Source organism: Streptomyces sp. NPDC029138 (assembly GCF_055564375.1).
Genome location: NZ_JBVHWM010000010.1, coordinates 112,422 through 161,318, shown reverse-complemented (window position 1 = coordinate 161,318; position 48,897 = coordinate 112,422). Strand labels below are relative to the sequence as shown.

The following is a 48,897-nucleotide window of genomic DNA, read 5'->3' as shown; positions in this document are numbered from 1 at the left end:
GGGGGGGGGGGGGGGGGGGGGGGGGGGGGGGGGGGGGGGGGGGGGGGGGGGGGGGGGGGGGGGGGGGGTGGGGGGGGGGGGGTGGGGGGGGGCCCCCCCCCCCCCCCCCCCCCCCCCCCCGCCGTGTCGTCAGTCCGTGCCGAGGAGCTGCTTCATCTCCTTGATCTCGGCGTTCTGCGCGGTGACGATGGCGTCCGCCATGGTCTTGGCGGGGCCGTACTGACCCTTCTTCTGCTCGGTGGTGGCCATCTCGACGGCGCCCTCATGGTGGTCGACCATCATCGACAGGAACTTGGTGTCGAAGTCCTTGCCGGTGGCCTTCTTCAGGGCCGTCATGTCGGCGTCGCTCATCATCCCGGACATCCCGGACATCCCGGAGTGACCGGAGTGGTCCATGCCGGCCATGGGGACCTGCTCGCCCCAGGACGCCAGCCAGCCGGTCATGGTGCGGATCTCCGGGTCCTGCGCCTTCTCGATGCGCGAGGCGAGGTCCTTCACCTGCGCCGAGGCGGCCCGGCCGTCGGCGAGCTTCGCCATCTCCAGGGCCTGCCGGTGGTGCGGGATCATGCCCTGCGCGAAGGAGACGTCCTGGGCGTTGTGCGCGGTGGCCGACGCGCTCGGAGTGGCCGACGCGCTCGCGCCTGCCGAGGAGCCGTGGCCGGTGTGGCCGCTGCCGGCGCTGTCGTTGTCGCCGCCGCAGGCGGCCAGGACGAGGGCTCCGGTCACGGCGACCGCGGCGAGGGCGGCACGGCGCGTCAGGGTACGGATGGTCATGCGGGGAACTCCTGCTGTTCTGAAGGGATGTCGGGCACGCGTGAGCACGACCGCGGCACCTGCGTCGGCGCAGGGGCGGTCGGCCGGGGCGGCCTCTAGATCCGCAGGAGTTGGAGTTCCGCCAGATCGGGCGGGGCGCGGGCGCCGTCGGGCGCGGTGGCCGGACCGGGGCGCGGGCAGGCGGCCGGCGCGAAGACGGCCACCGGGTCGGGAGCCGGCACGGACAGCTGGGGGCCGCCGTCCAGCGCGCCCGAGGCACAGCTGGGGTCGGCGTGGTGCAGCCGCCCGCCGCCGCAGTGACCGGCGGCGTCCGGGCAGTCGCCCGGCGCGCTGATGGCGACCACGCCGTGCGCGGCCCGGGCGTGTCCGGCGTGTGCCATGCCCCCGCCGGGCGCCAGCGCGTGCATGCCGAGCAGCCCGGCCAGCAGGGCGAGCACGAACAGCGCGCGGTGCCGCCGCCGGGGCGGTCGCGGTGCGTGTGCTCGGGTGCCGGTCATCGCAGACATCGTACGGGTGCCGGGAGCGGCCGGCGTGCGGGGGCACACCGGGGCGCGGCCGGCGTGCCGAAGCGGAGTGGGGGCGAGCCGTGTTCTCGAGGTGCGCCCGCACCGCCCTCGACCAACGCCGCGAAAGCGAAGACGCACGTCAGCCGCCTCATGGCGAAACTCGGAGCCAGCGACAGATCCCCAGTGGTCGTCCTCGCGTACGAGTACGGGATGGCCAGCCCCGGTCGGCCGACGGACCAGCCGGGCCGCCGGACGGCGTCAGGCGCTGGAACGGGTGACCAGGCGGGTGGGGAGGATCAGCGGGGTGGGGTCCTGTCCGTTGATGAGCGCGACGAGCATGCGCGCCATCTCCCGTCCGAGAGCCGTGATGGGCTGATGGACGGTCGTGAGTGGCGGATCGGCGATCTGGGCGACGGCCAGATCGTCGAAGCCGACCACGGCCACGTCGGCGGGGACCAGTCGGCCGGCCTCCCGCAGCGTGCGCAGCGCTCCCGCTCCCATGTTGTCGTTGGCGGCGAACACCCCGTCCACGTCGGGGTGGTTCGCCAGCAGTGCGGCCATGGCGGCGGCTCCGCTGGGCTCGGTGAAGTCCCCCTCCTGCGGCGGGAACGGGTCGAGGCCGGCGGCGAGCATGGCGTCCCGGTAGCCGCGGTACCGGGCGCGCCCGGCCTCGGTGTCCAGACGCCCGCAGATCGCGGCCACGCGAGTCCGGCCGCGCGAGACCAGGTACTCGGTCGCCGCACGCGCTCCGCCGACGTTGTCGACGTCCACGTACCACCGGGGAGCCGGACCGACCGGGCGGCCGCCGAACACGACGGGCATCTCCGCCTCCTCGGCCGTACGGGCCAGCGGATCGTCCTCGCGCAGCGCCATCAGCATGACGCCGTCGGCACCCTTGGACCGAAGGAGTTCCGCCACCCGCTTGCGGCCTCGGTCGGAAGCGGCCAGGCACAGCATCAGATGCAGGTCGGCCTCCTCCAGAGCGGCCGACGCCCCCACGATCACCTGGGCGAAGAACGGATCCGCGAAGATCGACGGGTCCTCTCCCGAGACGACCAGGGCGGCCGCGCCTGTCTGACGGGTGGCCAGAGCGCGGGCGGTCGGATTGGGTACGTAACCGAGTTGCCGGACGGCTCGTTCGACGGCCTCACGTTTGGCGGGGCTGACGTGCGGAGCGTTGTTGAGCGCGCGGGAGGCCACGGAGCGGGAGACGCCGGCGCGTTCGGCCACCTCGTCGAGCGTCGGCGGCCGACGCGGCGCGTCTCCTGCCATCAAGTGTGAGCCTTTCCCTCTTGGCCGGACCGGAAGCATCTCACCCGGAGCGCTCGGTTTGGAAGCGCTTCCAGCCAGAGCGGGCAGATTACCCGTCGCATGCGGGGCGGTCCATACGCCGACTCTTGACAGTCCCGCTAGTGCACCACACGATACCGACCACACCTCAAGGCTCCCCGGCAATGCTGGGACCGCTTCCAGTGGGAGCGCTCCCAGCTCACTGCCGATCCTTCCAGGTGTCGTACCACCGCACTTCCTCAGCGCGTCGCGCGCCCGGGACGAGAGCGCGCGGCGCACCCCCTGCCAGGAAACCGAGGTACAGTCATGCGCCGCAGACTCCGCGCCCTCGCGGCAGCGCTCTTCGCTCTGCCGCTGGCGCTCGCCGCCGCACCGTCCGCGCACGCCGCCGACCCGACCACCATGACCAGCGGGTTCTACGTGGACCCCGACTCCAGCGCGCAGCGATGGGTCGCCGCCAACCCCGGCGACGGCCGGGCACCCGCGATCAGCGCCTCCATCGCCAACACGCCGATGGCCCGCTGGTTCGGTTCCTGGAGCGGCACCATCGGCACCGCCACGGGCGCGTACGCGGGAGCGGCGGACTCGAGGGACAAACTGCCCGTCCTCGTCGCCTACAACATCTACAACCGCGACTACTGTGGCGGGCACTCCGCCGGTGGAGCCGCCTCGCCGTCCGCCTACGCGACGTGGATCGCCCAGTTCGCCGGTGGGATCGCCAACCGCCCGGCCGTCGTCATCCTCGAACCCGACTCCCTCGGGGACTACGGCTGCATGACGCAGGCTCAGATCACCGAACGCCAGGGCATGCTCACCGGGGCCCTCACCCAGTTCAGCCGCCAGGCACCCAACACCTGGGTCTACCTGGACGCCGGCAACCCGGGCTGGGCCAGCCCCGCGACCATGGCCCAGCGCCTCCACGACGCCGGCCTCCGACAGGCCCACGGCTTCTCGCTCAACATCTCCAATTACTTCACCACGGCCGAGAACACCGCCTACGGCAATGCCGTCAACAGTGAACTGAACGCCCGCTACGGCTACACCAAGCCGTTCGTCGTGGACACCAGCCGTAACGGCAACGGCTCGAACGGGCAGTGGTGCAACCCCTCCGGTCGCCGTATCGGCACCCCCACGCGGCTGGGCGGAGGCGCCGAGATGCTCTTGTGGATCAAGGCCCCGGGCGAGTCCGACGGCAACTGCGGCGTCGGGGCCGGCTCCTCGGCCGGACAGTTCCTCCCCGAGGTCGCCTACAAGATGATCTACGGCTATTGAGCCACTGGCTCCGGTGACCGTGGCCCGGTACGTCCGCGCCCCTCGCGACCGGGCCACGGGCCCTGTCCGCCGCACGCGGGCCGAGGCCACCGATGACCGCCTTCCCACAGGCGATCGGCGGCCTCCCGAGGCGGTGGCCTCCCGAGGCGGCGGGCGCCCCCTCCTCCCTCCATCGACCAGGAGCAGCGATGAAAACACGCAGACCGAGGCGCCGCACGGCTGCCGTCATCACGGCGCTCACCGCCTGCGCCGCCCTCACCGCGACGCAGGCGCAGGCCACGCCCGCACAGAACGCGATCACCGCGACGCAGGCGCACGCCGCACCCGCACAGAACGCGATCACCCCGGCCACGAAGTTCTACGTGGACCCGCACAGCAAGGCCGCGAAGCAGGCTGTCGTCGACTTCCGGAACGGCGACATCGATAACGCCGCGAACATGGCCAGACTGGCGAGCTGGCCGCAGGCCGAGTGGTTCACCGAGGGCACGCCCGACGAGGCGCGCGCCAAGGTGAGCCATCTCGTCCGCCGGGCCCGGGCCGTGCACCGGGCCCCCGTCCTGGTCGCTTACAACGTCCCGGGCCGGGACTGCACGCAGTACTCCAGCGGCGGAGCCGCATCCTCCGCCGCCTACCGGCAGTGGATCGACGCCTTCGCCGCCGGCATCGGCGACAGCAGGGCGGTGGTCATCGTCGAGCCCGACGGCCTGGCCATGCTGCCCAAGGACTGCGGGCCCACCACCGACCCGACAGGCGAACTCACGGCCGCCCGCATCGCCGACCTCACCTACGCCGTCAAGACGCTGAAGGCCAAGCCGAGCACCGCTGTGTACCTGGACGCGGGCAACGTCCAGTGGCGATCCGTCGGCGACATGGCGCAGCGGCTGCTGGACGCCGGGGTCCGGTACGGCGACGGCTTCGCCCTGAACGTGTCCAACACCCATCCCACCGACCACAACGCCCAGTACGGCACCTGGATAGCGAAGTGCATGTGGTTCGCCACCGAGGGACCCGAGCAGGCACGCGGCCACGCCGATTGGTGCGCCAGTCAGTACTACTCGTCCGCCGCCCCTAACGACGGCGCCCCCGGCAACAGCGTCTCCTCCGCCGACCCCACCACCTGGCGGTGGACCGACGCCTGGTTCGACCAGAACGTGGGCGCCCCGCCGGCCGACGAGCTGCGTCACTTCGTGATCGACACCAGCCGCAACGGTCTGGGCGCCTGGAGTCCGGAGCCGGGCAAGTACAGCGGGGACCCGGAGGCCTGGTGCAACGCGCCCGGCCGTGGTCTCGGCCCGCGTCCCACCGCCGACACCGGGGTCCCGCTCGTCGACGCCTACCTGTGGATCAAGATCCCAGGCGAGTCCGACGGCAGCTGCACACGCAACACCGGCGGCACGATCGACCCCGAGTACGGCATCGTCGACCCGCCCGCCGGTACCTGGTGGCCCGACCAGGCCCACACACTGGCCCACAACGCGGCACCGCGCCTGACGTTCAACCACTGAACGGTCCCCGCCCTCATCCGTGGTGGCTGATGCCTCTCGTGAGGTGACTCGGCTCAGGGCATCCCGCGAGCCGCGATGAGTCCTGCGGCGTCCGGCGGTCGTACTGTCGAACCCGTCACCGAGGAGGACTTCTGATGCGCAGCGTGACCTATTCGATGAGCGTCTCACTTGACGGCTACATCGTCGGGCCGGACGGCGACTTCGACTGGACGGCGCCCGGCGACGACGTCTTTCGCTTCTGGATCGACGAGATTCGGCAGGTCAACATCCACCTGTTGGGACGACGGCTGTACGAGACGATGCTGTACTGGGAGACCGCCGACCAGGATCCATCGCTCGACGACTCCATGCTCGAGTGGACCGCCCTCTGGAAGCCGCTGCCCAAAGTTGTGTTCTCCACCACGCTGTCGGCGGTGCGGGGCCAGGCCCGCCTGGCCTCCGGCGGTCTGGCGGAGGAGATCGAGCGGTTGCGAGCCGAGCCGGGGGATGGCGACATCGCGATCGGCGGCGCGACCCTCGCCGCCGAGGCGGCGGCATTGGGTCTGATCGACGAGTACCGGGCCATGGTCTACCCCGTGCTGGTCGGCGGCGGCATCCCGTTCTTTCCCCGACGCGAGCGCCGGGTGGATCTCGAACTCGTCGAGACCCGCACCTTCAACTCGAGAGTCGTCTACCTCCGCCACCGCGTGGCGCGTTAGCCGGCTCCCCCGCCGAGCCCTGGGAAGAACGGGCCAGTCAGTGATCCTGCCTGGCCATCAGCTGTCTCGGCAAAGGGTCAGCATAAGGCCGCCCGAACATGGTTACAGATGACGACAGGTGCACATAGCCCGTGTGCGTGAATCCCCGCGGTGACCTGGGGAAACGCCGGTTCCAGGCGGAGCTGGCAGAGCGAGGAGCGAGCCGTGTTCTACTACCTGCTCAAGTACGTGGTCCTGGGTCCACTGCTCAGAGTGGTCTTCCGGCCCCGGATCGAAGGCCTGGAGCACGTGCCCGCGTCGGGGCCGGCGATCATCGCCGGGAACCATCTGTCGTTCTCCGACCACTTCCTGATGCCGGCGATACTGAAACGCCGCATCACCTTCCTCGCCAAGGCGGAGTACTTCACCGGCCCCGGGGTGAAGGGCAGGCTCACCGCGTTCTTCTTCCGCAGCGCCGGGCAGATCCCGGTGGACCGCTCCGGCAAGGACGCGGGGCAGGCCGCGATCCGTGAGGGGCTCGGGGTGCTGCGCAAGGGAGAGCTGCTCGGCATCTATCCGGAGGGCACGCGTTCGCACGACGGCAGGCTGTACAAGGGCAAGGTCGGGGTCGCCGTGATGGCCCTCAAGGCGGGGGTCCCGGTGGTGCCGTGCGCGATGATCGGCACGTTCGAGGCCCAGCCGCCCGGGAAGGTCGTCCCCAGGATCCGCCCCGTGGCCATCCGCTTCGGCGCGCCCCTGGACTTCTCCCGCTATGCGGGCATGGAGCACGAGAAGGCCGTGCTGCGGGCGGTCACCGACGAGATCATCCACGCCATCCTCACGCTGTCCGGGCAGGAGTACGTCGACGAGTACGCGGCCGTCGTCAAGGAACGGCAGGCGGCGGAGCAGAACGCGAGGCGCAGGTTCCCGCGGGCGCCGCTCAGTTGATCTGCCGTCGGCAGAACGAAGGCGGCCGGCCGGGGCCGGATGCCTAGGCTGGCCGTATGAAGACAGCTGTGGTGGTCGGGGCGAGCGGGCAGATCGGGCGTCCGGTGGTGGAGGCGCTGGCGCGGGACGGCTGGGCGGTGACGGCCGCCTCGCGCGGCGGCGGCCGGGACAAGGCGTGGGGCGAGGGGGTGCGGACGGTCCGGCTGGACCGCGCCGACGACTCGGCCCTGGCCGCGGTGGTGGGCGACGGCTGCGACCTGCTGGTCGACGTGGTCGCCTACGACGCCGGGCACGCGCGGCAGGTGACGGGGCTCGCGGACCGGATCGGCTCGGCGGTGGTGATCTCCAGTGTGTCGGTGTACGAGGACGGCGCCGGGCGGGGCTTCGACACGCTGGGCGAGCCGGACGGCTTCCCGGACTATCCGGTGCCGGTCCCCGAGACACAGCCGACGGTCGCTCCGGGAGAGGCCACCTACAGCACCCGCAAGGCGGCGTTGGAGCGGGAACTCCTAGATCCCGGCGCCGACTTGCCGGTCACGGTGCTGCGGGCGGGCGCGGTGCACGGGCCGTACAGCCCGCTGCCGCGCGAGCTGTACTTCGTGAAGCGGAACCTGGACGGGCGACACGACCGGGTGCTGGCGTACCGGGGCGAGAGCCGGTTCCATCCGGCGAGTGCCCGTAACATCGCCGAGCTGGTGCGGCTGGCGGCGGCCCGGCCGGGCTCCCGGGTGCTCAACGCCTGCGACGGTCAGGCGCCGACGGCCGCCTCGATCGGTGCCGCGATCGACGCCGTCATGGGGGTGGAGACCCGGACCGCCTGCCTCGACGGGCCGCCGGCCGGCTCGGTGGGCCGGACGCCGTGGTCGGTGCCGCGACCAGTGGTGTTCGACATGTCCGCCGCCGAGCGGGAGTTGGGCTACCGGCCGGTGGTGTCGTACGCCGAGAGCCTGCCGGAGACGGTCGAGTGGCTGACCGGGGCCCTGCGCGGCCGGGACTGGCGGGAGGTCTTTCCGCTGCTCGCCCAGGCCTACCCGGACCTGTTCGACTACGCGGCGGAGGACGCCTGGCGCGCGGCACGACAGGAGGGGCGGCCGGAGACGTCCGGCCGCCCCTCGTCACCGTGATGGGGTTACGGCTTGGGCGTGGCGTGCGGGGCGCAGGTCACGTCCTTGCCGTCCAGCGTGCCGTCGAGCAGGTAGGCGTCGACGCGCTGGTTGATGCAGGGGTTGACCAGGCTGGTCACGCCGTGGGAGCCCGCGTTCCTCTCGGTGATCAGGCGGGAGCCCTTGAAGCGCTTGTGCAGTTCGACGGCGCCCTCGTACGGCGTGGCGGCGTCACGCGTGGACTGGACGATCAGGACCTTCGGCAGTCCCTTGTGGGTCTTGACCTCGACCGGGTTGTACTGCTTGCTCGGCCACGTGGCACACGGCAGGTTCATCCAGGCGTTGGCCCAGGTCATGAACGGGTGGTCGGTGTGGAGCCGGGTGTTGTCCCGGTTCCACTTCTGCCAGCTGGTGGGCCACTTGGCGTCGGCGCACTCGACGGCCGTGTAGACGGCGTTGCCGTTCTCCGAGGAGATGTTGCCCGCCGTGTCCGACATGTCGGGGGCGGCCGCGTCGACCAGCGCCTGGGTGTCACCGGCGACGTACTTGCTGAAGACCGTGGCGACCGGCACCCACGAGGAGTCGTAGTACGGCGCGCTCTGGAAGAAGGAGATCAGCTCGGCCGGGCCGACGACCCCGCCGATCGGGTTCTTCTTGGCGGTCGCGCGCAGCTGGAGCCACTTGTCCTGGACGGCGGCGCGGGTGGTGCCGAGGTGGAAGGCGGCGTCGTTCGCGGCGACCCAGTCCTGCCAGTCCTTCCAGCGGCCCTCGAAGGCGACGTCCTGGTCGAGGTTGGCCTCGTACCAGATCTTCTCGCGGGAGGGGTTGACCACGCTGTCCACAACCATGCGGCGGACGTGGCCCGGGAAGAGGGTGCCGTAGACGGCGCCCAGGTAGGTGCCGTAGGAGACGCCGAGGTAGTTGAGCTTCTTCTCGCCCAGCGCGGCGCGGATGACGTCGAGGTCGCGGGCGGTGTTCGGCGTGGTCATGTGCGGCAGCATGGCGCCGCTGCGTTCGGCGCAGCCCTCCGCGTACTCACGGGCCAGCTTGCGCTGCGCGGTCTTGTCGGCCTCGCTGTCCGGCACCGGGTCCAGCTTGGGTGCCTTGACGAACTCCTGCGGGTCGACGCAGGAGATGGGTGCGGAGTGGCCGACGCCGCGCGGATCGAAGCCGACGAAGTCGTAGGCCTTGGCGACGTTCGCCCAGACCGGGGCTTTCGTCGTGACCCGGCGCGGGAAGCGCAGACCGGAGCCGCCGGGGCCGCCCGGGTTGTAGACGAGCGCGCCCTGCCGCTCCTTCTTGGTGCCGGTGTTGCCGATGCGGTCCACGGCGAGCTTGATCTGCTTGCCGTAGGGGTGGGCGTAGTCGAGCGGCACGCTGACCCAGCCGCACTGGATGGGCTTCTCGAGCCCCCAGTCGGCCGGGCAGTCCTGCCATGTGACGCCCGCCTTGGCGGCCCGGGCGGCGGCGATCTCGGCGCCCTTGGCCTCCCGGTCCTGCGCGGGCCGGCCGACGGCACCGGCCGTGGGTGCCGAGACCGCGCCGGCGATCAGGGTGGCGGTGACGAGTGCTCCAGCGGAACCGAGTGCCAGCAGGCGGCTCTTCGGTCTGTTCTCCCTCAAGTGGGCCCCTCCCCGTACCTCGCTGCGAGTTGTCAGGCGGGGATCCTCTCGGCTGTGGGTCGGCTGAGAACAGGGGTCGTCACCTATCTTTATCAATCCGATAACCGGATGATCATGTTCGATGCCTCGGACAGCCGTCTCCTCAGCCGAGTTCGGTCAGTGCCTCGTCCAGGAGTCTGCGCAGTCGCAGCGCGTCCGGCCCGACGGCGGTGACAAGGGCGGCGGGCCCCGCCAGGGGCACCAGTGAGGCATACTCCCCCAGCATCCGCGCGGCCGGTGGGGCTTCGGCGAACTCGGGGCGTGCGACGACGAGTTGGCCCACCGCACGGCACCCCGACAGCACGGCCGGCCCGTCCCAGCCGCCCGGCGCGCCGGGGCCGCAGGCCAGTTCCTGGTCCAGGACGGCCCGGCCCGCGACCCGCACGGTGAGCCGGCTGGTGAGGCGCCCGGGCTGCTCCCCGGCCCGCCCCAGCACCTGCTCCTCGCGCAGCACGAACCGGGCGCCGGCGGCGAGGTCGGCCCGGGTGGTGACACACAGGTCGCTGCCGCCGGCGGAGATCAACTGCTCGGGCAGCCAGTGCAGTTCGGCGCCGGCGGCCACGTCGAGCCGGACGTCGTACCGGGCCTCGCCCTTGGCCTGGCCCGGCAGGGCGAGGGTGGCGGCGGCCGATCCGACGCGCAGCCGGGCGCCCTCCTCCACCCGCGCGGCCAGCGCGAAGCGGTCACCGCCGAGCGGCCCGCTCATCGCGCCGACGACCATGATCCTCGCCTCGGCTCCGGCCGACCGGGTGCGGCGCAGCGCCAGCGGGCCCTCGCCGTCCAGGACCGGCAGGGCCGTACCGCCACGGCCGTCGGCGCGGGCGACGATCCGGGCGCTCGCCCGGACCCCGGTGACGGTCACGCCGTCCACGCGGCGAGCCGCTCGCGGACCCAGGCGGCCACGTCGGTGACTCCGGTCCCGCCACGCAACGACTGGAAGACGACGGGGAGTTCGGCCCGCTGCGCCTTGGCGTCGGCGGCCATCCGGGCGAGGTCGGAGCCGACGTACGGGGCGAGGTCGGTCTTGTTGACGACGAGGAGGTCGGCGGTGGTGACTCCGGGTCCGCCCTTGCGGGGGATGTCGTCGCCGCCGGCCACGTCGATCACGAAGATCTGGGCGTCCACGAGCCCCTTGGAGAAGGTGGCGGTGAGGTTGTCGCCGCCGGACTCGACGAGGATCAGGTCCAGGGGGCCGACCGCGTCCTCCAGGTCCTCGACGGCTTCGAGGTTGGCGGAGATGTCGTCGCGGATCGCGGTGTGCGGGCAGGCGCCCGTCTCGACGGCGGTGATCCGCTCGGGCGGCAGCACGGCCTCCCGAAGCAGGAACTCGGCGTCCTCGCGGGTGTAGATGTCGTTGGTGACGACCGCGAGGGACAGCTCGTCCCGCAGCGCCCGGCACAGAGCGGCGACGGTGGCGGTCTTGCCCGAGCCGACCGGGCCGCCGAGCCCGATCCGCAGGGCACGGCGGGTGCCGTCGGGGCGGCGCGCGTCGGCGCTGAGGGCGGCGGGGGCGGGGTGGGTGTGGTCGAGGTGCATGGATGCGGCTCCTGTGGTCGGTGAGTCTTCAGCCGAGCGAGTCGAGTGGGCGGGCGGACTCATGACGCGAACAGCCGCACGGGCCAGCCGGCGTGCCACTCCGCACCCACCTCCAGCAGGGGCGCCGAAGCCGCGGGCAGCGCGTCGACCCCCTCGTCGGCCACCCGCCGCGCGGCCTCCACGGCGGAGTCCGCCACGCGGTCCAGCTCGGGGGCCAGCCGGGCGAGAACGGCGGTCGCGTCGAACGGGGCGAGGCTCAGCAACCGCACGGTGGCCGTCGTCGGCCCGCTCACGCTCTCGTAGACCGCGCAGTGGGCCGCGTCCTCGGGCGCGAGCCCGGCCGCCCGGGCGGCGAGACCGAGCACGACCGGCTGATGGGCGCCCTTGGGGAACCGGCGGGCCACGGCGTCCAGTTCGGCGCACGGCCACGTCACCCTGGCGGCCCGCAGCAGCTGTCGGCCCAGGCGCCGCGCGGCGGCCCGCAGGGCCGGGGACGGCGTCCGCGCGTCGGCCGCCGCGTCCAGTGCGCCCGGGTCGGCGCCGAGGACGGCCGCCGCGGCGAGCGCGCCCGCGACCAGCCCGGAGGTGTGCAGCCGGCCCCGGCAGAACTCCTCCAGGCTCGGGGCGTCGGTGATCCGGCCCGCCTTGACGGCGGCCTCCGCCCCGCCGGAGTGCGCGTGCCCTCCGGCGGGGAAACGGCCGTCGGCCAGGACGAGCAGTGCTGACCTGGACATCAGAACAGGAAGTAGCGCTGGGCCATGGGCAGTTCGGCGGCCGGGGTGGCCTCGACCAGTTCGCCGTCGATGTGCACGGCGAAGCTGTCGGGGTCGATCCGGACGTCCGGCAGGGCGTCGTTCTCGCGCAGGTCGGCCTTGGTGACCGCGCGCGTGGACTCGATCGCCACGAACCGTTTGCCGAGCCCGAGCCGTTCCGGCAGCCCGTCCTCGATCGCCAGATCGGCCACGAAGTTGACGGAGTTGGCGGCGGGGGCCCGGCCGATGGCTCCGTACATCGGACGGGGCAGGATCGGCTGCGGGGTGGGGATGGAGGCGTTGGCGTCGCCCATCTGCGCGTACGCGATCTGCCCGCCCTTGATGACGAGGAGCGGCTTGACCCCGAAGAACGCGGGCTCCCACAGCACCAGGTCGGCGAGCTTGCCGGTCTCGACGGAGCCGATCTGGGCGGCGAGGCCCTGGGCGAGCGCGGGGTTGATCGTGTACTTGGCGACATAGCGCCGTACCCGGTGGTTGTCGGCGCGGCCGTCGCCGGGCAGCGCGCCCCGCCGGCGCTTCATGACGTGCGCGGTCTGCCAGGTGCGCAGGACGACCTCGCCGACGCGTCCCATGGCCTGGGAGTCGGAGGAGATGATCGAGATCGCGCCGAGGTCGTGGAGGACGTCCTCCGCGCCGATGGTGGAGGGGCGGATCCGGGACTCGGCGAAGGCGAGGTCCTCGGGGACGGCCGGGTTGAGGTGGTGGCACACCATCAGCATGTCGAGGTGTTCCTCGGTCGTGTTGACGGTGAAGGGCCGGGTCGGGTTGGTGGAGCTGGGCAGCACGTTCGGCTGCGAGACGACCGTCATGATGTCGGGGGCGTGGCCGCCGCCCGCGCCCTCGGTGTGGTACGAGTGGATGCCCCGGCCCGCGATCGCGGCGAGGGTGTCGCCGACGAACCCGGCCTCGTTCAGGGTGTCGGTGTGGATGGCGACCTGGATGCCGGTGCGGTCGGCGACCGTGAGCGCGGCGTCGATGACGGCGGGTGTGGAGCCCCAGTCCTCGTGCAGCTTGAGGCCGACGGCGCCGCCGCGGATCTGGGAGAGCATCGCCTCGTGGCTGACGGTGTTGCCCTTGCCGAGGAAGCCGACGTTGACGGGGTAGGCCTCCATCGCCTCCAGCATCCGGGCCAGGTGCCAGGGGCCCGGGGTGACCGTGGTGGCCTTCGAGCCCTCGGCGGGGCCGGTGCCGCCGCCGACCAGGGTGGTGACGCCGGAGGCCAGCGCCTCGTCGGCGACCTGGGGGCAGATGAAGTGGACGTGCGCGTCGATGGCGCCGGCGGTCAGGATGCGGCCGTTGCCGGCGATGATCTCGGTCTCGGGGCCGATGACGAGGTCGGGGTGGACGCCGTCCATGGTGTCCGGGTTGCCGGCCTTGCCGAGGGCGGTGATCCGGCCGTCGCGGATGCCGACGTCGGCCTTGACGACGCCCCAGTGGTCGACGACGACGGCACCGGTGATCACGGTGTCGGGGGTGCCCTCGGCGCGGGTGGCGCGGGACTGGCCCATGGACTCGCGGATGACCTTGCCGCCGCCGAAGACCGCCTCGTCGCCGGCGGCCCCGGGGCCGCCGGAGCGGTCCTCCTCGATCTCGATCAGCAGGTCGGTGTCGGCGAGCCGGATGCGGTCGCCGGTGGTGGGCCCGAACAGGTCGGCGTAGGCGGCGCGGGAGATCTCAGGCATCGAGGGCACCTCCGGTCTCGCCGCGCAGTCCGGGCACGATCCGGGCGCCGGTCAGGGGCACGAGTTCGACCTCGACGGGGATGCCGGGCTCGAAGCGGACGGCGGTGCCGGCGGCGACGTTCAGCCGCTTGCCGCGTGCGGCGGGGCGGTCGAACTCCAGGCCGGGGTTGGCCTCGGCGAAGTGGTAGTGGGAGCCGACCTGGACCGGCCGGTCGGCGGCGTTGAGGACGGTCAGCCGGGTGACCGCGCGGCCCGCGTTGCAGACGACGGGCTCGTCCGCGAACAGGATCTCTCCGGGAATCATAGCGGCCCCTCAGATGATCGGGTCGTGGACGGTGACGAGCTTGGTGCCGTCCGGGAAGGTGGCCTCGACCTGGACGTCGTGGATCATCTCGGCGACCCCGTCCATGACGTCGTCCCTGGTCAGGATCTTGCGGCCGGAGGACATCAGCTCGGCGACGGTGCGGCCGTCCCGCGCGCCCTCCAGGATGTGCGACGTGATGAGGGCGACCGCTTCCGGGTGGTTGAGCTTGAGCCCACGGGCCCTGCGCTTCTCGGCCACGTCGGCCGCCACATGGATCAGCAGCCTCTCTTGCTCGTGCGGGGTCAGTTGCACGTCCCACCTCACAGTCCTTGCTCCGGACCGTGCGGGGTCCGGTGGCCGCGGCCACCACGACGGGGATAGGTGTAACACACAGGCAAATCCCCGGAGTGTCATCACTCCGGGCAGAAAAACCCCTGGTGGCGTGGATCGGCAGGCTAGAACGCCGGAGTTTCAACGACGTTAACCAGACCTTGATCGGCCCATGACCGGCCGATGGGCCCTCGCGAAGACGCGGCTCAGGAGGCGCCCGGCCTCCGGTGCTCCGCCGCGATCCCGAAGCGCCGCTGTTCACGCGGCGCGGAACCGGCCTCGCGCACTCCGGACACCGAGCTGATGACCTGCTCCTCGGCCGGCTCGTCCAGCGCGTCGAGCCGCTCCAGGTCGGCGGCCGAGACGAGCGCGACCAGCGGCTTGCCGTGCCGGGTGACGACGACGCGCTCACCGCCGTACACCACGCGGTTGATCAGGTCGGCGAGTTCAGCCCTGGCTTGCGTCACCGGAATCTCGTAGGCCATACCTCCATCATAACGTCACGTACGTCCTGTACATTTTTTACAGAAGTCGAGCCCGTCAGGGCCTCGTCATGAGGAGGCGTATGTCCATGTCCCGACCGTCCGCCCGCCATGTCCTGCCCGAGTTCACCGAACGCACCGGGAGCGCCGTGCGCACCCTCGATCCGTACGCGAAGCTCTTCGAGGACCGGATCGTCTTCCTCGGCACACCGGTCGACAACGCGGCGGCCGGCGATGTGACGGCGCAGCTCATGTACCTCGAACACAAGGCCCCGGACCGGGACATCACGCTGTACGTCAACTCGCCGGGCGGCTCGTTCGACGCCATGGCGGCGATCTACGACACGATGCGGTACGTCAGTTGCGACGTGGTGACCTACTGCCTGGGCCAGGCCTCCGCCTCGGCCGCGGTGCTGCTCGCGGCCGGCACCCCGGGCAAGCGGTTCGCCCTGCCCGGCGCCCGCATGGTGATCGAGCAGCCCCGGCTGCCCGAGCCGGTGCGCGGACGGCCCAGCGACCTGATCCTCCAGGCCGAGGAGTTGGCGCGGACCCGGACAACCCTGGAGCAGATGCTCGTCCGGCACACAGGGCGCACGGCCGAGCAGGTCCACGAGGACCTGGAGCGTGACCTGATCCTGGACGCCACCGCGGCGGTCGCCTACGGTCTGGTGGACGGCATCGTGCCGAGCCGCCGGGACACGCCCGGCGCACCGGACGCGAGGTGAGCCGCTCATGCTGCCGGACCTCCCACCGCTGCCCGCGCTGACCCGTGCGGAGGGCGAGTTGATCGACCGTTACCTGGAGGCGGTCGACCTGCTGGGCCGTATCAACCCGGCCCGCCCCGGGGACACCTACCGCGGGCTGCGCGCGGCCCAGGCCCTGGTGCGCAAGGCGGCAGAGCTGCGGGACGCGCTCGCGCTGATGCATCAGCGGGGCGAGACGGAGCTGCACGGGGACACGCTGGCACAGGCGTTGCGGGTGCTGGACGGTGAGCGCCGGGCCGCTCGCGTCACGCTCCCGCCGGACGGCGTCGGCTGAGGCGGACGCTCCTCCGGTCCGGCGGGCCCCGCGCGTCGACACGCGCCGTTCGGACCGGAATTGAAACGGCCCGAACGACGTACCGCCGACCGGTGTATATCCAGATCGTTTTCCGGGCCTCCCGAGTTGCGCGGCGCGCGCGTCCATGAGCCGCCGGACAGTGCTTCGTCCCAGGTCGGGGGCTACGTCCGGGATCTGACGGAGGCTCGAACAGAGCAGTGTCCACCCGAACGGGTGAGTGGTGAGTAACGCCACAAATCCCCGATTCCGTTGGGATTTTCCGACAGTCGTGAGCCAAGATCCCTGTCTGACGACAAGCCCCCGCCACCGCGGCGGGGCGATCCGGGCGGACGCCGAGTCCTGCCGCCGCCCGGATGACCGGTCGACGGAGTGGATCGGCAGGAGTGGAGGACCCAAGCAAGGCGGGTCCCCGGAACGGATGTTCGTCTGTACGACATGGACGGGCGTCGGCTCCGGGCGACCCTTGGGGTGAAGCCGTGGCAACGCGGCCGGGCAACTTCGCCAGCCCGAATCCGACAGGTCATCCTTCACAGGCGGCTGACGAAGGGTTGCGCATGACTGCGCTCAATCGTGTCCCGTCGCTGATGGCCCGGGCCGGCACGGCCTCGGCCCTGACCCTCGCCGCCGTGGGCGGCTCGATCGCGGTGCCCGGCCTCGCCACCGACGCCTCCGCCGCGACCATGGCGACGAAAGCACTCAAGGTCGCGGCCTCCAAGAAGGGTGCCCCGTACGCGTGGGGAGCCACCGGGCCGCGCAGGTTCGACTGCTCGGGGCTGACGCTCTACTCCTTCAAGAAGGCCGGCAAGAAGCTGCCGCGCACCGCCGCCCAGCAGTACAACAAGACGCACCACATCTCCGCCAGAAGCCGCAAGGCGGGCGACCTGGTCTTCTTCCACTCGGGTTCGTACGTCTACCACGTCGGCATCTACGCCGGACACGGCAAGATCTGGCACGCCCCGAAGACCGGGGACGTGGTGAAGCTCGAGAAGATCTGGACGAGGAGCGTCTGGTACGGCCGGGTCAGCTGACCCTGTCTCAGGCCGGGAGCGGCTCCAGCAGCAGGGCCGCTCCCAGCGCCGTGAGCGCCACCCCGGTGCCCGCCCGCAGCCCACGGGCGGCCCGGGGCCGGCGCCGCCGTCTGCCGAGCCGGTCCACCAGCAGGGCGGCCATCCCTGCCGGAGCGGACGGGCGTCCCGGCCGCGGCTTCCTCCGACGCCTGGACGGGCCGCCGCGGCGCCCACAGGGTGCGCGGCCCGAACTGGAGCGCATAGGCGCCACCGTGACGTCGGCCACCGCCAGGGTGGTGTGCACGCGGAGCCCGCCCGGGGCGCCGAGCCACGACCCTCTGTACGACCCCACTCGCCTCACCGCGCTCATGGCGGTGGCGGTGGCCGGCTCGATCGCCCGGGCCACCGCATCGGCTCGGCTACACGCCGCTCACCCTCCGGCGAGGTGCTGGTCGCCCACGTCCGGAGGGTGCTCGACGAGCTGGAGCGGGCCCGGCACGAACTGGCGCGGCTGACCAGGTTCACCAGGGCGCGCTGTGGCTCGGCACCTTCCCGACCACCAGGGTGCACCTGCTGCCGCCCGTGCTCGGCGCGTTCCGCCGGGCGCATCCCGACGTACGCCTCTCGGTCGCGGACTACGGCCGCCGGCCGGGGTCACCGCGGTGGCGTCCGGCGAGGTGGATCTGGCGCTCACCCACACCTACCACCCGGCCGAGGCCGTCCCGGTGCCGGAGGCGGTACGGCTGGAGCCGGTCCTGGTGAAGGAGCCGCTCCTGGTGAAGGAGCTTCCTGGTGACCGCCCCGGGGCACGCGCTCGCCAGTGCCTCGTCCCGGCTGGCGCGGCGGAGCCGGCCCGGCAGCCGCCGATCAGCGTGGCGCCGCATGATGCGGTCCGGCGGGAGATCGAGGGCTCTGCTCGCCGAGGCGGGTGCCACTCCGGCGTTGCTGGTGCCGACGCCCGGGTACGCCGTGGGTGCGTGCTGGTCGGTGCCGGGCTCGGGGTGGCCGTCGTACCGGAGATGGTCGCGCGGACCGCGACCGCGCCGGTCGGGTTGCGGCCCCTGGAGGGCGGACGGCTGCGCCGCACGATCTCGGTGGTGTACCGCGCGGGCGAGAGGAATTCTGCGGCGGACGCCTTCCGGGCGCTGTTGCGGGGAGCGTTCGGGCGGCGCTTCAGGCCACGGCGTGCTGGCGGGTCGGGCGCGGATGGAGCGCGGCCGGCCGGTGCGCGTCGAGCAGTTCATCCAGGGAAGGGCGGCCGGCCGAGTGCGCCGGCCCGGGGGCCACGCTTGCCTGCCGTGCGCCCCTTGGCCGGTCCAGGAACGCCTCGGCCCCGCCCGGAGGGCTAGGGCTCCTGCTGGCCCGCCGGTACCGGGGCCGCCGGGAGCGTCCAGGGGAGTTCGATGGAGACCGTCTTGCCGCCCTCTCGGGTGGGGCGGATGCGGAGTCTGCCGCCGCACTCCGCGGTGAGCCAGCGGATGATGACCATGCCGCGGCCGTTGTCCTGCTGAACGGCGGCGGGCAGTCTCTTCGGGAAGCGGGGATGGCTGTCCGTGACGCCGATGCGCAGATGTTCGTCATGGTGCAGCGCGATGTCGACCGTGAAGGTGGGTGACTGGCCGAAGGTGTGCTGTACGGCGTTCGTGGCGAGTTCGGAGACGATGAGCCGCACGGTGTCGGCGACGTCGGTGTCGGACGGCAGGCCCCACTCCGCCAGGGTCCCCACGACGTACGAGCGCGCGGCCGAGACCGACGCGGGATCGCTCGGCAGAGTGACGGATGCTTCCAGGTGGTCTGCCATGGCGACGTCGTCCCTTTCCCACGGGGCCGTGGTCCGACAAGTGGCGGAGGGTTCGAGTACGGTCCCGGACTGGTGCTTGTTCGCCAGACTGCCACCAACGGTCCGGTCACGGGGGGCGATCCACCAAGATATGCATATATCTGTCGCTCGAAGCGGTGAACTCTGCGACGCGAGACCGTATGTGGGCGACCCGGAAGGAGTAAGGAGGAGCCCATGCAGAACGGTCCGGCGGTGCGCCGCCGCAAACTGGGCGCCGAACTGCGCATGCTGCGTACCGGTGCGGGGCTCACGAGCGGTGACGCGGCTCGGCTGGTCGGCTGGCACCAGTCGAAGGTGAGCCGCATCGAGACCGGGGCCAGCGGCGTGAAACCGGCCGATCTTCGGTTACTGCTCGACGCCTATCAGGTGCGGGACGCACATCTGCGCGAGTTGCTGCTGATGCTGTCGGGGTCGGAGGACGCGGGCGGCCGGCACCGCTGGTGGCACGCCTACCGCGGGGTGCTGCCGCCCACCTACCGCGACTTCATCAGCCTGGAGTCGCAGGCGAGCGCGATGCGCACCCTGGAGACGACGGTGGTGCCGGGCCTGCTCCAGACGCCGGAGTACGCCCGCGCGGTGACCCGGGCGGCCGTCAAGGACCTGGACGAGGACCGCCTGGACACGCTGGTGGAAGTGCGTCTGGCCCGGCAGGACGTGCTGCGTTCCGACCCGCCGCTATTGCTGAGCGCCGTACTGGACGAGGCGGTGCTGCGCCGCGAGGTCGGCGGTCCGGAGGTGATGGTCCGGCAGCTGGAACGGCTGATGGAGGCCGCCCGGCTGCCCCAGGTACGGCTCCAGGTGCTGCCGTTCGCGGCGGGGGCGCATGTCGGCCTTACCGGGCCTTTCGTTATCTTCTCATTTCCGAGCACTTCTGATCTGGACGTGGTTGTTCTTGACCAGTTGACGAGTAGCCTCTACCTGGAGCGGAAAGAAGACCTCATGGCCTACTCCGAGGCCTTCAACACCCTTCAGTTCCACGCCCTTTCCCCTGAGGAATCGTTGGACTACATCGCCGGGATAGGTGACGGCGCGTAAGGAGGCACCATGTCAGCTCTGCCTCGGAATGTCCCTGCCAGTACCGACCTGCATCCTGTGCGCTGGCTGCGCAGCAGCTACAGCACGGGAGCGAACAACTGCGTGGAGACGGCCCGGCCGCGCTCCGGCCCCGCGGCCGGACTGCTCGCCGTGCGCGACTCGAAGAACCCCGCCGGACCCGCGCTGCTCTTCTCCGCCGGCAGCTGGGCGGAGTTCGTCACCACGCTCTGATCAGAGAGGTCAGCACACTCCGATCAGAACCGATCACCCGTTCGTCACCCTCGTGCGACACACGGCCGTGTACGCCGACTCATGGTCGCGTTTCGCCGATGACTCGTACAGCGCGTTCGATCTCCGCCCCGGAGAGGTCAGCCCGGGCGGTCAGCCTCAGCCGTGAGATGCCGTCGGGCACGGAGGGAGGACGGAAACAGCCCACGGCCAGGCCTGCCGTACGGCAGTCGGCCGCCCAGCGCACCGCCTGCTCCGGGGACGGAGCCCGCACGGAGACCACCGCGGCGTCCGGACGCACCGCTTCCAGACCCGCGGCGGTCAGCCGTGCGTACAGGTCCGTGGCCACCTCGCGGGCCCGCGCCGCCCGTTCGGGCTCACGCTCCAGCAGCCGCAGCGCCGCTAGCGCGGCACCGGCCGCCGCCGGCGCCAGGCCGGTGTCGAAGATGAACGTCCGGGCCGCGTTGACCAGGTGGTCGATCACCCGGGCCGGGCCGAGCACGACCCCGCCCTGGCTGCCCAGCGACTTGGACAAGGTGGCGGTGACGACCACGTCCTCGGCGCCCGCGAGCCCGGCCGCGTACGGCGCGCCCCGGCCGCCCTCGCCCAGCACGCCGAGCCCGTGGGCGTCGTCCACGACGAGTCCCGCGCCGTGCTCCCGGCATGCCTCGGCCAGCGCGGCCAGCGGCGCCCGGTCCCCGTCGACGGAGAACACCGTGTCGGAGACGACGATCGCCGCGCCCCCGTGCGTGGCCAGCGCCTTGCGTACGGCCTCCGGATCGGCGTGCCCGACGACCTGTGTCTCGCCCCGGGCGAGCCGGCAGCCGTCGATGAGGGAGGCGTGGTTGCCCGCGTCGGAGACGATCAGCGAGCCGTGCGGGCCGAGCGCGGTGACCACGGCGAGGTTGGCGGCGTACCCGGAGGAGAACACGAGGGCCGCCTCGAACCCGCAGAACGCGGCCAGCGCCCGCTCCAGTTCGGTGTGCAGAGCGGTGGTGCCGGTGACCAGCCGGGAGCCGGTGGAGCCGCCGCCCCACGTCCGGGCGGCCTCGGCGGCTCCCTCGACGACCACCGGATGGCGGGTCAGGCCCAGGTAGTCGTTGCTCGCCAGATCGAGCAGCGGCGCGTCGGCGGGACGCGGACGCAGGGTGCGGACGAGTCCGGCGCGGCGGCGCGCCTCGGCCTGCTCGTCGATCCAGCCGAACGCCATGGGTCCTCCGGTGCTTTTGTAGGTAGCGGACAGACCCTAGCGGTACGACCAGCCGCCCATGGTGTGGCAATACCCACACGGTGAACCTGCTCCGTTGTGCGAAGTCTCCTTGGCCCGGGACGGTCCCGTAGGACAGGATCAGGCCTCATGGACCTGCTGAACACGCTGGTGGACAAGGGGCTTCGGCGCGAGCTGCCGACCCGCGAGGAAGCGCTCGCCGTGCTGGCCACCTCCGATGACGACCTGCTCGACGTGGTGGCCGCGGCCGGCAAGGTGCGCCGGCACTGGTTCGGGCGCCGGGTGAAACTCAACTATCTGGTGAACCTCAAGTCGGGCCTGTGCCCGGAGGACTGCTCGTACTGCTCCCAGCGCCTCGGCTCCAAGGCCGACATCCTGAAGTACACCTGGCTCAAGCCGGACGAGGCCTCCCAGGCCGCCGCCGCGGGACTCGCGGGCGGCGCCAAGCGGGTCTGTCTGGTGGCCAGCGGGCGCGGCCCGACGGACCGGGACGTGGACCGGGTCTCGGAGACCATCAAGGCCATCAAGGAAGAGAACGAGGGCGTCGAGGTGTGCGCCTGCCTCGGCCTGCTCTCCGACGGCCAGGCCGAGCGGCTGCGCCAGGCCGGCGCGGACGCCTACAACCACAACCTCAACACCTCCGAGTCCACGTACGGGGACATCACCACCACCCACACGTACGCCGACCGGGTGGACACGGTACGGAAGGCGCACGCTGCCGGCCTGTCCGCCTGCTCGGGTCTGATCGCGGGCATGGGCGAGAGCGACGAGGACCTGGTCGACGTGGTGTTCTCACTGCGTGAACTGGACCCGGACTCGGTCCCGGTGAACTTCCTGATCCCGTTCGAGGGCACCCCGCTGGCCAAGGAGTGGAACCTCACCCCGCAGCGCTGCCTGCGCATCCTCGCCATGGTCCGGTTCGTCTGCCCGGACGTGGAGGTCCGGATCGCGGGCGGCCGTGAGGTCCATCTGCGCACGATGCAGCCGCTGGCGCTGCACCTGGCCAACTCCATCTTCCTCGGCGACTACCTGACCAGCGAGGGCCAGGCCGGCAAGGCCGACCTGGAGATGATCGCGGACGCCGGGTTCGAGGTGGAGGGCGCCGACCAGGTGACGCTGCCGGAGCACCGGGCGGAGGCCGTGGGCTGCGGGGACACCGGGGGCTGCCACGAGGGCGGCGTCTGCGGGTCGGCGCCGGCGGTGGCGGGCGAGCCGCGGACCGACCTGGTCGCGGTCCGCCGCCGGGGCGCCGGGACGGACCTCGCGCCCAATGCCTGACCTCGGTGTGCCGGAACTGCTGGAGCTGGACCGGCGGCATGTGTGGCATCCGTACGGCCCGATGCCCGGGCGCGCGGAACCGCTCGTCGTGGAGGCGGCGAGCGGGGTCCGGCTGCGGCTGGCGGACGGGTCCGGCGAGCTGGTCGACGGCATGTCGTCGTGGTGGTCGGCCATCCACGGCTACAACCACCCGGTCCTCAACGAGGCCGTGCGCGAGCAGCTCGGGCGGATGAGCCACGTCATGTTCGGCGGGCTCACGCACGAGCCCGCCGTCCGGCTCGCGAAGCTCCTTGTCGACATGTCGCCTGACGGCCTGGAGCACGTCTTCCTGGCCGACTCGGGGTCCGTGTCGGTCGAGGTCGCCGTGAAGATGTGCCTCCAGTACTGGCGCTCGCTCGGCCGGCCGGGCAAACAGCGGCTCCTGACCTGGCGCGGCGGCTACCACGGTGACACCTGGAACCCGATGTCGGTGTGCGACCCCGAGGGCGGGATGCACCAGCTGTGGACCGGCGTGCTGCCCCGCCAGGTGTTCGCGGACGCGCCGCCCGCCGGGTACGACGAGGCGTACGCGGAGCATCTACGGGAACTGATCGCGCGGCACGCGGACGAGCTGGCCGCGGTGATCGTGGAACCCGTGGTGCAGGGCGCGGGCGGGATGCGCTTCCACTCCCCCGCCTATCTGCGGGTGCTGCGCGAGGCGTGCGACGCGCACGACGTGCTGCTGGTGTTCGACGAGATCGCCACCGGCTTCGGCCGCACCGGCGCGCTGTTCGCGGCGGACCACGCGTCCGTCGGCCCGGACGTGATGTGCGTGGGCAAGGCGCTGACCGGCGGATATCTGACGATGGCCGCCACCCTGTGCACCGCGCGGGTCGCCGACGGCATCTCGCGGGGCGAGGTGCCCGTGCTCGCGCACGGACCGACGTTCATGGGCAACCCGCTGGCCGCGGCCGTGGCCTGCGCCTCCATCGAACTGCTGCGGGGGCAGGACTGGCTCGCGGAGGTCAAGCGGATCGAGGCGGGCCTGCGGGCGGGCCTGGCGCCGGCGCTCGACCTCCCCGGGGTGCGGGACGTCCGTGTCCTGGGCGCGATCGGGGTCGTCCAGCTCGACCACGCGGTGGACATGAAGGCCGCGACCGACGCCGCCGTACGAGCGGGCGTGTGGCTGCGCCCGTTCCGCGACCTGATCTATACGATGCCGCCGTACGTCACCTCGGACGAGGACGTGGCACGGATCGCGCGCGCGGTGTGCGCCGCGGCGCGGGAGGGATGACATGCCGGTACTGGTGATCACGGGGACGGGCACGGAGATCGGCAAGACCGTCACCACGGCCGCCGTCGCCGCCGCGGCGCTCGCGGCCGGGCGCTCGGTGGCCGTGCTGAAGGCCGCCCAGACGGGTGTGCGGCCGGACGAGCGCGGGGACGCCGACGAGGTCGCGCGGCTCGCGGGCCCGGTCACGACCGACGAACTCGCCCGGTTCCCGGAGCCGTTGGCGCCGGGTACGGCGGCCCGGCGGGCCGGGATGGCGCCGGTGCATCCGCAGGAGGTGGCCGAGCGGGCCGCCAAGCTGGCCACCGAGCACGATCTGGTGCTGGTCGAGGGGGCGGGCGGGCTGCTCGTCCGGTTCGACGCGGCAGGCGGCACGCTGGCCGACGCGGCCGGGCTGCTGGGCGCCCCGGTGCTGGTCGTAGCGCAGGCCGGGCTCGGCACACTCAACGTGACGGAGCTGACGGCACGTGAACTACGGCGCCGAGGCCTGGAGTTGGCCGGGTTGGTGATCGGCAGCTGGCCCGCCGCCCCCGACCTCGCCACCCGCTGCAACGTGGCCGACCTGCCGGAGGTCGCCGCCGCCCCCCTGCTCGGCGCCCTGCCCGCCGGAGCCGGCACCCTCCCCCCCACCGAGTTCCGCACAACGGCCCCGACCTGGCTGGCCCCCCACCTGGACGGCACATGGGACGCGGAGGCGTTCCGGGTGCGAGAGGCGCCGTAGCCCTGCCGGGCCGGGGCGCCGGGGGGCCACAGCGCTGCCCGGCCCGGGCGTCGGCGGGGGCACCGCAGCTGTGTCTGGCGGCCGACGTTGGCGGGGCACCGCTGCCGTGCCGGGTCGCCGGCGCCTGCGCCTGCGGCGCCGGGTGGCCCCCTGAGTACGTGTGGGCAGCTTGCCCGGAAAAGCGCTGCCAAGCCCTCCGCGACAGGGACGGGCGCTCGCGCCAGGCTGGCCTCGCCGCGTCCGACCAGCAGGACCTATTCCCGCTTGCTGACCAAGCACGGAACAGCTCGCCCGGAACGACGCCGCCAGCCCTCCTCCACAGCGACCGACGGCCCCGTCAGCGTCGCCGCGCGCAGCCCTGCGGGACCTGACCCGGTGCCCCGCTGGGCAGGCCGCGGGCCGCTCGGTGGGGTGTGTCGGGGCGTGCCGGGGGACACTCTTCCTGAGGGCGTGCTGTCCAGGGAGGTTGCCATGCGGCTGCTGTCCACCCGTTCCGGCCAGGTGGCGCGGGGTCCCGTCCACCATCCGCTGTTCGCCCGTTACTACGCCCGGATCAGCGTCGGCGCCGAGTCCCGGCTCGGGATGGCCGGGATGCGGGAGCGGCTGCTCGCCGGGCTGTCCGGGCGGGTGATCGAGATCGGCGCGGGCAACGGGCTGAACTTCCGGCACTACCCCGGCACCGTCGCGGAGGTCGTCGCGATCGAACCGGAGCCGTTGCTCAGGCAGTTGGCGCTGGAGTCCGCGCTGCGCGCCGAGGTGCCGGTCGACGTGGTGCCGGGCGCGGCGGAGGCACTGCCGGTCAAGAGCGAGGCGTTCGACGCGGCCGTACTGTCGCTGGTGCTGTGCAGCGTGCGGGATGTCGAGCGGACGCTCGGTGAGGTACGGCGGGTGCTCCGGCCCGGCGGCGAGGTGCGGTTCTTCGAGCACGGGCGGGGTGGCGGCCGGGTGATGACGGTGACCCAGCACGCCCTGGACCGCACGCTGTGGCCGGCGCTGAACGGGGGCTGTCATCTCTCCCGGGAGCCGGTCGCCGCGCTGCGCGCCGCCGGGTTCCGCCTCGGCCCGCACCGGCAGGTACTGCTCCCGGAGAAGGGCCCGGCCCTGCCGACCTCCTACTGCGCGCTCGGCGTGGCCTGGCGGCCGAACGAGCCGGAGGCCCGCTGATCACAGGATCCAGCCGCGCAGCTCCCGCGCGATGTCGTCGACGCTCGCGGAGCCGTCCTTGACCAGCCGGGCGAGGTCCCGCACCTGTTCGGGCGTGGTGGCGACCTTCTCGCCGCTGGCGACCAGGTAGGCGTAGGCGACCGCCGAGGCGAACAGCGCGTTGGCCCGCTCCAGCGCCGGGACGTGGATCAGCAGTTGCAGCAGGGAAGCGGCGCGGGCGTGCGGGGTGTCGTACACGGGCACGCCGAATATCTCGGCCCGGTGCCGGGCGACGGCGGCGACCAGGGCGCCCCAGTCGGTGACCTGTGGATCTCCGGGGGTCTTCTGTTCGGCGAGCATGAGCAGCCAGGCGAGGTCGATGCTGAGATCGTTCAAGGGATCAGCGGCGGCCTTCACCGGCGTCGGTGCCGCGGGTCTCGGCGAACTCCTCGGCGAACACGGACTCGTACTGCTTCATGAAGTCGGCGGCGGCCTCGACGAACGTGCGGCCCGCCTCACCGGTGTCCTGTCTGACCAGCTCTTCGATGTAGCGGTTGACGCTCATCCCGCGGGCCAGGGCGCGCTCGCGGGCGGCGCGGGCGGTGCCCTCGTCCACGCGCACGTTCAGCTGGGTTTTCGCCATGCCTCGACGCTAGCGCCGGAATGCTAGCGGCGGCAAGGGCGCACGGAGGCACGGCACCGGACCCGCGCCTGCCCCGGCACCTGCGCTCGCCCAGGACCGCGGACCCGGTGCTCTTCCTCGCCGACGGGCGGATCGTGACCGAGACGGCACGGCCGACGGCCGAGGCCGTCCTGGAGAGAACGAAGCGGTTCGGAGCGTCGGCCCGGTCTGACCATGGAACAGGCGCCAGCCATGCCCCTCGTGCTGGCGGATCCGCTGGAGGAGGTCGTGGCGCGGGCGCAGCGGGAGCGGTTCGGGTTCTCGTACCTGACCGTGCTGGAGCCGTTCATGGAGGTGTTCGCGCTGGTGCTGGAACGGCTGCGCGCGGAGTCCGCATGACGGAATCCGAGGTGATGGGCGGGCGGATCTGATCATGATGAGGCATGACTGATCTACGTATACGCGCCGCCGTGTCCGACGACCTCGACGCCGTCCTCGCGTTCTGGAGGTCGGCCGCCGAGGGCACCAGCATCAGCGACGACCGCGCCGGTGTGGAGCGGCTGACCGGGCGCGACCCCGAGGCCCTGATCCTCGCCGAACGGGACGGCGAGCTGGTCGGCACGGTGATCGCCGGCTTCGACGGCTGGCGGTGCCATCTCTACCGGCTCGCGGTGCACCCGGAGCGGCGGCGGCAGGGCATCGCCTCGGCGCTGCTGGCCGCCGCCGAGGAGCGGTTCGTACGACTCGGCGGGCGGCGCGCGGACGCGATGGTGCTGGAGCGCAACGAGACCGCGCACCACGCCTGGCGTGCGGCCGGGTACGGGCCGGAGGAGCACTGGCGGCGCTGGGTGAAGCCGCTCACGGACTGAGACCAGAGGGCCGGAGCCGGGACCCGAGAGCTTCTTTGCTCATCCTTTACCCTTGACGGAGCACTCGGCCCTCTATGAAAGGTTGTGAGCGTCCGCCCATGGGCGAGCCTCCCAGTCCGCGACACCGCGCGTTCTTCCCAGCCCTGTCCGATCCTGGGACGGGGGTGACCCGATGACCGAAGTGCTCCTCCTTCTGGTGGCGATCCTGCTGTCGCTGGCCTGCGGCGCCTTCGTGGCGGCGGAGTTCTCGCTGACCACGGTGGAACGCGGCGAGCTGGAGCGGGCCGCCGAGCGCGGCGAGCGCGGTGCCGCCGGCGCCCTGAAGGCCGCACGGAACCTGACCTTCCAGCTGTCCGGCGCGCAGCTCGGGATCACCGTCACCAACCTGGTGGTCGGCATGCTCGCCGAGCCGTCGGTCGCCAAGCTGCTCGCCGGTCCGTTCCGCGCGATGGGTCTGTCAGGGACCACGGCGAGTTCGGCCGCGCTGGTCCTCGGCACGGCCCTGTCGACGGTGGTCCTGATGGTCGTCGGCGAGCTGGTGCCCAAGAACTGGGCGATCTCCTCGCCGCTGGCCATGGCCAAGCGGGTGGGCAGCGCCCAGCGCGTGTTCAGCGCCGCGTTCCGGCCCTTCATCACCCACCTGAACAACACGGCCAACCGTGTCGTGCGCCGGCTCGGGATCGAGCCCGCCGAGGAGCTGGCCTCCGCGCGCGGGCCGCAGGAGCTGGCCGCCCTCGCCCGGCACTCCGCCAAGAAGGGCGCCCTGGAGCCCGACACCGCCGAGCTGTTCGTCCGGACGCTGAACCTGGCCGACCTCACCGCCGAGAACGTGATGACCCCGCGTGTCCAGGTCGTCGCCCTGGACACCCAGGCAACGTGCGAGGACGTGGCCAACGCCACCCGGGCCACCGGCCTGTCCCGGTTCCCTGTGTACCGGGGCAGCCTGGACTCGGTCGTCGGCACCGCCCACATCAAGGACGTGCTGGCCGTCCCCGCCGACCAGCGGCGCCACCGCACGGTCGCCCAGGTGATGCGCGAGCCGCTGCTGGTGCCCGAGTCCCTGACCGTCGACCGGCTGCTGGACCGGCTCGGCGGCAGGCGCACCATGGCCGTCGTCATCGACGAGTACGGCGGTACGGCCGGGGTGGCCACCCTGGAGGACATCGTGGAGGAGGTCGTCGGCGACGTGAGGGACGAGCACGACCCCCACGAGACACCCGACCTCGCCCCCGCCGGCGCGGACGAGCGGGGCCGGGCCCTGTACGCGGCGGACGGCGCCGCCCGCACCGACCAGCTGGCGCGCGTGGGCCTGCGCGTGCCCGAGGGGCCGTACGAGACCCTGGCCGGCCTGGTCGCCACCGAGCTGGGCCGGATACCCGCCGCCGGTGACAGCGTCGAGGTGGCCGGCTGGCGACTGGACGTGGTCGACGCCTCGGGCCGCCGGGCCGCCCGGGTGCTGCTGCACGCGCCGCTGGACGACGAACGGCCCGTCGGGCCCACCGGAGCCGACCGTACCGCCGGGACCGCCCGGACCGCCGGGACCGCCGGGACCGATCGCAGCGGCGGGACCGATCGCAGCGGCGGGACCGAGACACGCCGTGGGACCGAAGGCCGCCGCGGGAACGAAGGACGCCGCAGGACCGAAGGACGCCGCAGGACGCGGGAGGGGACGCGATGACCGCCATACAGCTGCTGATCGGTCTGGCGACCCTCGTCGTCAACGCCTTCTTCGTCGGCGCCGAGTTCGCGCTGATCTCGGTCCGCCGCTCGCAGATCGAACCGCTGGCGCAGGAGGGCGACCGGCGCGCGCGGAGCGTGCTGTGGGGTCTGGAGCACGTGTCCGCGCTGCTGGCCGCCGCCCAGCTGGGCATCACGCTGTGCACGCTGGTGCTGGGCGTGGTCGCCGAGCCGGCCATCGCGCACCTGCTGGAGCCGGTGTTCCACGCGGTGGGCGTGCCCGTGAGCGCGGGTCACGCCGTTTCCTTCGTGATCGCGCTGACCCTCGCGACCTATCTGCACATGCTGCTGGGCGAGATGGTCCCCAAGAACATCGCGCTCGCCGAACCGGTACGCAGCGCGCTGGTGCTCGGCCCGCCGCTGGTCACGCTGTCCCGGGCGCTGCGTCCGGTGATCTTCGCGATCAACGCCTTCGCGAACGGGCTGCTGAAGCTGCTGCGGGTGGAGGCGAGGGACGAGGTCGCGGCGACCTTCACGGACACCGAGCTGGCCGAGATCGTCAAGGACGCCAGCGAGGCGGGCCTGATCGACAACCGGGCGCAGGAACGGCTGCACGACGCGCTGGAGCTGGGCAGCCGGCCGGTGCGGGACGTGGTCGTACCGCTGCAACGCGTCGTCTACGCGCGCGTGGGCGTCACCCCGGAGCAGTTGGAGCGGCTGTCGGCCGAGTCGGGCTTCTCCCGCTTCCCGGTGGTCGACACCGGCCGCCGGATCGTGGGCTACCTGCACGTCAAGGACGCGCTGGACGCCTCGCCCCAGGACGTGCCGTTCCGCCTGCGCGACATGCGGTCCATCGCCCGCGTCCGCGAGAGCACACCCCTGGACGACGTCCTCACCGCGATGCGCGGCAGCCGCACGCACTTGGCGGCGGTACTGGGCGACGACGGCCGACTGGCGGGTCTGGTGACGATGGAGGACGTACTCCGAGAACTCTTCGGCCAGCCGGTGCAGGGGTGACGACACGTGGTGGAGCGGGGCGCTCCGGGGCTGCATCGCGCGGCTGATCGGCGCGGCAGATCGGCGCGGCGGATGGGCGCGGCCGGGGGCTGAACCGGGCGACTGACGGGGGCGGGCTGCCGCGGGCTGCTGGCGGGGGTCCTTCCGACTGCGCGGGCGACTGACGGCGACGGGCTGCGCCGGGCGGCTGACGGGGACCGGTTGCCGCGGGCAGCTGGGCGGGGGGTGCGTCCGGCCGCCCAGGCGACTGACGGCGGCTTCAGGCTGCGGGGCGACTGACGGCGGCGGGCTGCGCCGGGCGGCTGGCGGGGGTCCTTCCGGCTGCCCAGGCGACTGACGGCGGCTTCGGGCCGCGGGGCGACTGACGGGGGTGCGTCCGGCTGCGCAGGCGACTGACGGCGGCTTCGGGCCGCGGGGCGACTGACGGGGGCGGGCTGCCGCGGGCGGCTGGCAGGGGTCCTTCCGACTGCGCGGGTGACTGACGACGGCTTCGGGCCGCGGGGCGGCTGAACGGAGGCGGGCTGCCGCGGGCAGCTGGTAGGGGTGCTGCCGGCTGCGCAAGCGACTGACGGCGGCTTCGGGCCGCGGGGCGGCTTAAGGGCCCAGGGCTGCCCAGGCCGCCGCTCAGCCACCCCTGCCCACGCCCAGCGCACCGGCGCCTCAGGTATAAACCCCCGAGCCGCACACAGCCCACCGGCAGCCCCATGCACAACCCCCGAGCCCGCACACAATCCCACCGGCGGCCCATCCCGCAGAACCCACCCCGCGCCACACACAGCCCCACCGGCAGCCCCAGCCCACAGAACCCACCCAGCGCCACACACAGCCCACGCACAGAGCCCGCCCCAGCCTCACCCGGTCCACCGGTAGCCGATCCCGAGCACCACCCCCGGCCCGCCGCCGGGTGGACGGCGTCGTACTGGATCTCCCGGGCCGACCGACCGGCGGGTATGGGACCGGGTTAGCATCTCTGTCGCCATGCAGACGAATCCCACTCCTCCCCCGTACACCAGCCTCGTCGCGATCGGCGACTCCTTCACCGAGGGCATGTCGGACCTTTTGCCCGACGGCTCCTACCGCGGCTGGGCCGATGTGCTCGCCGCGCGGATGGCCGCCCGCACGCCCGGGTTCCGGTACGCCAACCTGGCCGTGCGAGGGAAGCTCATCGGGCAGATCGTCGACGAGCAGGTGCCGGTGGCCGCGGCCATGAACGCCGACGTCGTCACCCTGGTCGGCGGGCTGAACGACACCTTGCGCCCCAAGTGCGACATGGGCCGGGTCCGGGACCTGCTCACCGAGGCCGTGGAACGGCTCGCCCCCTCATGCAGGCAACTGGTGCTGATGCGCAGCCCCGGCCGCCAGGGCCCGGTGCTGGAGCGGTTCCGGCCCCGCATGGAGGAGCTGTTCGCCTGCGTGGACGAGCTGGCCGAGAAGCACGGCGCCCTGGTGGTCGACCTGTACGGGGCGCCCGCGCTGGCCGACCCGCGGCTGTGGGACGTGGACCGGCTGCATCTGACGGCGGAGGGACACCGCAGGGTCGCCGAGGCCGTGTGGCAGACGCTCGGGCACGCCGCCGAGGACGCCGAGTGGCATGTGCCGATGGCGGCGACGGCCCCACCGGGCTGGGTCACGCGCCGGGTCGCGGACGTCCGGTTCGCCCGGCAGCACCTGCTCCCGTGGATAGGCCGCCGCCTGACCGGCCGTTCCTCGGGCGACGGCCTCCCCCCGAAGCGGCCGGAACTGCTGCCGTACGAAGCCGAGGCGTAGCCTCTCCGGCATGACCACGCGCGTCATCAGCGTCCGGGGCCGGATCCACGAGTTCGGTCCCCGGCTGGAGCACGCGCCCGCCGACGTGGTCTACGTCGGCCGCCGCTGGACGATGGGCGGCTGGGACCTCCCCCGGCACCCCCTGTACAACCCGTTCGCCTACGACACCCCGAAGAAGAAGCGGAACGGCACCCGGGCCGAGGTCATGGCCATGTACCGGGCGTATCTGCTGGAGCGGCCGGAGCTGCTGGATCTGGTGCCGGAGCTGCGCGGCAGGACGCTGGCCTGCTGGTGTGCGCCACAGCTGTGCCACGCCGATGTGCTGGCGGAGCTGGCCGACACGGAGGAGGTGACCGGGGTCTCGTAGTTTCCGCCGAACGCACCCATGGCGCTGGCCTGCACGAACCGCCAGTAGAATCTGGACACGTGACTTCTGCGCCCGCCAAGCCCCGCATCCCGAACGTCCTCGCCGGACGCTACGCCTCCGCCCAGCTCGCCACGCTCTGGTCCCCCGAGCAGAAGGTGAAGCTGGAGCGTCAGCTCTGGCTCGCCGTGCTGCGGGCCCAGAAGGACCTCGGCATCGAGGTGCCCGAGGCGGCGATCGCCGACTACGAGCGCGTGCTCGACACCGTCGACCTGGCCTCGATCGCCGAGCGCGAGAAGGTCACCCGGCACGACGTGAAGGCGCGGATCGAGGAGTTCAACGACCTCGCCGGGCACGAGCACGTGCACAAGGGCATGACCTCGCGTGACCTGACGGAGAATGTCGAGCAGTTGCAGATCCGGCTCTCGCTGGAGCTGATGCGCGACCGTACGGTGGCCGTGCTGGCGCGCCTCGGCAAGCTCGCCGGCGAGTACGCGGAGCTGGTCATGGCCGGCCGCTCGCACAACGTGGCCGCGCAGGCCACCACCCTCGGCAAGCGGTTCGCGACCGCCGCCGACGAGCTGCTCGTCGCCTACGGCCGGGTGGAGGAGCTGCTCGCCCGCTATCCGCTGCGCGGTATCAAGGGCCCGGTCGGCACCGCGCAGGACATGCTGGACCTGCTGGGCGGCGACGCGGCGAAGCTGGCCGAGCTGGAGAACCGGATCGCGCGGCACCTGGGCTTCTCGCAGGCGTTCACCTCCGTCGGCCAGGTCTACCCGCGCTCGCTGGACTACGAGGTCGTCACCGCGCTGGTGCAGCTGGCGGCGGCGCCCTCCTCGCTGGCCAAGACGATCCGGCTGATGGCCGGGCACGAGCTGGTCACCGAGGGCTTCAAGCCGGGTCAGGTCGGCTCCTCCGCGATGCCGCACAAGATGAACACCCGTTCCTGCGAGCGCGTGAACGGCCTCATGGTCATCCTGCGCGGCTACGCCTCGATGACCGGCGAGCTGGCGGGCGACCAGTGGAACGAGGGCGACGTGTCCTGCTCGGTGGTCCGCCGGGTCGCGCTGCCTGACGCCTTCTTCGCCCTGGACGGCCTGCTGGAGACCTTCCTGACCGTCCTGGACGAGTTCGGTGCCTTCCCTGCCGTCATCGCCCGCGAGCTGGACCGCTACCTGCCGTTCCTGGCCACCACCAAGGTGCTCATGGGCGCCGTGCGGGCCGGGGTCGGCCGCGAGGTCGCGCACGAGGCGATCAAGGAGAACGCCGTGGCCACCGCGCTCGCGATGCGTGAGCAGGGCGCCGAGCGCAACGACCTGCTCGACAAGCTCGCCGCCGACGAGCGGCTGCCGCTCGACCGCGAGCGGCTGGCCGCGCTGATGGCCGACAAGCTCTCCTTCACGGGCGCCGCCGCCGACCAGGTCGGTGTGGTCGTCGGCCGGATCGAGGAGATCGTGAAGCAGCACCCGGAAGCCGCCGGCTACACCCCCGGAGCGATCCTCTGACCCGCGCACCCCGCTCACCGCGCTTCACCCAGGCGGAACTGGAGGCCGCCCGCGACCGTCTCGTCCCGGACGTCGTCGCGGACGGCCTCCGCGTGCTCTTTTGCGGCATCAACCCGGGGCTGATGACGGCCGCGACCGGCCACCACTTCGCCCGCCCCGGCAACCGGTTCTGGCCGGTGCTGCACCTGTCCGGCTTCACGCCCCGGCTGCTGAGGCCGGCCGAGCAGCGGGAGTTGCTGTCGTACGGCCTCGGCATCACCAACGTGGTGCCGCGGGCGACCGCGCGGGCGGACGAGCTGACCGCCGACGAGTACGTCGAGGGCGGGCGGCTGCTGACCGAGAAGGTGACGCGGCTGCGGCCGAGGTGGCTGGCCGTGGTCGGCGTGACCGCGTACCGGGCCGCCTTCGGTGACCGGACGGCCCAGGTCGGTCCGCAGGAGCGGACGATCGGGGACACCCGGGTGTGGGTGCTGCCCAATCCCAGTGGGCTGAACGCGCACTGGACGGCGGCGACGATGGCGGAGGAGTTCGCCCGGCTGCGGGAGGCGGCGGGCCTGCCCGGTCAGGGCGGGTCGGTCTCCGTCACTATCCCGAGCAGCTGAAACGGCAGCTCCTTGTCCCACTGGGACACACCTATGGCGACCCAGCGGCCCGCCTCCGGCGCCCGCCACAGGTGGACGTCCGGGACGTGACCGCTGAGCCCGGCCCAGGGCTCGGCGATGTCCTCGCCCGTCATCGTCCGGTCGAGCACGCTGTACAGGCTGAAGCGCTGCGGCCGGCCCCACCGCTCCCCGAGACGCTCCGCGAGGCCGTCGCGGTCGGCCTCGTACTGCGCCTCCGTCTCGTCCCGTTCGCTGCCGTCGCCCTCCCAGCACTCCTCGCTCGTCTGTAAAGCGGCTATGTGATAGCCGGGCCCGCTCTCGCCGTGCTCCGTCCTGCCGTGCGCCGCGGGGAACTCCCGGGCGCACAGCAGGTCGATGAGGGTCAGGCACTTCGCGATGTCCATGGGATCCAGTAAAGCGGGGGCCACTGACAATTGGCGGTCCGTCAGTCAGGCGTCCCTGCGCCGCACGCTCCACCCGCCCGCCACCAGGGCCGCAGCCGTCCACAGGGCGGTCACCGCGAGCCCGCTCCACGGGCCCAGGGTGCCGTCCCAGGTGCTGTGCAGGGCGACTTGGCCGGCCCGGTCGGGCAGGAAGTCGGCGACACCGCCGGACAGGTCACCGACGACGAAGGACACGACCAGCAGGAACGGGATCAGCACGGAGAGGGTCGCGACCCCGCTGCGCAGCACGGCCGCGAGTCCGGCGGCGAACAGCGTCATCAGCGTCAGGTGCAGGCCGCAGCCGACGGCACCGCGCACGCCCTCGGCCCAGCCGGGAGCGGACGCGCCGAGCGCCGCCCGGCCCACCAGGAGCGTGACGAACCCGGTGAGCAGTCCGACGGCCAGCGCCGGCAGCGCGATCGCCGTCGTCTTCGCGGCGTACCAGCGCACCCGGTCGGGCACCGCCGACAGCGTCAGCCGCAGCGCGCCGCCCCGGAACTCCGAGGCGACGGCCGTCGTACCGAAGGCGATGGCGGCCACCTGCCCGAAGTTGATGCCGAAGAACACCGAGAACAGCGGGTCGGCGTCGTCGGCGTCGGCCGCGGCGAGCGCCGAGAACGCGGCGGTGGCGACGAGGACCGCGGCGAGGGCGCCCAGCAGGGAGCGCAGGGTACGGATCTTGATCCACTCGGCGTGGAGCGCGGGTGTGAACGACATGGTCAGGCCCCCTGGGGCTGTGCGGTGAACTCGGCCTCGGCCGCCGTCAGATCGAGGTAGGCCTCTTCCAAGGTGGCCTCGTGGGCGGAGAGTTCCAGGACGGGGACGCCCGCCTCGGACATCAGCCGGCCCAGGTCGTCCACGCGCGCGTGCCGTACGGTCCAGGACCCGTCCGCGTCCCGGGAGGCGTCGTGTCCGTGCCGGGCGAGGAGGTCGCCGAGGACGTCGGGATCGGTGGTGCGGACGCGGACGTGGGGCCGTACGCGCGCGTGGATGAACTCCCGCACCGGTGTGTCGGCGAGCAGGCGGCCCCGGCCGAGGATCAGCAGGTGGTCGGCGAAGGCGGCGGTCTCGCCCATGAGATGGCTGGAGACCAGGACCGTACGGCCCTCGGCGGCGAGCCGGCGCAGCAGTGCGCGGATCCAGATGATGCCTTCGGGGTCGAGGCCGTTGGCGGGTTCGTCGAGCAGGACGACCTCGGGGTCGCCGAGCAGCGCGGCGGCGATGCCGAGCCGCTGGCGCATGCCGAGGGAGTACGTCCGTACCCTTCGCCGCGCCACGGGGGCGAGGCCGGTCTCCTCCAGGACGGTGTCGACCCGGCGGGCCGGGATGCGGTTGCTCACGGCGAGGGCCAGCAGATGGTCGCGGGCGGTGCGGGAGCCGTGCGCGGCGCCCGCGTCGAGCAGGGCGCCCACCCGGCGCAGGGGTTCGCCGAGCCGCGTGTAGGGGTGGCCGCCGATCGTGGCGGTGCCGGCGGTGGGCCGGTCGAGGCCGAGGACGAGGCGCAGGGTGGTGGACTTGCCGGCGCCGTTCGGGCCGAGGAAGCCGGTGACCCGGCCGGGGCGGACGCGGAAGGTGAGGTGGTCCACGGCCCGCCGGCCGCCGTGGGCCTTGGTGAGGTCTCGTACGTCGATGCTGGTCATGGCAACAGCCTGGCGGGGTGCGGTGGTCGGCTCCTCCCCCGCCGGTGGAGACCGTCTCCCCCGTGCGGGGGAGGTCCGTTGTCAGTGGCGCCTGCGACGATGAGGTCATGGCTCGCTTTCTGCGCCCGCTGCTGCGCGGGACGACGTACACGCGCCTGCTGCATCTGTGGGTGCCGATGCTGGTGGTCAGCGTCTGGCTCTTCGTCGTCCCGTCGACCCCCTGGGTGCCCGCGCTGTTCCTCGTCCCGCTCGGTCTCGTGCCCGCGGTGCGCAGGGGCGAGGGCGTGCAGGCGCGGCTGCTGCTCACGCCCGGCGAGCCGGAGCCGGGTATCTCCGAGGCGCCGGCGGCGACCTGGCGGGACCGGCTGCGTACGGTGCTGTGGCTGGAGCTGCGGATGCTGCTCGGTGCCGTGACCGTGTTCGTCTCGGTGTGGCTGCCCATCCTCTGTTTCGAACTGGCGCGGTGTGCCTGGGCCGAGGCGCCGTCCGGGGTCCCGCTGCTGGACCGGCTGCCGCCGCACCCCGCCTGGGCCCTGCTGGCGCCCCTGCCGCTGCTCGCCCTGTACGGGGTGGTCGTCGGGCTCGGTGAGCTGGTCACGGCCGGTGCGCGCCGACTGCTCGGGCCGTCGGCGGCCGAGCGGCTGGCCACGCTGGAGGAGCGCACCGAGCAGTTGCTGGAACGCACCCGGATCGCACGGGAGTTGCACGACTCGATCGGGCACGCCCTGACGCTGGCCGTGGTGCAGGCGGGTGCGGCGCGGGCAGCGGGCGATCCGGAGTTCACCGACCGGGCGCTGGGCGCCGTCGAGGAGACCGGCCGGGCCGCGCTGGAGGATCTGGAGCGGGTGCTGGGCGTGCTGCGAGAGGCCGAGCGGCCGGTGAGCGCGCGGCCCACGCTGGCCGACGCCGGCCGGCTGCTGGAGTCGGCGCGGGCCTCGGGGGCGAAGATCGACGCGGAGGTGACGGGTCCGGTGGAGGCCGTGCCGGGCCCGGTGTCCCGCGAGGGCTACCGCATCCTCCAGGAGGCGCTGACCAATGTGCTGCGGCACGCGGGAGCCGTGCCCGTACGGGTCCGGGTCGCGGTGGGCGACGGGACGCTCGCCCTGGAGGTCCGCAACCCGCTGCCGGGAGCGATACCCGGCCCCGGGCGTGGCAGCGGACTGCGGGGCATACGGGAGCGGGCCGCCCTGCTCGGGGGCGCCGCCCGGACCGGCCCGGACGCGGGCGACTGGCAGGTCCGCGCGGAGCTGCCGGTCGGCTGATCTACGCTGACCGGATGCCGGTCACCGTACTCCTCGTCGACGACGAACCCCTGGTCCGCGCGGGTCTGCGGGCCGTGTTGGAGGCGCAGCCCGACATCGAGGTGGTGGGCGAGGCGGCCGACGGCGCGGCGGTCATCCCGCTCGTGCGGCAACTGCGGCCGGACGTGGTCGCCATGGACGTGCGGATGCCCTTGATGGACGGCATCGAGGCCACGCGCGCGGTGCTGCGCACCGTGGCGGAGCCGCCGAAGATCCTGGTGGTGACCACCTTCGAGGACGACGAGTACGTGTACGAGGCGCTGCGCGCGGGCGCCGACGGGTTCCTGCTGAAGCGGGCGCGCCCCGCCGAGATCGTGCACGCGGTGCGGCTGGTGGCGGAGGGCGAGTCGCTGCTGTTCCCGGCGTCCGTACGACGCCTGGCCGGCCGGTACGGCGACGGCGCCCGGCCGGCGCGGGCCGCGCTGGAGCGTGCCCGGCTCACGGAGCGGGAGGCGGAGGTGCTGCGGCTGATGGCGCGGGGGCTGTCGAACGCGGAGATCGCAGCCCGGCTGGTGGTGGGCGCGGAGACGGTGAAGTCGCATGTGAGCGCCGTCCTGGCCAAGCTCGGCGCGCGCGACCGCACCCAGGCGGTGATCGCGGCCTACGAGTCCGGGTTCGTGGAGCCGGGGTGATCGAACGGCCCGGCCGCGCGCGGAACCTGGCACTCGCCGGGGATGGACCGGGCCGAGTACGATCCGGCCAACACGCCCGCGAGCTGGGAGGACGGACGGTGGGGCAGCTGACCGGTGGCGATCCCTCGCTGCTGCGAAGGATCAATTCCGCGGTGGTGCTGCACGCGCTGCGTGCCACGGACTGCGCGACGCTCACCGAGATCACCCGCGTCACCGGACTGTCCCGGCCCACCGTCGAGGGCGTCGTGGAGGGCCTCATCGAGGGCGGCCTCGTCGTGGAGGCGGCGGCCGACGACGGCGGTGCGCGGCGGCAGGGGCGGCCCGCCCGGCGGTTCCGGTTCCGGGCCGAGGCGGGACATCTGCTGGGCCTGGAGATCGGCCCGCACCGGGTCGCCGCGCTCCTGTCCGACCTGGACGGGCGGGTGCTGGGCGCGCAGGCCAAGGAGGTCGGCGAGACGGCCCCGGCGGACGAGCGGCTGGACCGGCTGCGCGGGGCGGTCGCCGAGCTGCTGCGCCGGGCCGGGGTCGCGCGCAGCTCCCTGCGGGCGGTGGGCGTGGGCACGCCGGGCATCGTGGAGGCGGACGGCACGGTACGGCTGAGCACGGCCCTGCCGCAGTGGACCGGCCTGAAGCTCGGCGAGCGGCTGAGCCGTTCCTTCCGCTGTCCGGTGCTGGTGGAGAACGACGCCAACGCGGCGGCGGTCGCCGAGCACTGGAAGGGCGCGGCGACCGAGACGGACGACGTGGTGTTCGTGCTGGCCGGGCTGAGCCCGGGGGCCGGTTCGCTGATCGGCGGGCGGCTGCACCGGGGCTACGGCGGGGCGGCCGGGGAGATCGGCGCGCTGCATCTGCTGGGCCGGGAGGCGACGCCGGAGGCGCTGCTGTCCACCACCGACGAGCCGCTGCACCCGCTGGACGAGCAGGCGGTCGCCGAGGTGTTCGCGCTGGCGCGCAAGGGTGATCAGCGGGCCCGTGCGGCCGTCGAGCGGTTCATCCAGCGGCTGGTGCACGACGTGGCCGCGCTGGTGCTGGCGCTCGATCCCGAGCTGGTCGTGATCGGGGGCTGGGCGGCCGGTCTGGACGGGGTCCTGGAGCCGCTGCGGTGCGAATTGGCCCGCTATTGCCTGCGGCCGCCCCGGGTGGCGCTGTCACTGCTGGGGGAGGCGGCCGTGGCCACGGGGGCACTGCGGCTGGCTCTGGACCATGTCGAGGAGCAGCTGTTCGCGGTCGACGGCACGGTGACGCGGCGCTGAGCGTGGTGCCGGGAGGGCGCGGGTCGTCGTGCCACTGCGGCGGCGAGGTGGCCGGTCGCGCCCGCGCGGCGGAGCCGCACGGGTGATGCGGCCCCGCGCCCCTGGGCCGGCTGTCCGCCCGGCGTCAGGAAGCTCGCTTCTCCGGGTCGTGGTGTATTTCCACCCCGGCCGATTCGCCGAAGGTGAGCCGGCAGGTGTCGGCGCGGTAGGTCGCCACCGACAGTGCCGCGGTGCGGCCCTGGGCGAAGAAGCGGGTGGTGACGACGAGGACGGGCGAGCCGGGGAGGCGGTCGAGTTCCTTGGCGTCGTCCGCGCGCGCGGAACCCAGCTCGACGGCGCGGTCCTCCCCCTCCAGCGGCAGGTGCTGCACCTCGCGCAGCACCGCACGCGCGCGTGCGGCGCCGGACGGGGCGTCGATCGCGGTCAGGCCGGGCACGGAAGCCGCCGGGATGTAGAGCAGTTCGGTGGCGACCTGCTGGCCGTGGGACATGCGGGAGCGGCGGACGGTGTGGACGGGCTCGTCCGCTCCGGTCTCCAGGGCCGCGGCGACGGCGGCGGGCGGTGGTGCCTGGACGCTGTCGACGGGCTGCCAGGCGTCTCCGGGGGCGCCGGGCCAGGCGTGCTGTTCGGTGCCGACGGCCACGCCCACGCGCGGGGGCGCGACGGTCGTACCGACCCCGCGACGGCGCTGTAGCCGGCCCTCCAGCTCCAGCTGTTCGAGTGCCTGGCGGAGCGTGGCGCGGGCCACGCCGAAGCGGGCCGCCAGATCACGCTCGTTGGGCAGGATCTCGCCGACCGAGAACTCGGAGTCCAGTGCCTCGGTGAGCACGGTCTTCAGATGCCAGTACTTCGGTTCCGGTACCGATTCCAGCTGCGTGGTCCCCACCCTGTCCTCCGCAAGAGCCGTGGTCCGGCGGTTTTTAGCGCCCTTGTTTATTAAAGGTTGTTGCACTTCTCTGCGACCATAGGGCGGCCGTCACCCTTGGTCAAGACCAATCCTCGGTCCCTGCGCGAACGGACAGGGGACCTGCCCGCGCAGCGTTCACGCAGCGTTCGTGTGCGGCGGTGTGTGTGACATCGCGGCAAAGAGCCTGTCGCACGGCGGAGCCCCCGCCGGACGACGGGGGCTCGGGCACGCGGCGGGTCGGTGGCTCAGTGGCCGGTGAGGTGCCGCAGCTTGTCGGGGTTGCGGATGATGTAGACGGCGGTGATGCGGCCGTCGGCGACATCCACCTGGAAGAGGCTGTCGGGCTTGTCGCCGGAGAGGACCAGCAGGGCCGGGCCGCCGTTGGCCTCCAGGAGGCGGTAGGACATGTCCGCCGGGGCCGAGCGCGCGACGCCGACGAGGAAGCGGCCGACCTTGTCGGCGGTGTGCAGGACGCGCACCGGCGCCTTGGCCTTGCCGCCGCTGTCGCCGACCAGCCGGACGTCCGGGGCGAGCAGGGACATCAGCCCCTCCAGGTCGCCTCCGGACGCGGCGGCGAGGAAACGTTCGGTCAGGTCCCGGCGCCGCACGGGGTCGACCTCGTAGCGGGGGCGTCGTTCCGCCACGTGCCGGCGGGCCCGCCCGGCGAGCTGCCGTACCGCCGGCTCGGCGCGGTCGAGCAGCGCGGCGATCTCGGCGTAGGGGTAGCCGAACGCCTCGCGCAGCACGAACACCGCGCGCTCCAGGGGGGACAGCGACTCCAGGACGACCAGGACGGCCAGGGAGACGGTGTCGGCGAGCACCGCGCGGTCCGCGGTGTCCGGGGCGGTGTCGGCGAACTCGGTGAGGTACGGCTCCGGCAGCCACGGCCCGACGTACGCCTCGCCGCGCGACTGCACCTGGCGCAGCCGGTCGATGGCCAGCCGGGTGGTGACGCGCACCAGATACGCGCGCGGTTCGCGGACCCCCGCGCGGTCGGCCTGGTACCAGCGCAGCCAGGCCTCCTGGACCACGTCCTCGGCGTCGGCGATCCGGCCGAGCATGCGGTACGCGACGCCCATGAGGAGGGGCCGGTGCTCTTCGAAGAGGTCGGTGGCGAGGTCGGCGGTCACGGGTCCATCCCAGCCGACACGCCTTTCGCTGTCCACCCGGAATACCCGGCTCCAGGAGCGGTCCGGATCACAATGACCGCGGACCGCCGGCGGCCGGCGGCCGGTGACCGTGAGGTGGGCGATGCGGTACGCGGTGCTGGGCACGGGCGAGGTGGGCCGCACCCTGGCCGGCCGGCTGCTGGAGCTGGGACACGAGGTGACTCTCGGGTCGCGGACCCGGGACAACCCGATGGCGGTGGAGTGGGCCACGGCCGAGGCGGGCCGGGCGCACGCGGGGACGTTCGCGGACGCGGCCGCGGCGGGCGAGGTGGTCGTCAACGCGGTGGGCGGCCGGGTGGCGCTGGACGCGCTGGAGGCGGCGGGCGCGGAGCACCTGGCGGGCAAGGTGCTCGTGGACGTCTCCAATCCGCTGGCGTTCGAGGACGGGCAGCCGCGGCTGGACCCGGTGGAGTCGGACAGCGTGGCGGAGCGGATCCAGCGGGCGTTCCCGCACACGCGCGTGGTGAAGACGCTGAACACCGTCAGCTGCCAGGTGATGGTGGACCCGGGACGGGTGCCGGGCGTGCACCATGTGTTCGTGTGCGGCGCGCACGCCGGCGCCAAGCAGCAGGTGACGGAGCTGCTCGGGGAGTTCGGCTGGCCGGCCGACCGGGTGCTGGACCTGGGCGGCATCCGCTCGGCACGCGCGGTGGAGATGTATCTGCCGCTGCGGCTGGCGTTGTTCGGCCGTTTCGGGAACGCCGACTTCAACATCGAGGTGCGCCGGACGCGTTGAGGACCGTACGCGAGTCCGTACGACGGTGTGGGACCCGGGGGCTACCAGCCGGTAGCAATTGCTGACAAGCTGTCTACGGCGTCCGCCGGCAGCCCAGACGAGGAGCACCCCATGTCCGCCACCGTCTCCTTCACGGTCCCCACCCCGCACGGCCCGCGCGATGTGAGCGTGTCCTACGCGCGCGTGGGCCGCGGCGAACCGCTGGTCCTGCTGCACGGCATCGGCCATCACCGGCAGGCCTGGGACCCGGTCGTGGACATCCTGGCCACCGAGCGGGAGGTGATCGCCGTCGACCTGCCCGGCTTCGGCGCGTCCCCGGAACTGCCGCAAGGCCTGGCCTACGACCTGCCCACCACCAACTCCGTGCTCGGCGCCCTGTTCGAGGCGCTGGAACTGGAGCGTCCGCATGTCGCGGGCAACTCCCTGGGCGGCCTGCTCGCCCTGGAGCTGGGCCGGGAGAAGCTCGTACGGTCCGTCACCGCCCTCTCCCCCGCCGGTTTCTGGTCCGAGGCCGAGCGGCGGTACGCCTTCACGGTGCTGCTCACGATGCGGGGCATCGCCCAGCGGCTTCCGCTCCCGCTGGTGGACCGGCTCTCCCGCACGGCGGCCGGCCGCACCGCGCTGACCAGCACCATCTACGCCCGCCCCGCGCGCCGTTCGCCGGAGGCGGTGGTCGCCGAGACCCTCGCGCTCGTCGGGGCCACCGGTTTCGAGGCGACCCTGCGGGCGGGCGCCACCGTCCGCTTCACCGACGACCTGTCGGGCCTGCCGGTCACGGTGGCCTGGGGCACCCGGGACCGGATCCTCGTACGCCGCCAGGGCGTCCGCGCCAAGCAGCTCATCCCGCACGCCCGGCTGGTGCGGCTGCCCGGCTGCGGCCACTGCCCGATGAACGACGACCCGGCCCTGGTCGCGCGGGTCATCCTGGACGGCAGCCGCTGAGCACCGCTGACCGCCCTTCGGCCGGCTGGAGTTCACTTCCGGTTCGTGTGCGCGCCGCAGCGCCCCAGTAGGTGTGGCTCTGCACACTGGCCGGATCCCGTCCCTGGAGGCGCAGCCATGTCCCACCGTCCGCTCCCCGGTCGCCGCAGCGTTCTGCGCGGCTCCCTCGCCGCGTCGGCGGCCCTTACCCTGCCCGTGGGCCTCGGCGCGGCCCCGGCGTTCGCCCGCTCCGGACGCCCCTCGGCGGGCTGGGGCGTGCAGACCGGTGACGTGACCTCCGACGGCGGTCTGGTGTGGGTGCGTTCGGACCGGCCGGCCCGGATGATCGTGGAGACCTCGGCCACCGAGTCGTTCCGCGACCCGCGCAGATGGCACGGCCCGCTGCTGGGCGCCGACACGGACTTCACCGGCACCACCCGGCTGCACGGGCTGCCCTCCGGTGAGCAGATCCACTACCGGGTGCTGCTCGCCGACCCGGACGACCCGCGCCGCACCGGCGAGCCCGTGACCGGTACCTTCCGCACGGTCCCCCGGCGCCGCCGGGACGGCGTGCGCTTCCTGTGGTCGGGCGACCTGGCCGGCCAGGGCTGGGGCATCAACCCCGACCTCGGCGGCTACCGCATCTACGACGCGATGGCGAAACTGGACCCGGACTTCTTCCTGTGCAGCGGCGACAACATCTACGCCGACGGCCCGATCACCGCCACCCAGGCGCTGCCGGACGGCAGCACCTGGCGGAACATCACCACCGAGGAGAAGTCGAAGGTCGCCGAGACCCTCGCCGAGTACCGGGGCAACTTCCGCTACAACCTGCTCGACGCCAATCTGCGCCGGTTCAACGCCCAGGTGCCGTCGATCATCCAGTGGGACGACCACGAGGTGCGCAACAACTGGTACCCGGGCGAGGTGATCGCCTCCTCCGACACCCGCTACACCGAGAAGAGCATCGACGTCCTCGCCGCGCGCGCCCGGCGGGCGTTCAGCGAGTACTTCCCCCTCTCCACGCTGCGCCCCGGCACCAAGGAGGGCCGCGTCCACCGGGTGCTGCGCCAGGGCCCGCTGCTGGACGTGTTCGTGCTCGACATGCGGACCTACCGCAACGCCAACTCCACCGACGACCAGACCGTCGACCCGCAGGGCATCCTCGGCCGGGAGCAGCTGGAGTGGCTCAAGCGGGAGCTGGCCCGGTCGCGTGCGGTGTGGAAGGTGATCGCCGCTGACATGCCGCTCGGTCTCGTCGTACCGGACCCGGTGGAGAACAAGCCGAACTTCGAGGCGGTGGCCCAGGGCGACCCGGGCGCGCCGCTCGGCCGTGAGTTGCAGATCGCCGAGCTGCTGCGGTTCATCAAGCACCGGCGGATCACCGGCACGCTGTGGCTGACGGCGGACGTGCACCACACGTCCGCCCAGCACTACCAGCCGTCCCGGGCCGCGTTCACCGACTTCGAGCCGTTCTGGGAGTTCGTCTCCGGACCGCTGAACGCGGGCGCCTTCCCGGCGAGCGCGCTGGACGACACGTTCGGTCCGGAGCGGGTGTTCGTAAAGGCGCCGACCGCGTCGAACGTCTCGCCCGCGGGCGGGTACCAGTTCTTCGGCGAGGTCGACATCGACGGGGACAGCGGCGAACTGACGGTACGGCTGCGGGAGCAGGACGGCACCGTGCTGTTCACGCGGACGCTTCAGCCGGGTCGGGTCGGTCAGTAGACCGTACCCGCGGGTCCGCCCACGACGTCCCGGACGTTCGGGCCGGGCCGAGCACCGGTGTCACCCGCCGGTGCGCGTCCCGGCCCCCGCGCTCGCCAACCTCCCTAATGGCGAGCGTATTCGCAGGTCAGGCCGATTGTCAGTGGTCGCCTCTACGGTTTTTCCATGACGCGATCTCTACAGGCCGTGGCCTATCGGCGACCCTCCGCGCTGCACTCCTCGGCGGACGGGCGCCGGCTCGGGCTGGAAACGTCCCGGGGCGCCACCCCCACGGGTGTGAAGGACCATCCCCGTTTCTTCACGGGCTTCCTGACCTCGCCTCAGATCGCCGCGGCGGCCCTGCTGGCCGTCGCCGACGTGGCGGCGGCGCGCTACTACCAGCCGCAGCTGCGCGCCTCGCTCGACCCCGTCGTGACGGGCAACGGCGACCGGCTGCGCTTCGAGTCCTTCTCCGGCTGCGGCGGGGTGTACGCGCGCCTGGACGTGCTCGCCCCGGGCCTCGACGGCGGCGAGGTGGGGCACGGCACGACGAACGTCGACGTCAACGACCCGCTGCGCGAGGCCCTGTCCCGGCTCGGCACGGACGATCCGCTGCATCTGCGGGTCGGCCCGGGCGAGCTGGCGGTGACCACGCTGGACGGCCCGGTCGTGGAGAAGAAGGTCCCGCTGCCCGACCGGTGGCTGCGCGGCTTCGCCGAGGCCCAGGTGATAGCGGCCGGCTTCGACCTGCGGGCGGAGCTGCCGGCGGACGAGGCGGTGCGGTTCCTGCGCGGCCTGCCCGGGCCGGGCGGGGGACGGCGGGCCCCGGGCGGGCCGCGCTGGGTGGTGCCGGTGGGCCGGGGGCTGCGGCCGACGACGCGGGCGGTGCCGGGTGCGGTCTGCCTGCCGGGCCCGGAGCGGCTGGCGGCGCTCCAACGGGTGCTGCGGCACGCGACGGCCCTGCGGGTCTACGGCCCCGCGCGCGGCGGTGGCGGTACGGCGGCGTCGGCCGCCGCCTGGGAGGTCGTCCTGCCCGGGATGCGGCTCACGCTCACCCTGTCCCCCGACGCCTCGCGCGGCTTCTCGGGCGAGGGCGGTGTGCTGGACGCGCTCGCCACGGAGGAGGCCGCCGGGGACGCCGAGCTGATCGCCGTGCTGCTGGCCTGGGAACCCCGCATCGAGGTGGCGGGCCTCGCGTCGGCCTCGGGCCTGCCGCCCGAGCGGGTGCGCGCGGCCCTGGCCCGCCTCGGCACCTCGGGCCGGGTCGGGTACGACACGGCGGAGGCGGCGTACTTCCACCGGCAGCTGCCCTACGACGCCGCGCGCGTCGAGCGGCACAATCCACGGCTTCGCTCGGCGCGGGCCCTGGTGGCGGCGGGTGCGGTGGCCCTGGACGGCGCGCTGGCGACGGTGACCGCCGAGGACGGGCACGCGCACCGGGTCCGGGACGAGGCGGGCGTGCTCAGTTGCAGCTGTCTGTGGTGGGCGAGGTACCGGGGCGGGCGCGGGCCGTGCACGCACGCGCTGGCGGTGCGGATGGTGCGGCGGGGCGCCGCGACGGGTCAGGACATGGCGATCGACGGGGGTGTGCGATGACCGCGCTGACGGAGGCGGTACGGGCCGGGAGCACGGCGGACGCGCTACGGCTGGTGACAGGCATGACGAACGCCGAACGGCGGGTTTGCCTGGCCGAGTTGAAGGAGCTGCGCAAAGAGCTGCGCGGCGTTCCGGTCTGGGGGAACGGGACGGAGCGGGTCCGCCGGGCGCTGCACCTGGCCGGGGCCGCCTGCCACACGGGAGCCGCGGCGGCCGCCGCCTGGCTCGCGGCGAGCGACATGCGCTGGAGCCAGGCGCCCGCCGACGCGCTGCTGCGCGCACTGGAGTCCCGGGACGCGGGCTGGCTGGCCGACGTGGCCCACCGGCTGGCGCGGCGCCCCGCCTCCACACGCGTGGGGTACGAGCTGATGGCGGGACTGGTCAGCCGGGCGGGATGCGAGGTGCCGGTGACGGACGCCTATGTGATCGGCTGGGTCCGGCACATCAGCGGCCGGAGCCTGAGCCAGGACGGCATGGCCGCTTTGCTGCGCCGTGAGCAGCACCTCGCCCCGCTGGTCGGCGGGCTGTTCACCCTCTCGGACGTCGGCGAGGCCCGCTGGCTGCTCGAGGAGGGACCGGGCTGGTGGCAGAGCTCCGTGGCGGCACTGGCCGGGGAAGGCCTCCTGGACCGGACGCCGCTGATCGACGCCTGCGTCGCCCGGCTGCTGCGCGGCGGCGGCCCCACCGACCACCGGATCTTCCTGCCGTTCCTGACGGAACTCGCGCTCACCCGGGAAGAGGAGCGGGCGCGGATACCGGACTGGACGGCGCTGGCCCGCGACGCGGCCTCCCCTGTCGCCTCCCACGCGCAGACGGTGCTGACCGCCCTGGCGCTGGACGGTGACCTGACGACGCGCCAGCTGGCCGAGGCCTCCGCAGGCCTGCTGTTCCGTAAGGAGAAGAAACTCGTGCGGGCCCAGCTGGTCCTGCTCGGCAAGGTGCTCGCCCGCGACCTCCCCTCGGCGGCGCGGCTGCTGCCGGTGGTGGCCCAGGCGTTCGGGCACGAGGACACCCAGGTTCAGGAGCGGGCGCTCAAGCTCGTCGAGCGGCACGTGAAGCGGCTCGACTGTGCGGAGACGCGGGGGGAACTCGCTGCCGCCTCCGGTCAGTTGACCCCGGTGCTGCGCGCCCGGGCCGCCGCCGCGCTGGGTGTCGCCGCGGTCGCTGCCGAGCAGGTGTGCGAGGAGGTGCTGCCGCCCGCCCCGGAGCCGGTACGGCTGGAGCCGGCCCCGGCGACAGTGGAAGAACTGGCCGAGGAGCTGTCGGCGCTGCTGGTCTCCGGCGGTGACGTGGCCGCGTTCGAGCGGGCGCTGGACGGTCTGGTGCGCCGCGCCTACGCGGACCCGGACGCGCTGCGCGAGGCGCTCGCACCGGTGATCGCCCGCCGCTGGTGGGCGGCGGACGAGCCCCGTCAGTGGCCGCGCGTGGACGACATGTTCAGCAACACCCGCTACGGCACCATCGACGCCCAGGACGGCCTCGATCTCCTCCTCGCGACCTTGCACGGCAAGGTGAGCACGGCCACCCTCCACGCGGCGACACGGCAGGGCCCGAAGGAACGCGAGTGCGCGCACGGCGGACTCTCCCGGGTCTTCGACGCCCGGCTCCGCGAGGTGGCCTACCGCCTGCGCACCGAGCCGCTGCCGCTGCTCCTGGCCACGCCCACCTGGAGCACGGGCCTGCTGGAGCCGGCGGAACTGGTGGACCGCCTCGCGGAGTACCGGCGCCTGGACGCCCGGGTCGGCGCGATGGACTTCGCCCAGGCTCTGCTGCGCGTGCGCAGGGGCGACCGTGCCGCGGCCGAGGAGGCGGCTGCGCGGGCGAAGGCGCTCGGCACCCGGGAGGGCGGACGGCTCGCCCGCCGGCTGACCACCGGCACCCCGGCTCCGGGCGACCGGCTCGCCCACGGGCCGCGTTCGGGCACCACCGCCGCGGACCCGGCCCGGCGCCGGACCAAGGGGGTGCGGATCCTCGTGGAGCTGGGGGAGATCCCGGAACTTCAGGCGGGCTTCCCGCAGGAGTTCCGCCGGCTCGGCCGGCCGCTGTCCGTCTTCACCGACCGCCGGCACTGCTCCCACTGGAACGAGGCGATACGTCCGCACTGGCTGGCCGTCCTCCCGGAGCGGCGGGAGCTGGTCGCGGCGCGACTGCTGCCCGACCTGGCCGCGACGGCCGTCGACGACGACCGCGGCGCCGCCGTGCTTCCCCTGCTCGCCGAGGCGGACGGCGCGGCGGGCGAGGCCGTCCACCTGTGCGTGGCGTACGGACTCGGCGCGCGGCAGCAGGAGGACCGGCTCGCCGCGGTGGACGCCCTGCTGGTGCTCGCCGCGCGGGGACAGCTCGACGCGGTGCGGCTGGGCACGGATCTGGGTGAGCTGGTGGGGCGGGGCGCGGTGAAGCCGCAGCGGCTGGCCGAGTCGGCGCGGACCGCGGCGGCCACGGGAGCGCATACGACGATGTGGGAGACACTGCGGTATGCCCTGCCCGTTCCGCTGGCGGGCCTGTCGACGGCCCGTCCGG

General features: G+C 73.1%; 50 protein-coding genes and 2 pseudogenes (1 of these 52 cut by a window edge). 31 read left to right on the top strand and 21 right to left on the bottom strand.

Translation table 11 applies throughout. The features are described 5' to 3' along the window. Window positions 1-129: 129 nt before the first annotated feature. The 3 genes from ACZ4WH_RS12600 to ACZ4WH_RS12590 all read right to left on the bottom strand — a co-directional run bounded on the left by ACZ4WH_RS12600 (window position 130) and on the right by ACZ4WH_RS12590 (window position 2,552). Complete coding sequence (locus ACZ4WH_RS12600) at window positions 130-774, bottom strand: DUF305 domain-containing protein (RefSeq protein WP_468179498.1); 645 nt, start codon at window positions 772-774, stop codon at window positions 130-132. Window positions 775-869: 95 nt separating this feature from the next. Then, on the bottom strand, window positions 870-1,271 hold the full coding sequence (locus tag ACZ4WH_RS12595; protein ID WP_468179496.1) for a DUF6153 family protein: 402 nt from the start codon (window positions 1,269-1,271) through the stop codon (window positions 870-872). Window positions 1,272-1,538: 267 nt separating this feature from the next. Further along, window positions 1,539-2,552, bottom strand: a complete 1,014-nt coding sequence (locus ACZ4WH_RS12590; RefSeq protein ID WP_468179494.1) for a LacI family DNA-binding transcriptional regulator — start codon at window positions 2,550-2,552, stop codon at window positions 1,539-1,541. Between the two features lie 324 nt (window positions 2,553-2,876). Between ACZ4WH_RS12590 and ACZ4WH_RS12585 the strand changes: the two genes are divergently transcribed. The 5 genes from ACZ4WH_RS12585 (at window position 2,877) to ACZ4WH_RS12565 (ending at window position 8,096) form a co-directional block, all read left to right on the top strand. Next, a complete protein-coding gene (locus ACZ4WH_RS12585) occupies window positions 2,877-3,842 on the top strand; it encodes a glycoside hydrolase family 6 protein (RefSeq protein WP_468179492.1) in 966 nt (321 codons plus the stop codon). 188 nt (window positions 3,843-4,030) lie between these two features. Then, window positions 4,031-5,347, top strand: coding sequence for a glycoside hydrolase family 6 protein (locus ACZ4WH_RS12580; protein WP_468179490.1), 1,317 nt, complete (start codon window positions 4,031-4,033; stop codon window positions 5,345-5,347). A 134-nt stretch (window positions 5,348-5,481) separates the two neighbouring features. After that, on the top strand, window positions 5,482-6,045 hold the full coding sequence (locus ACZ4WH_RS12575) for a dihydrofolate reductase family protein (protein ID WP_468179488.1): 564 nt from the start codon (window positions 5,482-5,484) through the stop codon (window positions 6,043-6,045). Between the two features lie 204 nt (window positions 6,046-6,249). After that, window positions 6,250-6,972, top strand: a complete 723-nt coding sequence (locus ACZ4WH_RS12570) for a lysophospholipid acyltransferase family protein (RefSeq protein ID WP_468179485.1) — start codon at window positions 6,250-6,252, stop codon at window positions 6,970-6,972. 68 nt (window positions 6,973-7,040) lie between these two features. Then, window positions 7,041-8,096, top strand: a complete 1,056-nt coding sequence (locus tag ACZ4WH_RS12565) for an NAD-dependent epimerase/dehydratase family protein (RefSeq protein WP_468179510.1) — start codon at window positions 7,041-7,043, stop codon at window positions 8,094-8,096. A 5-nt stretch (window positions 8,097-8,101) separates the two neighbouring features. Here the strand turns inward: ACZ4WH_RS12565 and ACZ4WH_RS12560 are convergent, their stop codons facing one another. From ACZ4WH_RS12560 to ACZ4WH_RS12525, 8 genes are all read right to left on the bottom strand, one after another. Further along, window positions 8,102-9,697: an alpha/beta hydrolase gene (locus ACZ4WH_RS12560; protein ID WP_468179482.1), complete on the bottom strand. Its 1,596-nt coding sequence runs from the start codon at window positions 9,695-9,697 to the stop codon at window positions 8,102-8,104. A gap of 142 nt (window positions 9,698-9,839) precedes the next feature. Continuing rightward, complete coding sequence (locus ACZ4WH_RS12555) at window positions 9,840-10,598, bottom strand: urease accessory protein UreD (protein ID WP_468179480.1); 759 nt, start codon at window positions 10,596-10,598, stop codon at window positions 9,840-9,842. After that, window positions 10,595-11,272, bottom strand: coding sequence for an urease accessory protein UreG (gene ureG, locus ACZ4WH_RS12550; RefSeq protein WP_468179478.1), 678 nt, complete (start codon window positions 11,270-11,272; stop codon window positions 10,595-10,597). The genes ACZ4WH_RS12555 and ureG overlap by 4 nt, the downstream gene beginning before the upstream one ends. A gap of 59 nt (window positions 11,273-11,331) precedes the next feature. Further along, window positions 11,332-12,006 carry an urease accessory protein UreF gene (locus ACZ4WH_RS12545; protein ID WP_468179476.1) on the bottom strand — a complete coding sequence of 225 codons (675 nt, stop codon included), beginning with the start codon at window positions 12,004-12,006 and terminating at the stop codon, window positions 11,332-11,334. After that, entirely contained in the window at window positions 12,006-13,727 is a 1,722-nt protein-coding gene (locus ACZ4WH_RS12540; protein WP_468179474.1) for an urease subunit alpha, read from the bottom strand. Before ACZ4WH_RS12540 ends, ACZ4WH_RS12545 begins: the two co-directional genes overlap by 1 nt. Continuing rightward, on the bottom strand, window positions 13,720-14,031 hold the full coding sequence (locus ACZ4WH_RS12535) for an urease subunit beta (RefSeq protein ID WP_468179472.1): 312 nt from the start codon (window positions 14,029-14,031) through the stop codon (window positions 13,720-13,722). Before ACZ4WH_RS12535 ends, ACZ4WH_RS12540 begins: the two co-directional genes overlap by 8 nt. A 9-nt stretch (window positions 14,032-14,040) precedes the next feature. Then, the gene (locus ACZ4WH_RS12530) at window positions 14,041-14,343 is read right to left on the bottom strand and encodes an urease subunit gamma (protein ID WP_468179470.1); all 303 of its coding nucleotides are present in this window, start codon (window positions 14,341-14,343) and stop codon (window positions 14,041-14,043) included. 224 nt (window positions 14,344-14,567) lie between these two features. Further along, window positions 14,568-14,846, bottom strand: a complete 279-nt coding sequence (locus tag ACZ4WH_RS12525) for a type II toxin-antitoxin system Phd/YefM family antitoxin (RefSeq protein ID WP_468179468.1) — start codon at window positions 14,844-14,846, stop codon at window positions 14,568-14,570. Between the two features lie 86 nt (window positions 14,847-14,932). Between ACZ4WH_RS12525 and ACZ4WH_RS12520 the strand changes: the two genes are divergently transcribed. The 3 genes from ACZ4WH_RS12520 to ACZ4WH_RS12510 all read left to right on the top strand — a co-directional run bounded on the left by ACZ4WH_RS12520 (window position 14,933) and on the right by ACZ4WH_RS12510 (window position 16,930). Next, window positions 14,933-15,568 carry an ATP-dependent Clp protease proteolytic subunit gene (locus ACZ4WH_RS12520; RefSeq protein WP_468179466.1) on the top strand — a complete coding sequence of 212 codons (636 nt, stop codon included), beginning with the start codon at window positions 14,933-14,935 and terminating at the stop codon, window positions 15,566-15,568. Window positions 15,569-15,575: 7 nt separating this feature from the next. Beyond that, complete coding sequence (locus ACZ4WH_RS12515) at window positions 15,576-15,881, top strand: hypothetical protein (protein ID WP_468179464.1); 306 nt, start codon at window positions 15,576-15,578, stop codon at window positions 15,879-15,881. 575 nt (window positions 15,882-16,456) lie between these two features. After that, the gene (locus ACZ4WH_RS12510; protein WP_468179462.1) at window positions 16,457-16,930 is read left to right on the top strand and encodes a C40 family peptidase; all 474 of its coding nucleotides are present in this window, start codon (window positions 16,457-16,459) and stop codon (window positions 16,928-16,930) included. Window positions 16,931-16,937: 7 nt separating this feature from the next. On the opposite strand, the pseudogene ACZ4WH_RS12505 reads toward ACZ4WH_RS12510, so the two are convergent. Continuing rightward, a pseudogene (locus ACZ4WH_RS12505) lies at window positions 16,938-17,066 on the bottom strand (LysE family translocator); the annotation flags it as partial. A 379-nt stretch (window positions 17,067-17,445) separates the two neighbouring features. On the opposite strand from ACZ4WH_RS12505, the gene ACZ4WH_RS12500 reads away from it, so the two are divergent. Continuing rightward, window positions 17,446-18,258 (top strand): LysR substrate-binding domain-containing protein, encoded by an 813-nt coding sequence (locus tag ACZ4WH_RS12500; protein ID WP_468179460.1) that lies wholly within the window; start codon window positions 17,446-17,448, stop codon window positions 18,256-18,258. Here the strand turns inward: ACZ4WH_RS12500 and ACZ4WH_RS12495 are convergent. Beyond that, window positions 18,255-18,710 carry an ATP-binding protein gene (locus tag ACZ4WH_RS12495; protein WP_468179458.1) on the bottom strand — a complete coding sequence of 152 codons (456 nt, stop codon included), beginning with the start codon at window positions 18,708-18,710 and terminating at the stop codon, window positions 18,255-18,257. The genes ACZ4WH_RS12500 and ACZ4WH_RS12495 overlap by 4 nt on opposite strands. A gap of 213 nt (window positions 18,711-18,923) precedes the next feature. Between ACZ4WH_RS12495 and ACZ4WH_RS12490 the strand changes: the two genes are divergently transcribed. Together ACZ4WH_RS12490 and ACZ4WH_RS12485 are read left to right on the top strand one after the other, a co-directional pair. After that, window positions 18,924-19,784 carry a helix-turn-helix domain-containing protein gene (locus ACZ4WH_RS12490; protein WP_468179456.1) on the top strand — a complete coding sequence of 287 codons (861 nt, stop codon included), beginning with the start codon at window positions 18,924-18,926 and terminating at the stop codon, window positions 19,782-19,784. Window positions 19,785-19,793: 9 nt separating this feature from the next. Then, window positions 19,794-20,015 (top strand): DUF397 domain-containing protein, encoded by a 222-nt coding sequence (locus tag ACZ4WH_RS12485; protein WP_365700981.1) that lies wholly within the window; start codon window positions 19,794-19,796, stop codon window positions 20,013-20,015. Window positions 20,016-20,094: 79 nt separating this feature from the next. Here the strand turns inward: ACZ4WH_RS12485 and ACZ4WH_RS12480 are convergent, their stop codons facing one another. After that, the gene (locus ACZ4WH_RS12480) at window positions 20,095-21,222 is read right to left on the bottom strand and encodes an 8-amino-7-oxononanoate synthase (RefSeq protein WP_468179454.1); all 1,128 of its coding nucleotides are present in this window, start codon (window positions 21,220-21,222) and stop codon (window positions 20,095-20,097) included. Between the two features lie 147 nt (window positions 21,223-21,369). Between ACZ4WH_RS12480 and bioB the strand changes: the two genes are divergently transcribed. The 4 genes from bioB to ACZ4WH_RS12460 all read left to right on the top strand — a co-directional run bounded on the left by bioB (window position 21,370) and on the right by ACZ4WH_RS12460 (window position 25,673). Next, window positions 21,370-22,518 (top strand): biotin synthase BioB, encoded by a 1,149-nt coding sequence (bioB, locus tag ACZ4WH_RS12475; RefSeq protein WP_468179452.1) that lies wholly within the window; start codon window positions 21,370-21,372, stop codon window positions 22,516-22,518. Continuing rightward, a complete protein-coding gene (locus ACZ4WH_RS12470; RefSeq protein WP_468179450.1) occupies window positions 22,511-23,791 on the top strand; it encodes an adenosylmethionine--8-amino-7-oxononanoate transaminase in 1,281 nt (426 codons plus the stop codon). Before bioB ends, ACZ4WH_RS12470 begins: the two co-directional genes overlap by 8 nt. A 1-nt stretch (window position 23,792) precedes the next feature. Continuing rightward, complete coding sequence (bioD, locus tag ACZ4WH_RS12465) at window positions 23,793-24,509, top strand: dethiobiotin synthase (RefSeq protein WP_468179448.1); 717 nt, start codon at window positions 23,793-23,795, stop codon at window positions 24,507-24,509. 471 nt (window positions 24,510-24,980) lie between these two features. Beyond that, on the top strand, window positions 24,981-25,673 hold the full coding sequence (locus ACZ4WH_RS12460; RefSeq protein WP_468179446.1) for a class I SAM-dependent methyltransferase: 693 nt from the start codon (window positions 24,981-24,983) through the stop codon (window positions 25,671-25,673). On the opposite strand, the gene ACZ4WH_RS12455 is transcribed toward ACZ4WH_RS12460, so the two are convergent. Together ACZ4WH_RS12455 and ACZ4WH_RS12450 are read right to left on the bottom strand one after the other, a co-directional pair. After that, complete coding sequence (locus ACZ4WH_RS12455; protein WP_468179444.1) at window positions 25,674-26,048, bottom strand: fic family toxin-antitoxin system, toxin component; 375 nt, start codon at window positions 26,046-26,048, stop codon at window positions 25,674-25,676. A 4-nt stretch (window positions 26,049-26,052) separates the two neighbouring features. Next, window positions 26,053-26,295 carry a toxin-antitoxin system HicB family antitoxin gene (locus tag ACZ4WH_RS12450; protein ID WP_132788406.1) on the bottom strand — a complete coding sequence of 81 codons (243 nt, stop codon included), beginning with the start codon at window positions 26,293-26,295 and terminating at the stop codon, window positions 26,053-26,055. 192 nt (window positions 26,296-26,487) lie between these two features. Between ACZ4WH_RS12450 and ACZ4WH_RS12445 the strand changes: the two are divergent. The 8 genes and pseudogenes from ACZ4WH_RS12445 to mug all read left to right on the top strand — a co-directional run. After that, a pseudogene (locus ACZ4WH_RS12445) lies at window positions 26,488-26,673 on the top strand (LLM class F420-dependent oxidoreductase); the annotation flags it as partial. Window positions 26,674-26,717: 44 nt separating this feature from the next. Then, window positions 26,718-27,143, top strand: coding sequence for a GNAT family N-acetyltransferase (locus ACZ4WH_RS12440; RefSeq protein WP_468179442.1), 426 nt, complete (start codon window positions 26,718-26,720; stop codon window positions 27,141-27,143). Window positions 27,144-27,315: 172 nt separating this feature from the next. Further along, window positions 27,316-28,821 carry a hemolysin family protein gene (locus tag ACZ4WH_RS12435; protein ID WP_468179440.1) on the top strand — a complete coding sequence of 502 codons (1,506 nt, stop codon included), beginning with the start codon at window positions 27,316-27,318 and terminating at the stop codon, window positions 28,819-28,821. Next, the gene (locus ACZ4WH_RS12430; RefSeq protein WP_468179438.1) at window positions 28,818-29,837 is read left to right on the top strand and encodes a hemolysin family protein; all 1,020 of its coding nucleotides are present in this window, start codon (window positions 28,818-28,820) and stop codon (window positions 29,835-29,837) included. Before ACZ4WH_RS12435 ends, ACZ4WH_RS12430 begins: the two co-directional genes overlap by 4 nt. 978 nt (window positions 29,838-30,815) lie before the next feature. Continuing rightward, on the top strand, window positions 30,816-31,604 hold the full coding sequence (locus tag ACZ4WH_RS12425) for an SGNH/GDSL hydrolase family protein (RefSeq protein WP_468179437.1): 789 nt from the start codon (window positions 30,816-30,818) through the stop codon (window positions 31,602-31,604). A gap of 10 nt (window positions 31,605-31,614) precedes the next feature. After that, window positions 31,615-31,971, top strand: coding sequence for a DUF4326 domain-containing protein (locus ACZ4WH_RS12420; protein WP_468179435.1), 357 nt, complete (start codon window positions 31,615-31,617; stop codon window positions 31,969-31,971). Window positions 31,972-32,030: 59 nt separating this feature from the next. After that, a complete protein-coding gene (gene purB / locus ACZ4WH_RS12415; protein ID WP_468179433.1) occupies window positions 32,031-33,473 on the top strand; it encodes an adenylosuccinate lyase in 1,443 nt (480 codons plus the stop codon). Window positions 33,474-33,511: 38 nt separating this feature from the next. Beyond that, entirely contained in the window at window positions 33,512-34,075 is a 564-nt protein-coding gene (mug, locus tag ACZ4WH_RS12410) for a G/U mismatch-specific DNA glycosylase (RefSeq protein ID WP_468179508.1), read from the top strand. On the opposite strand, the gene ACZ4WH_RS12405 is transcribed toward mug, so the two are convergent. From ACZ4WH_RS12405 to ACZ4WH_RS12395, 3 genes are read right to left on the bottom strand one after another with little or no spacing between them, the layout of a single operon-like run. Next, a complete protein-coding gene (locus ACZ4WH_RS12405; protein ID WP_468179430.1) occupies window positions 34,036-34,479 on the bottom strand; it encodes a hypothetical protein in 444 nt (147 codons plus the stop codon). The genes mug and ACZ4WH_RS12405 overlap by 40 nt on opposite strands. Window positions 34,480-34,524: 45 nt before the next feature. After that, entirely contained in the window at window positions 34,525-35,235 is a 711-nt protein-coding gene (locus ACZ4WH_RS12400; protein ID WP_468179427.1) for an ABC transporter permease, read from the bottom strand. 2 nt (window positions 35,236-35,237) lie between these two features. Beyond that, window positions 35,238-36,158 carry an ATP-binding cassette domain-containing protein gene (locus ACZ4WH_RS12395; RefSeq protein ID WP_468179425.1) on the bottom strand — a complete coding sequence of 307 codons (921 nt, stop codon included), beginning with the start codon at window positions 36,156-36,158 and terminating at the stop codon, window positions 35,238-35,240. Between the two features lie 107 nt (window positions 36,159-36,265). Between ACZ4WH_RS12395 and ACZ4WH_RS12390 the strand changes: the two genes are divergently transcribed. The 3 genes from ACZ4WH_RS12390 to ACZ4WH_RS12380 all read left to right on the top strand — a co-directional run bounded on the left by ACZ4WH_RS12390 (window position 36,266) and on the right by ACZ4WH_RS12380 (window position 39,344). Next, a complete protein-coding gene (locus ACZ4WH_RS12390; RefSeq protein WP_468179423.1) occupies window positions 36,266-37,420 on the top strand; it encodes a sensor histidine kinase in 1,155 nt (384 codons plus the stop codon). A gap of 14 nt (window positions 37,421-37,434) precedes the next feature. After that, a complete protein-coding gene (locus ACZ4WH_RS12385) occupies window positions 37,435-38,091 on the top strand; it encodes a response regulator (protein ID WP_468179421.1) in 657 nt (218 codons plus the stop codon). A 98-nt stretch (window positions 38,092-38,189) separates the two neighbouring features. Then, window positions 38,190-39,344 (top strand): ROK family transcriptional regulator, encoded by a 1,155-nt coding sequence (locus ACZ4WH_RS12380; RefSeq protein WP_468179419.1) that lies wholly within the window; start codon window positions 38,190-38,192, stop codon window positions 39,342-39,344. A gap of 124 nt (window positions 39,345-39,468) precedes the next feature. Here ACZ4WH_RS12380 and ACZ4WH_RS12375 read toward each other — a convergent pair whose 3' ends face one another. After that, the gene (locus ACZ4WH_RS12375; protein WP_468179417.1) at window positions 39,469-40,230 is read right to left on the bottom strand and encodes a GntR family transcriptional regulator; all 762 of its coding nucleotides are present in this window, start codon (window positions 40,228-40,230) and stop codon (window positions 39,469-39,471) included. A gap of 266 nt (window positions 40,231-40,496) precedes the next feature. Continuing rightward, on the bottom strand, window positions 40,497-41,381 hold the full coding sequence (locus ACZ4WH_RS12370; RefSeq protein ID WP_468179415.1) for an RNA polymerase sigma-70 factor: 885 nt from the start codon (window positions 41,379-41,381) through the stop codon (window positions 40,497-40,499). 121 nt (window positions 41,382-41,502) lie between these two features. Here ACZ4WH_RS12370 and ACZ4WH_RS12365 point away from each other — a divergent pair, with 121 nt between their 5' ends. From ACZ4WH_RS12365 to ACZ4WH_RS12345, 5 genes are all read left to right on the top strand, one after another. Beyond that, window positions 41,503-42,156: an NADPH-dependent F420 reductase gene (locus tag ACZ4WH_RS12365; RefSeq protein WP_468179413.1), complete on the top strand. Its 654-nt coding sequence runs from the start codon at window positions 41,503-41,505 to the stop codon at window positions 42,154-42,156. Window positions 42,157-42,267: 111 nt separating this feature from the next. Continuing rightward, window positions 42,268-43,098 (top strand): alpha/beta fold hydrolase, encoded by an 831-nt coding sequence (locus tag ACZ4WH_RS12360; protein ID WP_468179411.1) that lies wholly within the window; start codon window positions 42,268-42,270, stop codon window positions 43,096-43,098. A gap of 117 nt (window positions 43,099-43,215) precedes the next feature. Further along, window positions 43,216-44,802 (top strand): alkaline phosphatase D family protein, encoded by a 1,587-nt coding sequence (locus ACZ4WH_RS12355; RefSeq protein ID WP_468179409.1) that lies wholly within the window; start codon window positions 43,216-43,218, stop codon window positions 44,800-44,802. A gap of 165 nt (window positions 44,803-44,967) precedes the next feature. Beyond that, window positions 44,968-46,377, top strand: coding sequence for an SWIM zinc finger family protein (locus ACZ4WH_RS12350; protein WP_468179407.1), 1,410 nt, complete (start codon window positions 44,968-44,970; stop codon window positions 46,375-46,377). Further along, window positions 46,374-48,897 carry the 5' portion of a DUF7824 domain-containing protein gene (locus ACZ4WH_RS12345; protein WP_468179405.1) on the top strand. The gene runs 188 nt beyond the window's last position, so 2,524 of the gene's 2,712 nt are visible here — the first part of the coding sequence; it begins with the start codon at window positions 46,374-46,376; its stop codon lies off the right edge, out of view. The genes ACZ4WH_RS12350 and ACZ4WH_RS12345 overlap by 4 nt, the downstream gene beginning before the upstream one ends.

What these genes read in the sequence shown, in the direction of transcription:
- ACZ4WH_RS12600 (WP_468179498.1), bottom strand. Translation starts at nt 774, where the DNA reads ATGACCATCCGTACCCTGACGCGCCGTGCCGCCCTCGCCGCGGTCGCC.
- ACZ4WH_RS12595 (WP_468179496.1), bottom strand. Translation starts at nt 1,271, where the DNA reads ATGACCGGCACCCGAGCACACGCACCGCGACCGCCCCGGCGGCGGCAC.
- ACZ4WH_RS12590 (WP_468179494.1), bottom strand. Translation starts at nt 2,552, where the DNA reads ATGGCAGGAGACGCGCCGCGTCGGCCGCCGACGCTCGACGAGGTGGCC.
- ACZ4WH_RS12585 (WP_468179492.1), top strand. Translation starts at nt 2,877, where the DNA reads ATGCGCCGCAGACTCCGCGCCCTCGCGGCAGCGCTCTTCGCTCTGCCG.
- ACZ4WH_RS12580 (WP_468179490.1), top strand. Translation starts at nt 4,031, where the DNA reads ATGAAAACACGCAGACCGAGGCGCCGCACGGCTGCCGTCATCACGGCG.
- ACZ4WH_RS12575 (WP_468179488.1), top strand. Translation starts at nt 5,482, where the DNA reads ATGCGCAGCGTGACCTATTCGATGAGCGTCTCACTTGACGGCTACATC.
- ureG (WP_468179478.1), bottom strand. Translation starts at nt 11,272, where the DNA reads ATGCACCTCGACCACACCCACCCCGCCCCCGCCGCCCTCAGCGCCGAC.
- ACZ4WH_RS12545 (WP_468179476.1), bottom strand. Translation starts at nt 12,006, where the DNA reads ATGTCCAGGTCAGCACTGCTCGTCCTGGCCGACGGCCGTTTCCCCGCC.
- ACZ4WH_RS12540 (WP_468179474.1), bottom strand. Translation starts at nt 13,727, where the DNA reads ATGCCTGAGATCTCCCGCGCCGCCTACGCCGACCTGTTCGGGCCCACC.
- ACZ4WH_RS12535 (WP_468179472.1), bottom strand. Translation starts at nt 14,031, where the DNA reads ATGATTCCCGGAGAGATCCTGTTCGCGGACGAGCCCGTCGTCTGCAAC.
- ACZ4WH_RS12525 (WP_468179468.1), bottom strand. Translation starts at nt 14,846, where the DNA reads ATGGCCTACGAGATTCCGGTGACGCAAGCCAGGGCTGAACTCGCCGAC.
- ACZ4WH_RS12520 (WP_468179466.1), top strand. Translation starts at nt 14,933, where the DNA reads ATGTCCCGACCGTCCGCCCGCCATGTCCTGCCCGAGTTCACCGAACGC.
- ACZ4WH_RS12515 (WP_468179464.1), top strand. Translation starts at nt 15,576, where the DNA reads ATGCTGCCGGACCTCCCACCGCTGCCCGCGCTGACCCGTGCGGAGGGC.
- ACZ4WH_RS12510 (WP_468179462.1), top strand. Translation starts at nt 16,457, where the DNA reads ATGACTGCGCTCAATCGTGTCCCGTCGCTGATGGCCCGGGCCGGCACG.
- ACZ4WH_RS12495 (WP_468179458.1), bottom strand. Translation starts at nt 18,710, where the DNA reads ATGGCAGACCACCTGGAAGCATCCGTCACTCTGCCGAGCGATCCCGCG.
- ACZ4WH_RS12490 (WP_468179456.1), top strand. Translation starts at nt 18,924, where the DNA reads ATGCAGAACGGTCCGGCGGTGCGCCGCCGCAAACTGGGCGCCGAACTG.
- ACZ4WH_RS12485 (WP_365700981.1), top strand. Translation starts at nt 19,794, where the DNA reads ATGTCAGCTCTGCCTCGGAATGTCCCTGCCAGTACCGACCTGCATCCT.
- ACZ4WH_RS12480 (WP_468179454.1), bottom strand. Translation starts at nt 21,222, where the DNA reads ATGGCGTTCGGCTGGATCGACGAGCAGGCCGAGGCGCGCCGCCGCGCC.
- bioB (WP_468179452.1), top strand. Translation starts at nt 21,370, where the DNA reads ATGGACCTGCTGAACACGCTGGTGGACAAGGGGCTTCGGCGCGAGCTG.
- ACZ4WH_RS12470 (WP_468179450.1), top strand. Translation starts at nt 22,511, where the DNA reads ATGCCTGACCTCGGTGTGCCGGAACTGCTGGAGCTGGACCGGCGGCAT.
- bioD (WP_468179448.1), top strand. Translation starts at nt 23,793, where the DNA reads ATGCCGGTACTGGTGATCACGGGGACGGGCACGGAGATCGGCAAGACC.
- ACZ4WH_RS12460 (WP_468179446.1), top strand. Translation starts at nt 24,981, where the DNA reads ATGCGGCTGCTGTCCACCCGTTCCGGCCAGGTGGCGCGGGGTCCCGTC.
- ACZ4WH_RS12450 (WP_132788406.1), bottom strand. Translation starts at nt 26,295, where the DNA reads ATGGCGAAAACCCAGCTGAACGTGCGCGTGGACGAGGGCACCGCCCGC.
- ACZ4WH_RS12440 (WP_468179442.1), top strand. Translation starts at nt 26,718, where the DNA reads ATGACTGATCTACGTATACGCGCCGCCGTGTCCGACGACCTCGACGCC.
- ACZ4WH_RS12435 (WP_468179440.1), top strand. Translation starts at nt 27,316, where the DNA reads ATGACCGAAGTGCTCCTCCTTCTGGTGGCGATCCTGCTGTCGCTGGCC.
- ACZ4WH_RS12430 (WP_468179438.1), top strand. Translation starts at nt 28,818, where the DNA reads ATGACCGCCATACAGCTGCTGATCGGTCTGGCGACCCTCGTCGTCAAC.
- ACZ4WH_RS12425 (WP_468179437.1), top strand. Translation starts at nt 30,816, where the DNA reads ATGCAGACGAATCCCACTCCTCCCCCGTACACCAGCCTCGTCGCGATC.
- ACZ4WH_RS12420 (WP_468179435.1), top strand. Translation starts at nt 31,615, where the DNA reads ATGACCACGCGCGTCATCAGCGTCCGGGGCCGGATCCACGAGTTCGGT.
- ACZ4WH_RS12405 (WP_468179430.1), bottom strand. Translation starts at nt 34,479, where the DNA reads ATGGACATCGCGAAGTGCCTGACCCTCATCGACCTGCTGTGCGCCCGG.
- ACZ4WH_RS12400 (WP_468179427.1), bottom strand. Translation starts at nt 35,235, where the DNA reads ATGTCGTTCACACCCGCGCTCCACGCCGAGTGGATCAAGATCCGTACC.
- ACZ4WH_RS12395 (WP_468179425.1), bottom strand. Translation starts at nt 36,158, where the DNA reads ATGACCAGCATCGACGTACGAGACCTCACCAAGGCCCACGGCGGCCGG.
- ACZ4WH_RS12390 (WP_468179423.1), top strand. Translation starts at nt 36,266, where the DNA reads ATGGCTCGCTTTCTGCGCCCGCTGCTGCGCGGGACGACGTACACGCGC.
- ACZ4WH_RS12385 (WP_468179421.1), top strand. Translation starts at nt 37,435, where the DNA reads ATGCCGGTCACCGTACTCCTCGTCGACGACGAACCCCTGGTCCGCGCG.
- ACZ4WH_RS12365 (WP_468179413.1), top strand. Translation starts at nt 41,503, where the DNA reads ATGCGGTACGCGGTGCTGGGCACGGGCGAGGTGGGCCGCACCCTGGCC.
- ACZ4WH_RS12360 (WP_468179411.1), top strand. Translation starts at nt 42,268, where the DNA reads ATGTCCGCCACCGTCTCCTTCACGGTCCCCACCCCGCACGGCCCGCGC.
- ACZ4WH_RS12355 (WP_468179409.1), top strand. Translation starts at nt 43,216, where the DNA reads ATGTCCCACCGTCCGCTCCCCGGTCGCCGCAGCGTTCTGCGCGGCTCC.
- ACZ4WH_RS12350 (WP_468179407.1), top strand. Translation starts at nt 44,968, where the DNA reads ATGACGCGATCTCTACAGGCCGTGGCCTATCGGCGACCCTCCGCGCTG.